Origin of the sequence: Marinobacter halotolerans, from assembly GCF_008795985.1 — a bacterium.
Taxonomy (GTDB): Bacteria; Pseudomonadota; Gammaproteobacteria; order Pseudomonadales; family Oleiphilaceae; genus Marinobacter; species Marinobacter halotolerans.
The window spans coordinates 57312-114982 of the sequence record NZ_VMHP01000001.1 but is presented as its reverse complement, the minus strand read 5'-3'; the positions used below and the strand labels follow the sequence as shown (position 1 = coordinate 114982).

50 protein-coding genes and 1 tRNA gene (2 of these 51 cut by a window edge) are annotated in these 57671 nt (G+C 57.2%); 34 read left to right on the top strand and 17 right to left on the bottom strand.

The features are described 5' to 3' along the window. Positions 1–1312 carry the 5' portion of an FMN-binding glutamate synthase family protein gene (locus FPL19_RS00490; RefSeq protein WP_150909578.1) on the bottom strand. The gene continues 332 nt to the left of window position 1, outside the view, so only the first 1312 of its 1644 coding nucleotides appear in the window; its start codon is at positions 1310–1312; its stop codon lies off the left edge, out of view. 211 nt (positions 1313–1523) lie between these two features. Between FPL19_RS00490 and FPL19_RS00485 the strand changes: the two genes are divergently transcribed. Together FPL19_RS00485 and FPL19_RS00480 are read left to right on the top strand one after the other, a co-directional pair. Further along, positions 1524–3116 (top strand): BCCT family transporter, encoded by a 1593-nt coding sequence (locus FPL19_RS00485; protein ID WP_150909576.1) that lies wholly within the window; start codon positions 1524–1526, stop codon positions 3114–3116. Positions 3117–3331: 215 nt separating this feature from the next. Then, positions 3332–4921 carry a BCCT family transporter gene (locus tag FPL19_RS00480; RefSeq protein ID WP_150909574.1) on the top strand — a complete coding sequence of 530 codons (1590 nt, stop codon included), beginning with the start codon at positions 3332–3334 and terminating at the stop codon, positions 4919–4921. Positions 4922–5009: 88 nt separating this feature from the next. On the opposite strand, the gene FPL19_RS00475 is transcribed toward FPL19_RS00480, so the two are convergent. Next, positions 5010–5342 carry a hypothetical protein gene (locus FPL19_RS00475; RefSeq protein WP_150909572.1) on the bottom strand — a complete coding sequence of 111 codons (333 nt, stop codon included), beginning with the start codon at positions 5340–5342 and terminating at the stop codon, positions 5010–5012. 346 nt (positions 5343–5688) lie between these two features. On the opposite strand from FPL19_RS00475, the gene rmuC reads away from it, so the two are divergent. Both rmuC and FPL19_RS00465 read left to right on the top strand, forming a co-directional pair. Then, positions 5689–7095, top strand: a complete 1407-nt coding sequence (gene rmuC / locus FPL19_RS00470) for a DNA recombination protein RmuC (RefSeq protein ID WP_404802807.1) — start codon at positions 5689–5691, stop codon at positions 7093–7095. A 3-nt stretch (positions 7096–7098) separates the two neighbouring features. Then, positions 7099–7953, top strand: a complete 855-nt coding sequence (locus FPL19_RS00465) for a tetratricopeptide repeat protein (protein WP_150909570.1) — start codon at positions 7099–7101, stop codon at positions 7951–7953. A 12-nt stretch (positions 7954–7965) separates the two neighbouring features. Here the strand turns inward: FPL19_RS00465 and FPL19_RS00460 are convergent, their stop codons facing one another. Continuing rightward, on the bottom strand, positions 7966–8982 hold the full coding sequence (locus FPL19_RS00460) for an AraC family transcriptional regulator (RefSeq protein WP_150909568.1): 1017 nt from the start codon (positions 8980–8982) through the stop codon (positions 7966–7968). 49 nt (positions 8983–9031) lie between these two features. Next, positions 9032–10198: a GGDEF domain-containing protein gene (locus FPL19_RS00455; RefSeq protein ID WP_150909566.1), complete on the bottom strand. Its 1167-nt coding sequence runs from the start codon at positions 10196–10198 to the stop codon at positions 9032–9034. Positions 10199–10408: 210 nt separating this feature from the next. On the opposite strand from FPL19_RS00455, the gene FPL19_RS00450 reads away from it, so the two are divergent. Then, positions 10409–11467, top strand: coding sequence for a CaiB/BaiF CoA transferase family protein (locus FPL19_RS00450; RefSeq protein ID WP_150909564.1), 1059 nt, complete (start codon positions 10409–10411; stop codon positions 11465–11467). A gap of 104 nt (positions 11468–11571) precedes the next feature. Here FPL19_RS00450 and FPL19_RS00445 read toward each other — a convergent pair whose 3' ends face one another. Then, positions 11572–14757: a hypothetical protein gene (locus FPL19_RS00445; RefSeq protein WP_150909562.1), complete on the bottom strand. Its 3186-nt coding sequence runs from the start codon at positions 14755–14757 to the stop codon at positions 11572–11574. Between the two features lie 371 nt (positions 14758–15128). On the opposite strand from FPL19_RS00445, the gene FPL19_RS00440 reads away from it, so the two are divergent. After that, positions 15129–16643, top strand: a complete 1515-nt coding sequence (locus tag FPL19_RS00440; protein ID WP_150909560.1) for a fumarate hydratase — start codon at positions 15129–15131, stop codon at positions 16641–16643. Between the two features lie 6 nt (positions 16644–16649). Here FPL19_RS00440 and FPL19_RS00435 read toward each other — a convergent pair whose 3' ends face one another. Beyond that, complete coding sequence (locus FPL19_RS00435) at positions 16650–18104, bottom strand: protein adenylyltransferase SelO (protein ID WP_150909558.1); 1455 nt, start codon at positions 18102–18104, stop codon at positions 16650–16652. Between the two features lie 163 nt (positions 18105–18267). Here FPL19_RS00435 and FPL19_RS00430 point away from each other — a divergent pair, with 163 nt between their 5' ends. From FPL19_RS00430 to FPL19_RS00405, 6 genes are read left to right on the top strand one after another with little or no spacing between them, the layout of a single operon-like run. Continuing rightward, positions 18268–19206 (top strand): hypothetical protein, encoded by a 939-nt coding sequence (locus FPL19_RS00430; protein ID WP_225314237.1) that lies wholly within the window; start codon positions 18268–18270, stop codon positions 19204–19206. A 22-nt stretch (positions 19207–19228) separates the two neighbouring features. Then, positions 19229–20032, top strand: a complete 804-nt coding sequence (locus FPL19_RS00425) for an HAD-IIB family hydrolase (RefSeq protein ID WP_150909556.1) — start codon at positions 19229–19231, stop codon at positions 20030–20032. A gap of 31 nt (positions 20033–20063) precedes the next feature. Beyond that, the gene (locus FPL19_RS00420; protein ID WP_150909555.1) at positions 20064–21290 is read left to right on the top strand and encodes a glycosyltransferase family protein; all 1227 of its coding nucleotides are present in this window, start codon (positions 20064–20066) and stop codon (positions 21288–21290) included. A gap of 29 nt (positions 21291–21319) precedes the next feature. Further along, positions 21320–23017, top strand: coding sequence for a sugar phosphorylase (locus FPL19_RS00415; RefSeq protein WP_404802806.1), 1698 nt, complete (start codon positions 21320–21322; stop codon positions 23015–23017). Between the two features lie 15 nt (positions 23018–23032). Beyond that, the gene (locus FPL19_RS00410; protein ID WP_150909551.1) at positions 23033–24142 is read left to right on the top strand and encodes a tRNA-queuosine alpha-mannosyltransferase domain-containing protein; all 1110 of its coding nucleotides are present in this window, start codon (positions 23033–23035) and stop codon (positions 24140–24142) included. Between the two features lie 27 nt (positions 24143–24169). Further along, on the top strand, positions 24170–25141 hold the full coding sequence (locus tag FPL19_RS00405) for an NAD(P)H-quinone oxidoreductase (protein WP_150909549.1): 972 nt from the start codon (positions 24170–24172) through the stop codon (positions 25139–25141). A 24-nt stretch (positions 25142–25165) separates the two neighbouring features. Here FPL19_RS00405 and FPL19_RS00400 read toward each other — a convergent pair whose 3' ends face one another. Together FPL19_RS00400 and FPL19_RS00395 are read right to left on the bottom strand one after the other, a co-directional pair. After that, positions 25166–26191 (bottom strand): NADP-dependent oxidoreductase, encoded by a 1026-nt coding sequence (locus FPL19_RS00400; protein WP_150909547.1) that lies wholly within the window; start codon positions 26189–26191, stop codon positions 25166–25168. A 90-nt stretch (positions 26192–26281) separates the two neighbouring features. Continuing rightward, complete coding sequence (locus tag FPL19_RS00395) at positions 26282–28159, bottom strand: MFS transporter (protein ID WP_150909545.1); 1878 nt, start codon at positions 28157–28159, stop codon at positions 26282–26284. A gap of 167 nt (positions 28160–28326) precedes the next feature. Here FPL19_RS00395 and FPL19_RS00390 point away from each other — a divergent pair, with 167 nt between their 5' ends. Further along, complete coding sequence (locus FPL19_RS00390; RefSeq protein WP_225314236.1) at positions 28327–29361, top strand: GGDEF domain-containing protein; 1035 nt, start codon at positions 28327–28329, stop codon at positions 29359–29361. 7 nt (positions 29362–29368) lie between these two features. On the opposite strand, the gene FPL19_RS00385 is transcribed toward FPL19_RS00390, so the two are convergent. Next, positions 29369–30280, bottom strand: a complete 912-nt coding sequence (locus FPL19_RS00385; protein WP_150909541.1) for a DUF1853 family protein — start codon at positions 30278–30280, stop codon at positions 29369–29371. 102 nt (positions 30281–30382) lie between these two features. Between FPL19_RS00385 and FPL19_RS00380 the strand changes: the two genes are divergently transcribed. Genes FPL19_RS00380 through FPL19_RS00370 form a run of 3 tightly spaced genes read left to right on the top strand, consistent with a single transcriptional unit; the run spans position 30383 to position 33588 of the window. After that, positions 30383–31789 (top strand): mannose-1-phosphate guanylyltransferase/mannose-6-phosphate isomerase, encoded by a 1407-nt coding sequence (locus tag FPL19_RS00380; protein ID WP_150909539.1) that lies wholly within the window; start codon positions 30383–30385, stop codon positions 31787–31789. Positions 31790–31826: 37 nt separating this feature from the next. Beyond that, positions 31827–33224, top strand: a complete 1398-nt coding sequence (locus FPL19_RS00375; RefSeq protein WP_150909537.1) for a hypothetical protein — start codon at positions 31827–31829, stop codon at positions 33222–33224. Then, the gene (locus FPL19_RS00370; RefSeq protein ID WP_150909535.1) at positions 33211–33588 is read left to right on the top strand and encodes a hypothetical protein; all 378 of its coding nucleotides are present in this window, start codon (positions 33211–33213) and stop codon (positions 33586–33588) included. The genes FPL19_RS00375 and FPL19_RS00370 overlap by 14 nt, the downstream gene beginning before the upstream one ends. Positions 33589–33646: 58 nt before the next feature. On the opposite strand, the gene FPL19_RS17760 is transcribed toward FPL19_RS00370, so the two are convergent. Beyond that, positions 33647–34228, bottom strand: a complete 582-nt coding sequence (locus FPL19_RS17760; protein ID WP_150909533.1) for a cold-shock protein — start codon at positions 34226–34228, stop codon at positions 33647–33649. Between the two features lie 171 nt (positions 34229–34399). Between FPL19_RS17760 and FPL19_RS00360 the strand changes: the two genes are divergently transcribed. Next, positions 34400–34651 carry a SlyX family protein gene (locus tag FPL19_RS00360; protein WP_150909531.1) on the top strand — a complete coding sequence of 84 codons (252 nt, stop codon included), beginning with the start codon at positions 34400–34402 and terminating at the stop codon, positions 34649–34651. A gap of 15 nt (positions 34652–34666) precedes the next feature. Here the strand turns inward: FPL19_RS00360 and dapE are convergent, their stop codons facing one another. Genes dapE through map form a run of 6 tightly spaced genes read right to left on the bottom strand, consistent with a single transcriptional unit; the run spans position 34667 to position 41849 of the window. Further along, on the bottom strand, positions 34667–35818 hold the full coding sequence (gene dapE, locus FPL19_RS00355; protein ID WP_150909529.1) for a succinyl-diaminopimelate desuccinylase: 1152 nt from the start codon (positions 35816–35818) through the stop codon (positions 34667–34669). After that, positions 35805–36833, bottom strand: a complete 1029-nt coding sequence (gene dapD, locus FPL19_RS00350) for a 2,3,4,5-tetrahydropyridine-2,6-dicarboxylate N-succinyltransferase (protein WP_150909527.1) — start codon at positions 36831–36833, stop codon at positions 35805–35807. The genes dapE and dapD overlap by 14 nt, the downstream gene beginning before the upstream one ends. Positions 36834–36874: 41 nt before the next feature. Next, a complete protein-coding gene (locus FPL19_RS00345) occupies positions 36875–37219 on the bottom strand; it encodes an ArsC family reductase (RefSeq protein WP_150909525.1) in 345 nt (114 codons plus the stop codon). After that, positions 37216–38418, bottom strand: coding sequence for a succinyldiaminopimelate transaminase (dapC, locus tag FPL19_RS00340; protein WP_150909523.1), 1203 nt, complete (start codon positions 38416–38418; stop codon positions 37216–37218). Before dapC ends, FPL19_RS00345 begins: the two co-directional genes overlap by 4 nt. Further along, a complete protein-coding gene (locus FPL19_RS00335; RefSeq protein ID WP_150909521.1) occupies positions 38415–41078 on the bottom strand; it encodes a [protein-PII] uridylyltransferase in 2664 nt (887 codons plus the stop codon). Before FPL19_RS00335 ends, dapC begins: the two co-directional genes overlap by 4 nt. Next, positions 41079–41849 (bottom strand): type I methionyl aminopeptidase, encoded by a 771-nt coding sequence (gene map, locus FPL19_RS00330; RefSeq protein ID WP_150909519.1) that lies wholly within the window; start codon positions 41847–41849, stop codon positions 41079–41081. A 271-nt stretch (positions 41850–42120) separates the two neighbouring features. On the opposite strand from map, the gene rpsB reads away from it, so the two are divergent. The 17 genes from rpsB (at position 42121) to FPL19_RS17565 (ending at position 57554) form a co-directional block, all read left to right on the top strand. After that, on the top strand, positions 42121–42870 hold the full coding sequence (gene rpsB / locus FPL19_RS00325) for a 30S ribosomal protein S2 (RefSeq protein WP_150909517.1): 750 nt from the start codon (positions 42121–42123) through the stop codon (positions 42868–42870). 39 nt (positions 42871–42909) lie between these two features. Beyond that, positions 42910–43779 (top strand): translation elongation factor Ts, encoded by an 870-nt coding sequence (gene tsf, locus FPL19_RS00320; protein ID WP_150909515.1) that lies wholly within the window; start codon positions 42910–42912, stop codon positions 43777–43779. 175 nt (positions 43780–43954) lie between these two features. Next, positions 43955–44683 (top strand): UMP kinase, encoded by a 729-nt coding sequence (pyrH, locus tag FPL19_RS00315; protein ID WP_150909513.1) that lies wholly within the window; start codon positions 43955–43957, stop codon positions 44681–44683. Between the two features lie 49 nt (positions 44684–44732). Beyond that, positions 44733–45290 (top strand): ribosome recycling factor, encoded by a 558-nt coding sequence (gene frr / locus FPL19_RS00310; protein WP_150909511.1) that lies wholly within the window; start codon positions 44733–44735, stop codon positions 45288–45290. 71 nt (positions 45291–45361) lie between these two features. Continuing rightward, a complete protein-coding gene (gene uppS, locus FPL19_RS00305) occupies positions 45362–46132 on the top strand; it encodes a polyprenyl diphosphate synthase (RefSeq protein WP_150909509.1) in 771 nt (256 codons plus the stop codon). A 22-nt stretch (positions 46133–46154) separates the two neighbouring features. Next, complete coding sequence (locus FPL19_RS00300) at positions 46155–46994, top strand: phosphatidate cytidylyltransferase (protein ID WP_150912334.1); 840 nt, start codon at positions 46155–46157, stop codon at positions 46992–46994. Between the two features lie 4 nt (positions 46995–46998). Beyond that, on the top strand, positions 46999–48192 hold the full coding sequence (gene ispC, locus FPL19_RS00295; RefSeq protein ID WP_150909507.1) for a 1-deoxy-D-xylulose-5-phosphate reductoisomerase: 1194 nt from the start codon (positions 46999–47001) through the stop codon (positions 48190–48192). Between the two features lie 35 nt (positions 48193–48227). Continuing rightward, a complete protein-coding gene (rseP, locus tag FPL19_RS00290; RefSeq protein WP_150909505.1) occupies positions 48228–49577 on the top strand; it encodes an RIP metalloprotease RseP in 1350 nt (449 codons plus the stop codon). A 43-nt stretch (positions 49578–49620) separates the two neighbouring features. Then, positions 49621–51939 (top strand): outer membrane protein assembly factor BamA, encoded by a 2319-nt coding sequence (gene bamA, locus FPL19_RS00285; RefSeq protein WP_150909503.1) that lies wholly within the window; start codon positions 49621–49623, stop codon positions 51937–51939. A 45-nt stretch (positions 51940–51984) separates the two neighbouring features. Beyond that, positions 51985–52482 carry an OmpH family outer membrane protein gene (locus FPL19_RS00280; protein ID WP_150909501.1) on the top strand — a complete coding sequence of 166 codons (498 nt, stop codon included), beginning with the start codon at positions 51985–51987 and terminating at the stop codon, positions 52480–52482. A gap of 54 nt (positions 52483–52536) precedes the next feature. Beyond that, a complete protein-coding gene (lpxD, locus tag FPL19_RS00275) occupies positions 52537–53556 on the top strand; it encodes a UDP-3-O-(3-hydroxymyristoyl)glucosamine N-acyltransferase (protein ID WP_150912333.1) in 1020 nt (339 codons plus the stop codon). Between the two features lie 17 nt (positions 53557–53573). After that, entirely contained in the window at positions 53574–54011 is a 438-nt protein-coding gene (fabZ, locus tag FPL19_RS00270; RefSeq protein WP_150909499.1) for a 3-hydroxyacyl-ACP dehydratase FabZ, read from the top strand. Continuing rightward, complete coding sequence (gene lpxA / locus FPL19_RS00265; protein WP_150909497.1) at positions 54011–54802, top strand: acyl-ACP--UDP-N-acetylglucosamine O-acyltransferase; 792 nt, start codon at positions 54011–54013, stop codon at positions 54800–54802. Before fabZ ends, lpxA begins: the two co-directional genes overlap by 1 nt. A gap of 6 nt (positions 54803–54808) precedes the next feature. Continuing rightward, positions 54809–55972, top strand: coding sequence for a lipid-A-disaccharide synthase (lpxB, locus tag FPL19_RS00260; protein ID WP_150912332.1), 1164 nt, complete (start codon positions 54809–54811; stop codon positions 55970–55972). After that, a complete protein-coding gene (gene rnhB, locus FPL19_RS00255; protein WP_150909495.1) occupies positions 55972–56652 on the top strand; it encodes a ribonuclease HII in 681 nt (226 codons plus the stop codon). The genes lpxB and rnhB overlap by 1 nt, the downstream gene beginning before the upstream one ends. Before the next feature lie 69 nt (positions 56653–56721). Then, positions 56722–56798 (top strand) — tRNA-Met (locus FPL19_RS00250). Between the two features lie 375 nt (positions 56799–57173). Then, a complete protein-coding gene (locus tag FPL19_RS17565) occupies positions 57174–57554 on the top strand; it encodes a fibronectin type III domain-containing protein (protein ID WP_225314235.1) in 381 nt (126 codons plus the stop codon). Between the two features lies 1 nt (position 57555). Here FPL19_RS17565 and FPL19_RS00240 read toward each other — a convergent pair whose 3' ends face one another. Continuing rightward, positions 57556–57671, bottom strand: the 3' end of a protein-coding gene (locus FPL19_RS00240) for a CHASE2 domain-containing protein (protein ID WP_150909493.1). 2440 nt of this gene lie beyond the right edge of the window; 116 of the gene's 2556 nt are visible here — the last part of the coding sequence; its start codon lies beyond the right edge, outside the window; its stop codon occupies positions 57556–57558.

Genomic DNA, 57671 nt, shown 5'->3' with positions numbered 1-57671 from the left:
GTGTGGCAACACCGCTGGGGCACTTGCCGGTGTGGCAACTGAGGGACTGTATGCATCCCAGTGCAAACATGTAGCCCCGTGCCGCGTTGCACCAGTCCGCCCCCAGGGCGAGGGTGCGGGCAATGTTGAATGCGGAGGTGATTTTGCCGGCCGCGCCGATGGCGATGTCCTCCCGCAGATTGGTGCCCACCAGCGTGTTATGCACCAGTAGTAACGCTTCGGTCATGGGTACGCCGATTCGGTTGATGAACTCCAGGGGCGCGGCCCCGGTTCCGCCTTCGCCTCCGTCCACTACGATGAAGTCGGGCTTTCTTCCGGTTTCCAGCATGGCCTTGACGATGGCAAACCACTCCCAGGGATGGCCAATTGCCAGCTTGAAGCCCACCGGCTTGCCGCCGGACAGGTCGCGCAACCGGTCAATAAATTCCAGCATTTCCACGGGCGTCGAAAAGGCTGAATGCCTGGCGGGCGAGACGACATCCTTGCCGACTTCAACGCCCCGGGCCTCGGCAATTTCCGGAGTGACTTTTTCACCGGGAAGAATGCCGCCATGGCCGGGCTTGGCTCCCTGAGATAGTTTGAGCTCTATCATCTTTACCTGATCGAGCGTTGCGTTTTTGCGGAACATATCTTCATTGAAGGTGCCGTCTTTATGTCTGCAGCCGAAGTAGCCGGAACCGATTTCCCAGACCAGATCGCCTCCGGGCTCACGGTGGTAGCGGGAAATCGAGCCCTCGCCGGTGTCATGGTAGAAACTGCCCAGTTTTGCGCCACGGTTCAGGCTGAGAATGGCGTTGGAAGACAGTGAGCCAAAGCTCATGGCTGAAATGTTGAAAACGCTGGCCTTGTAGGGCTTTGCGCAGTGCTTGCCGATCTCAATACGAAAGTCGCTATCTTTAATGTCGGCAGGGCGCATCGAGTGGTTGATCCACTCGAAGCCCTCGTCATACATGCCCAGTTGGGAGCCAAAAGGACGCTTGTCCAGAACGTTTTTGGCGCGCTGGTATACAATCGCGCGCTGCTCTCGCGAGAACGGCCGCTCCTCGGTGTCGGACTCAATGAAGTACTGGCGTATTTCCGGCCCGATGGACTCAAAAAAGTAGCGAAAGTGAGCCAGAATCGGATAAAGCCGGCTGACCGTGTGCTTGTTCTGCAGCACATCCCAGGTGCCTACAAGCGTCAGCGCGGCAAAAATGACCGGTAGCAGGTACCAGTCTCTGAGGTACAGGCTCAGGGGCAGGGTGGTCAGTAGCCCGGCAATACTCAATGCAAATGCGGTGTAGCGGAAAGGGAAGGTTGTCGTCTTCGCCATGAATACCTCGGCCGAGTGAAGCAGTGTCGGCTGTGGCGGCGACTTCTGCTCCACTGAAGAATTTGGTCTATTCTGAAAATAGCTGCGGAATCGATAGGCAGTATAGCGTCGTTTTGATGTTTTGAGCTCAAACCAATAAGATGTACAGCTCGTAACGTTTGAAACTAAACAACTGTACGAATTTCCTTACATCAGAAAGGAGGCTCCCAACGTGGGTAACGCCGTCAAAGATGAATATCATACCGATTACGTGGTAGGGCAGGACAATGTCGCCAAGTTCGGCTTTGATATGCACAACATTGTCTTCCCGTTCACTGCGCTGCTAATCATAGCGTTTGTCGTCGGAACGCTTATTTTTCCGGAAGGCGCAGGAGAGCTGCTGGCCGGGGCAAAGAATGGCGCGATCGCTATTTTTGACTGGGGCTTCTTGCTCAGTGCAAACCTGTTCGTGCTTTTCAGTCTTGCGCTGATCTTCATGCCTGTTGGTAAGATCCGGATTGGCGGCGTGGACGCCAAGCCCGAATTTTCCCTGCTCTCATGGTTTGCCATGCTGTTCGCAGCGGGTATGGGCATCGGTCTGATGTTCTGGTCTGTGGCCGAACCGGCCGCCTATTACACCGATTGGTACGGCACACCGCTGGGTGTTGCAGCCAACACCCCAGAGGGCGCGAAGCTCGCCATGGGCGCCACAATGTACCACTGGGGCCTTCATCCCTGGGCGATCTACGCGATCGTCGGTCTTTCTTTGGCGTTCTTTACCTACAACAAAGGCCTGCCGCTGACCATACGGTCGGCCTTTTTCCCGATCCTGGGTGACAGGGTCTGGGGCTGGCCTGGCAATGTCATCGACATCGTGGCGGTACTGGCGACCATCTTTGGTCTGGCCACGTCCCTTGGCTTCGGTGCACAGCAGGCGGCGTCAGGGTTCAGTTACCTCTTCGATGTTGAGCCAAGCCTGAACATTCAGATTGCGGTCATTGTTGGCGTCACGGCTGTTGCGACCGTATCCGTTATTCGCGGGATCGATGGTGGCGTAAAGCTGTTGAGTAATATCAACATGGTGCTTGCCGCCCTGTTGCTGGTGTTCGTACTGTTTGTCGGTTCAACTCTGTCGATTTTCCAGTGGGTCTGGGAAACTACCGTTTCCTATACCACCAATATGTTTGCCCTCAGCAATCCGTTTGGCAGGGAAGAGGATACTACCTGGTTCCACGGTTGGACCGTGTTCTACTGGGCCTGGTGGATTTCCTGGTCACCGTTCGTCGGTATGTTCATCGCCCGCGTCTCCAAGGGCCGTACCGTGCGTGAATTTGTGACGGCCGTACTGATTATCCCGACTCTGATCACCGTCGTCTGGATGAGCACCTTTGGTGGTAGTGGCCTTGAGCAGATCCAGAATGATGTCGGTGCACTGGCTTCCCAGGGCATCACCGATACCTCTCTGGCCATGTTCCAGATGCTGGAAAACCTGCCGTTGGCTTCGATTACCTCATTCATTGCGATTGTACTGGTGTTGGTGTTCTTCGTGACCTCATCGGATTCCGGTTCACTGGTTATTGACAGCATTACCTCCGGCGGCAAGATTGATGCGCCGAAAACACAGCGTGTTTTCTGGGCGGTCAGTGAGGGTGCCATTGCCGGTGTGCTGTTGTTCGTCGGCGGTGACAATGCGCTGAATGCCTTGCAGGCCGGCTCGGTCAGTGTGGGGCTGCCCTTTACGTTTGTGCTGCTGGCCATGTGTTACAGCTTGTTCAAAGGGCTTCACCATGAGCGCAGACTGTTAATTGCCGAAGGCAAAATGTAGCGGCAACGCAGTTTGAAAGTCAGAAAACAAGAGGGGTCCCGCCAGCAGGGGCCCTTCTGTTTTATGGGTATAAAAGAATCTGGTCTACTCTTTAAATAGTTGCGTAACTAAGCGCCACTTTGATGTTTTTAGCTCAAAGCAATAATATGTACGGACTGTAACGATCAAACCTGAAATTTTGCGAATTTCCTTACAACACAAAGGAGACTCCCAACGTGGGTAACGTCGTCAAAGATGAATATCATACCGATTACGTGGTGGGGCAGGACAATGTCGCCAAGTTCGGTTTTGATATGCACAACATTGTATTTCCCCTCACCGCGCTGTTAATCATTGCCTTTGTCATTGGAACTCTCCTCTATCCGGAGGGTGCTGGTGAATTATTGACCGGGGCGAAGAATGGCGCGATCGCAGTGTTTGACTGGGGCTTTTTGCTCAGCGCAAACCTGTTTGTCCTTTTCTGCCTGGCGCTGATTTTCATGCCAGTTAGCAAGATCCGGATTGGCGGCGTGGACGCCAAGCCCGAGTTTTCCCTGCTTTCCTGGTTCGCCATGCTGTTTGCAGCCGGTATGGGTATCGGTCTGTTGTTCTGGTCTGTGGCGGAGCCCGCTGCCTACTACACCGATTGGTATGGCACACCGCTGGGCGTAGAGCCCAATACCCCTGAAGGCGCGAAGCTTGCGATGGGCGCAACCATGTACCACTGGGGTCTTCACCCCTGGGCGATCTATGCCATTGTGGGTCTTTCCCTGGCATTCTTTACCTACAACAAGGGCCTGCCGCTGACCATCCGGTCGGCCTTTTTCCCGATCCTGGGTGACAGGGTGTGGGGCTGGCCCGGCAACGTGATCGACGTGGTGGCCGTACTGGCGACCATCTTTGGTCTCGCCACCTCACTTGGCTTTGGTGCACAGCAGGCGGCTTCGGGACTGAGCTACCTCTTTGATATACAAGGTGGCCTGAATGTTCAGATTGCGGTCATCACTGGCGTTACGGCCGTGGCAACCATTTCGGTTGTCCGTGGTATCGAAGGCGGCGTAAAGCTGCTGAGTAACATCAATATGAGCCTGGCAGCACTGTTGCTGTTGTTTGTTCTGGTCGTCGGCTCAACGTCGTCGATTTTTTCCTGGGTCTGGGAAACGACGGCGTCCTACGCCAGCAATATGTTTGCACTGAGCAATCCATTCGGTCGTGAAGATTCCACCTGGTTCCACGGCTGGACGGTATTTTACTGGGCCTGGTGGATTTCCTGGTCACCGTTCGTTGGCATGTTTATCGCTCGTGTATCCAAAGGCCGTACGGTGCGTGAATTTGTGACGGCTGTACTGATTATTCCGACGCTGATCACCGTCCTCTGGATGAGTGCCTTTGGTGGAAGTGGCATTGATCAGATCCAGAATGATATCGGTGCACTGGCCTCTCAGGGCATTACCGACACGTCTTTGGCGATGTTCCAGATGCTTGAGAATCTGCCGTTGGCTTCGATTACCTCATTCATTGCCATTGTGCTGGTACTGGTGTTCTTCGTAACCTCATCGGATTCCGGCTCGCTGGTGATTGATAGCATTACCTCTGGCGGCAAAATTGATGCGCCGAAGGCGCAGCGGGTTTTCTGGGCTGTCACCGAGGGCGCGATTGCGGGTGTATTGCTGTATGTGGGCGGCGACCAGGCGCTGAATGCCTTGCAGGCTGGCGCAGTGAGCGTAGGGCTGCCCTTTACACTGGTGCTCCTGGCGATGTGCTACAGCCTGTTCAAGGGCCTGCATCATGAACGCGGACTGCTGATTGCCGAAGGCAAGATGTAACGGCAACCAGCACGAAAACGTTCAGGCAAAAGCAAAGGGCCCCTCATTGAGGGGCCCTTTGCGTAGATTGGATGAAAAAACGGGAGAATCACTTCGGATCAGACGAGTTTCTTGAGATGAAGTGGTTACCGTCCAGAACCTGCTCCGAGCGCAGATACTCCTGAATAAAAGGGGAACAGTTCAGATAAAACAGCAACAGCTCTCTCTGGATGTCCTGATCCTGTATTCGAGACGCAAAATTGATCAGCTCACGAACGGATTCATCTCCGCGCTCGGTAAAAGTTTTGCCGTAGCGTGATTCTACCAGGGTTGTCAGACGTTCCAGATGAAACTCACCCGTGTGCGTCATGTGAGGCAGGATGCGCGGGGATTCCTCCAGCGAAAATTCCGATCCCAGTCTTTTCCAGAGCTCTTTCAGCATCTTTCCTGTCTCGTGCCCGGTTGGCGGTCCGATGTGTTCTGTAAGCATGTTTTAGTTGATATTACGAACAGAGTCCATAGGCGGATGTTTGCCGGGCAGGATTTTGCCAAACAGTCCCGTTTAATTTGCGATAAACTGTTGATGCAGGCCGACATTCACATCTTTTTACAAGGAGTTCCCGGTGCCGGAGCCGTTAAGTGATTTTCTCCAGCATGAGCCGTCCGTGTCAGTTGTTCTTGCTCTGCTTCTTCTGTCTGTCGTAATTCTGACCATTGCTTACGTGAGAACGCGCCGGGCCCAAGAGGTGCTGTCAGCTCAGATCACCGAGCTTGAACATGCTCGCGCCATGGATAGGCAGCGCAACGATCAGGCCGAGGCCGCTATGGCCGAGCAGAGGTCGCTGCGGGAGCAGGCAGAGACCGACAGGGAGCACTGGCGGGGCCGGGCTACCAGCTTTGAAAATCGGATCGCCAGCCTGGAATCGGAAAACCGGGGCCAGCAGCAGAAGGTTCAGGAGCTCGAGGAGGAGAGAGCGTCCCAGCAGCAAAGAGCCGACGGCATCGCCCGGGAACTCTCCGACGCCAGAATGACCCTGCGGGAGCAGGAAGTGACGCTGGATAAAGAACGCCGGGCGACCACTGAAAAGCTTGAGCTTCTCGAGCGCAACCGCGATGCGCTCAAACAGGAATTCGAAAACCTGGCCAACAAGATCTTTGAGCAGAAGAGCGAACGCTTCAGCCAGCAGACCCGAACCAGCCTGGATACCCTGCTGAACCCCTTCCGCGATCAGCTTCAGGACTTCCGCAAGCGGGTTGAGGACGTCTACACCACGGAAACCCGGGATCGCCAGGCGCTGAGAAGCGAGATCAAATCCCTGCAGGAGTTGAATAAACAGATCACCGAAGAGGCGTCTAACCTGACCCGGGCCCTAAAGGGTGACAAGAAGATTCAGGGCAATTGGGGCGAGGTGATTCTTGAGCGCGTGCTGGAGCGCTCTGGCCTGCGAAAGGGTATTGAATACGACACCCAGGGCAGCTATCGCGACGAGAACAATAACCTGCTTCGCCCGGATGTGGTGGTGCACCTGCCGGACAGTCGCAACCTGGTGATCGATTCCAAGGTGTCACTGGTCGCTTATCAGCAGTTTGCCAATGAGGAAGACGACGCTGCCAGGGCGGAAGCTCTGAAACAACATATCGAAGCGGTTCGCAGCCATATCCGCGGGCTCAGTGAAAAGGATTATAGCCAGTTGCACGGGTTGCACTCCCCGGACTTTGTTTTCCTGTTTATGCCCATTGAGCCGGCATTTGTGGCAGCATTTCAGCAAGACGAGAACCTGTTTGCGGAAGCGTTCGAGAGAAAGATTATTGTAGTAACACCGTCCACGCTGCTGGCCACCCTCAGAACCGTTGAGAACATCTGGCGTTATGAGAGGCAGAGCCAGAATGCGCGGCGGATTGCAGACAGAGCGGGCGCGGTTTATGACAAACTGCGGGTGTTTGTGGAAGCAATGGAGAAGCTGGGCGGCCAGTTACAGACCGCCCAGGGCTCGTACGATAACGCCATGAACACCCTGACAAGGGGGCGTGGCAATCTTATATCCCAGGCCAACCGCTTTGTTGAGCTGGGGGTTCGTGTTAAAAAAGAACTGCCCAAGGGCATTCAGGATCAGGCCGAAGTAGATGCGGAAGGCGGGGATGACGTTGGTTCATCGCGCACTGATGACGCTGTCGGTGATAACCAGCAGGAGTGAAATATGCTGAGAACAGTCCGAGTAGTCTGCAATGTCGTTGCAAGTTGTGTCATCGCCGCCATGCTGTTTTCCGGCAGCGCGTCAGCCCTGGAACCCGAACATGAAATGCAGCGGCTGATGCTGGCGACCGAGGCCGCCGTTGAGGCGAACAACTGGGGCGAAGCCAGCGAGTATCTGAACCGACTGCAGCAGATGGAAGCGGAGAAACCTGCAAACTATCTGTATTACCGTGGCCGCGTCATGCTTGAATCCGGCTTCCTGAACGAGGCCAAATCAGCGCTGGAAGGGTATGTATCCAAAGCCGGTGCCGAGGGCGAGCATTACACCGACGCACTGACCATGATCACCCAAGTGGAAAAGGCCCGTCAGAACAATCAGGCCGGTAGCCAGGGTAGTGGTAACAGTAACTCCGAGCAGGTTGCAATCATTGAGCCGGCAGGGGAAGAATCTCTGCAAAAACTGCGTGAGCTTTACCTGGCTGATTCCGACGCCGAGGCCCTTGTGATGCATCTGAACGCGCTGCTCGATAACGCTGGCTGGCGTCCCGATGAGCGCATCCGGCGTCTGGATCGCCCGGCAGATGTGGTCTATGAAGTAAACCGCATGAACGGTTCCCTGAATATTCAGGAGGCCCGTCGGGAGGGCGATGGCCGCATTCTTCGCACCACCGAATCCCTGAATGTTTTCGGGGTTAACCCGAGCGTCGACTGGGACTGCGAACCCGCCGCTTCCGCCTGCTGGATCTATGATCCAAGGGATGGCTCGCGGATGATGCGCCTGGCGGAAAACCAGGGCGTGGTCAGCGAGATCGCCCGCACGCTTGGGCAGTTGATCCGCACCATGCAAAACCAGAACTAGACCGCACGCCAGCTAGCCCGGCCCACCGCGTTCACCCTCGCGGTAGGCGCCGGGCGTCACCCCCGTCCACTTTTTGAAGGCCCGGTGGAAAGTGGACGGCTCGGTAAAGCCCACCTTGAAGGCAATATCATTGATGGCCAGGTCCGGACGAGCCAGGTAATAGATGGCCATATCCCGGCGGAGCAGATCCTTGATCTCCTGGAAGGAAGTATTTTCCTGTTTGAGCCGCCGTCTGAGCGTTTGCGGGCTGGTGTTCAGCTCCGCCGCGATCCATTCGAAGTCCGGCAGCGATCGGGAGAAATCCCGCCCTATCAGCGCCCGTATGCGCCCGGTGTAGGTATTGCTCTCATCCGGCCGGGATAAAAGGTCAGCGGGCGATGTTTTCAGGAATTGTCGCATTTCCGGTTTGTCCCTGATGACCGGCGCGTCCAGGAACCGCTTGCTGAAGGTGAGTGCGGTTTTGCTGCAATTGAATGCCAGGGGGCAATGAAAAATGTGCCGGTATTCGTCGCCATGAGCTGGTTCCGGATAGCTGAACTCGGCGCGTACCAGTTCTACCGGCTGGCCAACCAGCCAGCTCCCCAGCCGATGCCAGATCACCAGGATGCTCTCCTGGAAAAAATGCAGAGGATCGTCGATTTCACCTTCGATCACCGTCACCAGCTTTACCTCGTCGCCATGCTGCTCCAACTGCATGCCTACCATGGGCTCGAACAGCCGGCAGAAGTCAAAAGCCTGGCGGTAAACCGCTTCCAGATTCGGGCAATCAATGATCAGCGCGCACATGGTGGCGAAGGTGCCGGTGCGGCAGCGACGCGGGCCCAGGCCCATGAACTCGTCTTCCATCACATTCCAGATGTTCTGGAGCAACCGGCTGTACTGGCTGCTGCTGACCCGCGCCATCTCGATTTTCAGAAGGTCCGGTGAAATGCCGGCGCTCAGCAGAAGGGCGTCGATATCGAAGCCTTTTTTCTGCGCGCCGGTCAGGGCGGCTTCAACAAAGTGCCTGGAGACCGTAAGTTCCGACATAGTGTCCTTCAGGGTGGTGAAACGAACTCCATCATAAAAGGCCTTGGCGTCATTGCAACTGTTCGGCCGGGACTTCTTGTTGGGCAAGCTCCACCCGGTCACGGCCGGCGTCTTTGGCGCGATAAAGTGCCTTATCGGCTCTTTGCAGAGTATCGTCGGTGGATTCGTCGTTGTGGTACTCGGCAACACCAATGGAGACCGTTACCCTGAAATTGTCCCCTATGTCAGGAAACTTGAGGGAAGCGACTTTTTCTCGCACCCGTTCCGCCTTGATCTTCGCCCCCTCCAGCGGAGTCTGCGGCAGTACCATCAGAAACTCCTCGCCGCCGTAACGGCCAAAGCAGTCGATGGTTCGGAGGTCACCGGCCACGCAGCTGGCAACTGCCTTAAGGATGGCGTCGCCTGCCTGGTGTCCATGGGTATCGTTCACAAGCTTGAAATGATCAATATCCATCAGGCAAATGGAAAAGGAGCCGGGGGATCGGCTGTAACGACTGGATTCCTCACGGATGACCTCAAACAGTCGCCTCCGATTATAGACTCCGGTCAATGAATCCACGTTTACCAGCTCCCGGATCTGTTCCATGGCTTCGCCCAGTTCCCGGTTGCGCTGGCGCAGCTTGCCCCGCAGACCGCTGATAAACCCGCCAATGAAGGTGATTTCCGCCATCACCAGCAGAAAAGCGACCGCCTGCAAAATCTCCAGCTCGCCATCAAGAACCGTCGGGCGGTATGCCCAGAGCCCCAATATCAGCAGAGCGTAAAGCCCGCAGAACCAGAGCCCCACGAACAGAAACTGGCGCTTGGAGAGGGCCAGAATGCCAAACAGCATGGGCACGATGGCAATTAGCAGGAAAATGGCCCGGGCCTGGCCGGCCTCCAGAAAGGCCATCACCCAGAGCGCTGGAATCAGGGACACAATCATCTGTGCAGACGTCATGCTCGGGTCCCGGAACCTGAGGTTGCGTCCGGTGTGGATGAGGTACCAGAAGGTACCGTTGATCAGCAGGCTGGCCGCCAGAAACTCCGTCACCACCCGGAAGGGAATCATGTTTTGCAACCAGCAGTAGATAACAATACTGAAGGTCACCATGTAGGACGCGAAGGACATAGCAAGGCGGCGTTTGCGCAGCCCCTGGTCCCTCAGGCTTTCGTGTTCAGGGTTTTCGGGTTTTCCCGCTTGTTCACCGGTTTTCTCAATTTTCAGTGCAGTCATGGGCAGCAATTATTGTTGTGATCAAAATCCATCTTAGTGACCAATCATGCCATTGTAGATGAAATGAACCTAGCCTCATTTGTTAATTTTTCGGTGAACACAGCAATATTGGAAGAAAAAGCCAGTGGGTTTGACGGATGCGGCGGTTGGTCTTTGCTTCAGAAGCGGGCAGCATCAGGGTAAAAGCCGAATACACCACAGGAGAACGCTATGTCGGGTCCATTGAGCCACCTGAAAGTACTGGATTTCAGCACACTGTTGCCCGGCCCCTACGCCACCATGATGCTGGCGGACATGGGCGCAGAAGTGTTGAGAGTGGAAGCGCCAGACAGGGTGGACCTGGCGAAGGTCATGCCCCCGTTTGACGGCAAGTTCAGCACGACCTACTCCTATCTCTCCCGCGGTAAGCAAACCCTGCAGCTGAACCTGAAAGCCGAGGGCAGCGTGGAAAAAGTCAAAGCGCTGGTCCGCGACTACGATATCGTGATCGAACAGTTCCGCCCCGGTGTGATGGATCGTCTTGGCATCGGATACGACGTCCTGAAAGCCGAGAACCCATCACTTATCTACTGCGCCATCACTGGCTACGGCCAGACCGGCCCCTACCGTGACCGGGCAGGGCACGACATCAATTACCTGGCCCTGTCGGGCGTGGCCAGCCACAGCGGCCGCCAGGACAGTGGCCCACCGCCCATGGGCATCCAGATAGCCGATGTAGCCGGCGGCTCCCATCACGCCGTCATGGGCGTTCTGGCAGCCGTCATCAAGCGCCAGCAGACCGGTGAAGGCAGCTTCGTGGATATCAGCATGACCGATGCTGCGTTTGCCATGAACGCGATGGCAGGTGCTGCCTGCCTGGCCGGCGGCCAGGAACAGAGACCCGAAAGCAATATGCTCAATGGCGGCTCTTTTTACGACTACTACCAGGCCAGTGACGGCCGCTGGCTTTCCATCGGCAGCCTGGAGCCACAGTTTTCGGAAAGGTTGCTGGAAACGCTTGGGTTGAGCGAACTAAAGAAGCTGACCATGAGCCAGAAGCCCGAGCATCAGCAGGAGCTGAAGGCGGCGATCAAGCAGAAGATTTGCGAGCAACCTTTGAGCCATTGGCAGGAGGTGTTTGCGGAGATAGATGCCTGTGTTGAGCCGGTACTAACTATTAGTGAGGCCGCGGAGCATCCGCAGTTGAAGGCGAGGGGGATGGTGGTGGAGGTTGATCGGGGGGATGGGGTTGGGCAGCGACAACTAGGACGGCCAATCAGAATTCCGTAAGTTATTATTTAGCCGTAAAAAAAACCCCAGCTGGAGCTGGGGCTTTCGAATCCAAGGCCTCCTAATTGAGGCCTTTTTGTTTTGCCGTTACCAGCAGCTCAGTGCTACGGAGTTAAAAAGTCGCACGTGGCTGCAGCATCATAAGTTACGAGAGTCCCACAAAGCATCTGGCCAAACACTGTCGCAGGACTGGCCGATGTCGGAGTTCCATGATCACCATCGTTATAGCTGGTAAAGAAGGAACTGTTAATTCCGTCGGTAAGCCCCAGTGTAAGCGGGCGCGTTCCTGACAGAGGCGCAGGGAAGCTGTCTACTGTTACAGTGACTGGCAGCTCTGTAACCTCCGGAGGGAATGTTCCGGAGAGGGCCGGAATTCCCCATTCAGCCTGGTCGGCCGCATTCGGAATTACGTTGTCACCGGACACTTCGGACAGCAGGACTGGGGTTGATGCGTGCATGCTTGCCGCAAAGTTGACCGGGTCTGCTGCGTCCAGTGCGGTTTGCGCGACATTGAAGAACGCTTCGAGAGCGGCGCTACCCTGTGTGGGGCCCTGGCCACCACCAGACTGTGCAAGGCCAAACAGAATCCTTGGGGCGAAGGCCGGTGAGTTTTCCAGAAGCCGAACAATACCACCGCCCGGCGTTAGCATGCTGGCTGATTGGATATTGTTGAAGGTTGTGGGAAGGCTTGTGCTGCCATCTTCGGCAGTGAAAATGGTCTCTGCAATGTCATCCTTATTAACAGACGCTACAAACGGGATACCGGTCAGGGTGCCCAGTGAGTGGCCCGCAAAGTAAGCCGGAGTCGCGGCAGTGACTGCTACCGGCGTACCGGAACCACCAACCTCTGTCGGCCGTTCAAGAGTCAGACCTGCCTTAGCTGCAGCTGGATTACCAAACAGAGTGGCACGCAGATTCATTTGATCCACGGCGCTCTGGCGGTTGTTATCCCGGGCTGTCAGGAAGTTCTGCAGGTTGATGTAGAAGCTGCCAGAACCATCGGTACCTTCAGCATTTGCAGGTTCGAAGACCATCGCCTCAGGCTGGCCAGTGGCGGTAGCGTAGAGGCCGAAGTGGCGTTCGCTTCCAATATCCGGAGCAAGTCCCGGGATAGTGCTTCCGGCATTGGCGACAGTATTGACCAATGACCTTGCGCTGTTGGCATCAAGATCAGGAGACGCCGCCGCAATGGTTGCGATGTTTTCTTCTCCTCCTTCCAAAACAAGCGGTATGAGACCAAGAAGCTGTTCAGCGGTGATCTGAATGTCGCCTGCATTCTCTGCGTCGTTAAGCGCCGCATTGATACCGGAAGGGTCTGGAGTTTCTGCGGCCAGTTCTACAGCAACAAGAGGTGTAATTGCCTCCAGTTCTTCATCGGTCAGGTTACCCTTGGTCAGCAGGTTGATCGTAAGTCCTAGCTGCTCGGCCAATGAGAACGGCGCTACACCGTGCAAAGGCTGGTCAATCGCAACCACTACATAGCCCTGCCCTGCCAGGCCGGTGCCAAATGTAAGCGCCGAGCTGCGATCAGTTGTAATGCCATGCTGGTAAAGGACAACACCTTTTATGCTACCCGTGCTGGGGTAGAGCGCCAGCATTGGCACCTCTTCAGTACTGCGCTGCTTCGGGAAGGGGAATATGTAGTTTACCGCAGTCGATACGGATGGATCGGCCTGGGGCAGAGTCACGCCAAGTGCGCTGAATGTCTGGTTAAGAGACGCGGCGAGTTCGTTGTCAGCCACCCAGTTCAGTGCATTTGCACCAGCAATGCCTGCGGCAGTGTCACCGAGATAGTAGGGAAGTGAAATAGTACCTTCGGCGGCAAGAACACTGGTTGTGACCGGAATGTTACTTGCGACGGCAGAGACCAGACCGACAGGCTTGATTGACGAATCGTCGATAGTAATGCTGTTTGTGAATTCTCCGCCACCTGCGGACACGTTACGGTTTACGCCGGGGAGAGGTGTCGGGAGTTCTGACCTGAACTGCGATGCCAGGGCGACCGCGACGCAATCCACAGCGTCAGATCCGAGTGAAACATCCACGTTTTCAGGGGGTAGCCCCTCGGCCGGAAGCGTACAAGGGCCTGATGGTCCAAAAAGTGCGTTCAGCGGTGAGTCCGGATTAGGTGGAAGTGTCGTCGGAAAACCATCTTCCGCCGCATCGGCGGCAACCAACAGGTCGTTGTGGCCGAAGCCATCCTGAGGGTTTGCTCCAATCAGGAAATCATCGGTCGGAACAATGATGCCGTCTCCGTTTCTATCGAAATCCAGAGCGTTCACCACACCATCATCGTTAAGGTCCCAGTCTTCTGCAGGAAGAGCGTTATCAGCTCCTTGCTGGTTAGCAAAGAACAGAGCTGCACCGGTCAGTTTCTTAGTCGCGCTCACACGCAGGAAGCTGGTGATCTGGTCAGAGAACCAAGCGGCGGGTTCGGCAATGTACTGCAGAACTTTTTCATCTTTCGATGTTGTGAAGCTGTAGCTGATTGCAATGTTGCCTGCGGTCAGTGCCTCTGCACGTGCCGGGTTTACAAAGCCGTTAAAGTAGCCAACTGCGGAAGCTTCCCAAAGATTGTTTATGAGTGACTGGACTGTTCCGAGAGAGCCATCCAATTCATTACTTTCGTCGGTGAGGAAGTCGTAGACAAATGAAGGAATGATCGCATCCCCTGATGCTGTTACTTCATTGGTTACTACGACCACGTAGCGCTTGCCCGGATCAAGGGGCTCAAGCGGCAAAACTCGGATGGCGTCAGCGCTTCCGGCTTCGGTTGTAAGTGTTTCAACGTCTGCACGGTAACGCAGCTGATTTGCCGTAACTGGAACGGTTGAAGCCTCGCGGTTACCAAGGCCCTGAACCGGATCGCCACTTGCATAATCAAGTTCAATCAGAAATACAGTCTGAAGGGCGGGGTTTACGTCAGTGCCGTCCTGATCAACAGTTCCTTTAACGGTTGCCGGATCAAGCGATCCGTTGAACTGAATAACGGTAGGCGCCACTGTTGAAGCACCGCTCAACTCGTTAAGGGCAGTGGTAACAGGCGGTGAAGTATCGTCCACCCCAAAGGTTCCATCGCCTTGCTCGGAATCAAAAATCAAGTCATTAGGTATCGGGAGTGCGCCAGCTGCCGGGTCAAAAAGTGGCCAGGTGGAACCTGCCGGGTTGAAACCAGCGCCTGGCAGGCTTGGATCGACAGCGACTTCATCATCACCACTCTCAGTGCCAATACAGCCAGTCAGGGTAATCGAAGAGGCCACGGCAAGGCTTAATAGCGTTTTCTTGTACATGGGTGGAACCTTTTCCTGTTGTTGTGTCGTTATATGCAGCGTCTGACAGGGCCGGGCTAGCACGGTAAACCTGTTGTCAGTCGCCTTTCTGCTTGTAAATCGGTTGTCTGAATTTCAGGCCGTTAAGATAAGCCAGTTTCCATAGCTCTGACTATAACGGCAGTAAAGCAACAGTTGATCGCTCTAAAGTGTGATTCTGATCCTCATGCCGGTTGGAGTCCGGCCTTCATGGAAAATAGTTGGCGGTAGGACGTTTGTCGAGTGTTATGTGGGATTGTCGCCGTCGGGGGCGCTCATGCCTTGCCGCCAGATTTTCTGGTAAACTCGCCACCTTTCATTTTTTCCGAATAAACAACTCTGATGAGAAGCCTATGACCACCGTAATCCGCCAGGATGACCTGATTGAGAGCGTAGCGGACGCGCTGCAGTTTATTTCCTACTACCATCCCAAGGATTTTATTAAGGGCGTTCATGAAGCCTACTTAAAGGAAGAGTCCCAGGCGGCCAAAGACGCCATGGCGCAGATTCTGATCAACTCCCGCATGTGTGCCCAGGGCAAACGGCCCCTTTGCCAGGACACCGGAATCGTAACGGTGTTCGTGACTGTCGGTATGGACGTGCAGTGGGATGCGGACATGGCGCTGGACGACATTATTAATGAAGGCGTTCGCCGCGCCTACATGCACCCGGATAACGTTCTGCGCGCTTCGATCCTGGCGGACCCGGACGGCAAGCGCACTAACACCAAGGACAACACGCCCGCGATCATCCACTACAAGATCGTGCCGGGTAATACTGTGGACGTTCACGTTGCGGCCAAGGGCGGCGGTTCGGAAGCCAAATCAAAATTTGCCATGCTGAACCCGTCGGATTCGGTGGTGGACTGGGTGCTGAAGATGGTGCCGCAGATGGGCGCCGGCTGGTGCCCGCCGGGCATGCTGGGTATCGGTGTTGGTGGCACTGCCGAGAAGGCCATGGAGCTTGCCAAGGAATCCCTGCTGGACCCGATTGATATCCACGATCTGCAGGCCCGTGGCGCGTCCAACCGTGCCGAGGAGCTGCGGCTTGAACTGTTCGAGAAGGTGAACGAGCTGGGCATCGGCGCCCAGGGCCTGGGCGGTCTGACCACGGTTCTGGATGTGAAGGTGAAGGACTATCCCACCCACGCCGCCAATAAGCCGGTGGCCATCATTCCCAACTGCGCGGCCACCCGCCACGCCCATTTTGTGCTGGACGGCTCTGGTCCTTCGCTGCAGACGCCGCCGAGCCTGGATGACTGGCCGGAAATCACCTGGGAGGTGGGCGACAGCGTCCGCCGGGTGAACCTGGACACGGTCACACCGGAAGACGTGAAAGACTGGAAGCCGGGTGAAACCGTTCTGCTGTCCGGCAAGATGCTGACCGGCCGTGACGCCGCCCATAAAAAGATGGTGGACATGATCGAGCGGGGTGAGGAGCTGCCGGTGGATCTGAAAGGCCGCTTCATCTATTACGTGGGCCCGGTGGATCCGGTACGTGAGGAAGTGGTTGGCCCCGCCGGTCCCACCACGGCGACACGGATGGACAAGTTCACCCGCACCATGCTGGAAAAAACCGGCCTGACCGGCATGATCGGCAAGGCAGAACGCGGGCAGGTGGCGATTGATGCCATTCGCGAGTTTGGCGCGGTCTATCTGATGGCTGTGGGTGGCTCGGCGTATCTGGTGTCCAAAGCCATCAAGAAGGCCGAAGTGGTGGCCTTCGAGGAGCTGGGGATGGAAGCCATCTACGAATTCGAGGTGGAAGACATGCCGGTGACTGTGGCGGTGGATTCAAAGGGCTCGTCTGTACACCAGACAGGCCCAGTTGAATGGCACGACAAGATTATCGCAGCCAAGGCCGTCTGACCCTCGTTAAGACGAACAACTGATATTCAGGTGCTTCCCCCAGTCCGGGGGCGGCGCCGCGAATGCCTCGTTTCCCGGCTGTTCGTCGAACGGCCGCTTCAATACTTCGAGCAACCTCTCCATTGGCTGATAGTCGCCGTTTCGGGCTTCCAGAATGACCTGCTGGGCGAGGTAGTTTCTCAGGATATATTTCGGGTTGGTGGCGCGCATCTGTCTTTCCCGCTCGTCACCAACGATCTCCTCTTGCTGCAGTCTGGATTGGTAGCGTTCAAGCCAGGCGTCGGCGACGCTGCGATCCACGAACAGATTCCGTACCGGCGCGTTTCCTTGTGAATGCAGGTTCGACAGCCCGCGGAAAAACAGGGTGTAGTCGATGTGGTGTTCATGGAGCATGCTGAAGGTGTCCATGATCAGGGTGAGATCGTCGTCCGTCTCACGCGTCAGCCCCAGTTTGCGGCGCATATTGCCGAGGAAGCGCTGGTTATAGGCAGTTTCATAGCAGCGCAGGCCCCTTCTTACATCGTCCTCTTCCATTACCGGTAACAGCGAGTTGGCCAGGTACTGGCAGTTTACGAAGCCGATATTGGGCTGGCGATTGTAGGCGTAGCGTCCACCCTGGTCCGTGTGATTACAGATGTAACCGGCGTCAAAGTCGTCCAGGAAGGCGTAAGGGCCATAGTCGAAGGTTTCACCGATGATCGACATATTGTCGCTGTTCATCACGCCGTGACAGAAGCCCACTGCCTGCCAGTCGGCGATCAGGCGGGCGGTGCGTTCGACGGTTTCCTCATACCAGCGCCGGTAGCGTTCCTGTTCCGGCAGCTCCGCCAGGTGCGGGAAGTGCAGGTTGATCACATGCTCCAGTAGAGCCCGCAGGGCTTCTTCGCCCTGGTGACGAGCGGCAAACTCGAAGTGGCCGAAGCGGATGTGGCTCTGGGTAACACGCAGCAGAGTGGCGGCGGTCTCGATGGACTCCCGCCTGACCGGGTCTTTCGCGCTCACCATAAAGAGCGCACGGGTGGTAGGAATGCCCAGGCCGGCCATGGCTTCGCTGCACAGGTATTCACGAATGGTGGAGCGCAGAACCGCCCGGCCATCGCCGAAGCGGGAGTAGGGGGTCATGCCGGCGCCTTTCAGGTGCCAGTCCCAGCGGCGGCCATCCGGCCCAAGGGTTTCCCAAAGCAGCAGCCCGCGGCCATCGCCCAGTTCCGGGTTATACACGCCGAACTGGTGGCCGGTGTATTTCATCGCCACCGGGTCCATCCCTTCCAGCAATTCGGCGCCGGAGCCCACGCCCGCCCAGTCTTCGGGCTTTTCCGCGCGAAAACCCATGTCCTCGGCCAGTGGCGCGTTGAAACAGACCACCCGGCCGTCTTTCAGCGGAGTCGGCTTCACCCGGCTATAGAAGCTGTCGGGCAGTTCAAGGTACCGGTGTTCTATCTTGACGCTCGTTTCGGGCATAGCGGCTCCAGAAGGAGGCGAATAGTTCTTCAGTGTCCCAGATTTGAAGGCGGTGCGACAAACAGCAAATCAACGACCTATACTGCTATTGGTATAAAACCTGCAGATCGGGAGAAACAATGATCTGCGCTTCAGACCCGAACCTGGCCCAGGAAGCATTATCGTGGCGACGCCCGAGCTGAGCAGTCTTATCCAAAAATTGATAGAACGAGAATCCCTTCCGGATACCTACGCGGATACCGTCAGAAAGGTCATTCTGCCGCTGGCTCAGCATATCCAGAGCCTGCGGCAGGAACGGCATCGCCCGGTGCTGATTGGCATAAACGGTGCCCAGGGCACAGGCAAGTCCACGCTCACGCTGTTTCTGCGGGAGCTGTTGTCGGTTCTGTATCGTGTACCCACGGCCAGCTTCTCCATCGACGATCTTTACCTGACCCGTGCCGAGCGAGAGCAACTGGCGTCGGAGCGCCACCCACTGTTGATCACCCGCGGTGTGCCGGGCACCCACGACCTGGCACTGGGTCGGCAGCTTCTGGAACGACTGACGTCTGCCACCGCAGATACGGAAACCCTTATACCAGCGTTTGATAAAGCCCGTGACGACCGGGCGCCGGAAAAAGACTGGCCGGTTTTCCGGGGCAGGGCCGAGGTAGTGCTAATGGAAGGCTGGTGCGTAGGCGCCCTTCCGGAAGACATCGAATCGCTTGAGCTTCCCGTCAATGCACTGGAACAACAAGAGGATGCCGATGGCACCTGGCGGGGCTACGTGAATCACTGTCTGAAAACCGGTTACCGCGAATTCTTCGCCCAGATTGACTGCCTGATCATGCTGAAAGCACCCTCCATGGAATCCGTGCTGGAGTGGCGCACACTTCAGGAGCACAAACTCAAGGCGAAAAAATCTGTCGCACCAGAACAGGGCAATTCCGAAGATCAGTCGCCGGCGCGTTTGATGAGCGATGACCAGATTGTCCGTTTCATCATGCACTACGAGCGAGTCACCCGCGCCTGTCTTGCCGAACTGCCGAGCAAGGTGGATGCGTTGATCCACGTAGATGAAGGTCACCATTTCAGTGAACCGATGATCCGTCAGCGGTTTTAAAGATAAGCAGAAGGATACGGCCATGCCCAAACCCCGCGTGATCATTTTTTCCGATCTGGATGGCACTCTGCTGGATCATGACACCTATGACTGGGCGCCTGCGAAACCGGCCCTTGAGCGCCTGAAGGCCTCGGCCATTCCGGTGGTGCTGAACTCCAGTAAAACCATCAGTGAGGTGCGTGAGGTGCGCGAGCGCCTGGAGAACCAGTCCCCGTTCATTGTCGAAAATGGTGCGGCGGTGGTGATTCCGGCGAACTGTTTTGACTCGTCTGAAGAACAGGTGAAGCGTTTTGGGGCGCCCCGTACTGAAGTTCTGGCGCTATTGGCGGAGCTGCGTAAAGAAGGCTTCGAATTTTCAGGTTTTGCAGACATGTCCCCGGCGGAGATCTCCCGGCACTCAAGCCTGTCAGAGGCAGAAGCGGAACTTGCCCGGGACCGTGTGGCCACCGAACCACTGTTATGGCACGGGGATGAGGAATCGCTGGCGGCTTTTCGCGGCAAACTGGAAGCCGCAGGTTTCCGTTTAGTGCAGGGCGGCCGGTTTCTCCATGCCATGGGTGACTTCGACAAGGCAGATGGGGTCCGTTTCTTGCTGGAGAAATATCGCCAGCAGGATCCGACAGGACGCCTGGTTGCCATTGCCCTGGGTGACAGCCCCAACGACCAGCACATGCTGGAGCAGGCGGACATCGCCGTTATTGTGAAAGGGGTGCAGTCAGACAGTGTGGTGCTGCCATCCCAGAGCCGCGCCATACGGTCGCTGAAAACCGGGCCGGCGGGTTGGAATGAATGCGTGCTGAATTTGCTGATTGAGTACGGTTACTGAAACCGGATGTTGAAATCACAGGAGCGCCACCATGGGCGATTTTTATCAGAACGGCATAATCACAACCCTGCACAACCTCTGTCGACGGCCTGTGGAGGATCTTGAAAAAGAGCTGATGGGCTTTCGCAAGCACCGGCCCATGTCGCTGGTTTTGCCTTCACTCTATTCGGAACTGGAAGGTCCGGCCCTGAAACACATCGTTCAGGAGCTGGCCAAGGTGCCTTATCTGGAGCAGATTGTGATCGGTCTGGATCAGGCGGATGAGGCCCAGTACCGCCACGCGCTTGAATATTTTTCGGAGTTGCCACAACACGTTCGGGTGCTCTGGAATGACGGCCCGAGACTGCGTGCCCTGGACCTTAAGCTGCGGGAGCAGGGCCTGGCGCCCACGGAAATGGGCAAGGGTCGCAACGTCTGGTACTGCTTCGGATACACCCTGGCCTGTGGCCGTAGCAAGGCGGTGGCGCTGCACGACTGCGATATTCTGACCTATTCCCGGGATCTGGTCGCACGGCTGATCTACCCGGTGGCCAATCCAGGGTTCAATTATATGTTCTGCAAGGGCTATTACGCCCGGGTTGCCGAGGGCAATATGAATGGCCGGGTCAGCCGTCTGCTGGTGACGCCGCTGATCCGCGCGCTCAAGAAGGTCGCCGGCCCAAACGATTATCTGGATTACCTGGACAGCTTCCGTTACCCGCTGGCCGGCGAGTTTTCCTTCCGCACGGATGTGATCAACGATCTGAGGATCCCCAGCGACTGGGGCCTGGAAGTGGGCGTGCTGTCGGAAATGAAGCGCAACTACGCCACCAACCGCCTGTGCCAGGTGGATATTGCCGACACTTACGATCACAAACACCAGGATCTGTCCCCGGAGGATGCCAGCCGGGGGCTGTCGAAGATGAGCACCGATATCAGCAAGGCGCTGTTCCGCAAACTGGCCACCAACGGCGAGATTTTTTCCAACGAAAAATTCCGCACCATCAAGGCCACCTATTACCGCATCGCACTGGATTTCATCGAGACCTATGAAAGTGACGCCATCATCAACGGCCTGAGCTTCGACCGTCACCGGGAAGAGAAAGCGGTGGAGCTGTTTGCCCAGAATGTCATGCGGGCCGGGGCTTATTTTCTGGACAATCCCATGGACACACCCTTCATTCCCAGCTGGAACCGCGTGACCAGCGCCATCCCGGATATCAAGGACCAGTTGATGGAAGCGGTCGAGCTGGACAACGAGGAGTATTCGCGTCCGTGAGTATAAGTCTTCAAAACAAGCTGGCCACCATGCTGGAAGTGGTTTATCCGGCCCTGGATACCCCGGCGCTGGCGACTCGACTGCTGGACACCATGGGCCTGGCAGAGGATGCCCCGGCACCGCCGGCTCATCAGAACAACTGGGACGAATCGGACGTCATGCTCATCAGCTACGCCGACACGGTGCAGGCGCCCGATGAGAAACCGCTGAAAACGCTGCACCGTTTTCTGGACGACTGCCTCAGCGACACGGTGTCTGTTGTCCATCTGCTGCCGTTTTTCCCTTACAGCTCGGATGACGGCTTTTCGGTGATGGATTACCTGGCGGTGAATGAATCCCATGGTGAATGGGCAGATGTGGAGGCCATTGCCAGTGGCTACAAGGTAATGTCGGACCTGGTGATCAATCACATGTCGGCCCGAAGCCGGTGGTTCGAGAACTTCAAGAAGCGGATTGACCCGGGTAAGGACTACTTCTTTGAAGCCCGCCCCGGCGACGACCTGAGTGCCGTTGTGCGCCCGCGAACCTCTCCGCTGCTCAATGCGGTGCAGACCGAAGACGGCGAACGGTACGTGTGGTGCACCTTCAGTGAGGATCAGGTGGACCTGAACTTCGCCAATCCCCAGGTGCTGAACGAATTCGTCGGCATCCTCCGATACTATCTCGAACGCGGGGTGACCTACTTCCGGATGGACGCCGTGGCGTTTCTGTGGAAAGAGGTAGGTACGCCGTCGATTCATCTTCAACAGACTCACGAACTGATCAAGATTCTGCGGCTGCTGATTGAACACCACACCCCGGAATGCGTGGTGATCACCGAAACCAATGTCCCCAACCGGGAGAATCTCACCTATTTTGGCAACGCCAACGAAGCCCATGTTATCTACAACTTCTCTCTGCCGCCGCTGCTGATCAATACCCTGGTGACCGGCAACTGCCGCCACCTGAAAACCTGGTTGATGAGCATGCCGCCGGCGCAGATGGGTACCACCTATCTGAATTTCATTGCCTCCCACGACGGGGTCGGGCTGCGGCCCACCGATGGCCTGCTGGATGAGGACGAAAAACAGCGGTTGATCAATACCATGGAATCTTTCGGGGGTAAGGTGTCCTACCGCCGCACGCCGGATGGCAAGGACCAGCCCTATGAAATGAATATAGCGCTGTACGACGCACTGAAAGGCACGGCAGAGAAGGGCGCAGACCACTGGCAATGGCAGCGTTTTATCTGTGCCCACACGGTTATGCTGGCGCTTGAGGGCATTCCCGCTTTCTATATTCATAGCCTGCTGGGCACCGAAAACGATTATGACCGGATGGAGAACACCGGGCGGTTCCGTTCCATTAATCGCGCCCAGTGGCAGATCGATCGCCTTGAGTCGGCGCTGGCGGACCCGCAGGACCATCATCACAAGGTGTTCACCGAGCTGAAGCGGCTGATCGGCATCCGTCGCAGACAGCCGGCCTTTCATCCCAATGCCACCCAGTTCACGCTTCACCTGGGGCTCAAGCTATTCGGGTTCTGGCGCCAGAGCATGCGGCGCGACCAGTCCATCTTCTGCATTCACAACATCACGGATGAAATCCAGGAGGTCTCGCTGGCAGAGATCAACCTGATCGGCACCGATCACTGGAAGGATCTGCTTTCCGGCATGGCGATCGACGATCTTTCCGGCAGCATTGCCCTGAAACCTTACCAAAGTGTGTGGTTGTCCAACCGCGATTAGTGGCAGAATGCGGCCATGCCGTCTTCACCGAAGCCTCGATTACTGTTGTTATCCGCCTATGACGCAGGCAGCCACCAGCGCTGGCGGGAACAGCTGGTCGCCAGCCAGCCGGATTTCCACTGGGAGGTTCTGGCGCTGCCACCCCGTTTCTTTCGCTGGCGGATTCGCGGCAATGCACTGACCTGGCTGAACGAACCGGCGCTTCAGACGCCCGCTGATCTGATCATCGCCACCTCCATGGTGGATCTGGCGTCTTTTCGGGGCTTTCATCCGCGGTTTGCCCGCACCCCCTGCCTGCTTTATATGCACGAAAACCAGTTTGCCTATCCGGATTCCGGTCTGCAGCATGCCAGCGTCGAGCCTCAGGTTGTCAACCTCTACAGCGCCATTGCCGCTGACCGGGTGCTGTTTAACAGTGACTGGAATCGCCGCAGCTTTCTGGCGGGGGCGCGGAATTTCCTCGACAAGATGCCCGATGGCCGTCCGGACGGGCTGATCGCCGATCTGCAGCACAAATCCGCCGTTCTGCCGGTGCCCATTGAAGACCGACTGTTCGAACCGTCCGCACGGCAACTGAACACGTCCTGTCCGCATCTTCTCTGGAACCATCGATGGGAATACGATAAGGCACCGGACAGGCTGCTTCTGCTGCTGGACGCCCTTGAACGCATGGGGCAAGATTTCCGGCTGAGTGTGGTGGGTGAGCAGTTCCGGAAGTCACCTGAGGCATTTGATCAGATACAGTCACGGCACGGCGCACGTATTCTGAATTGGGGCTATCTGCAAGACCGGGCGGCCTATGATCAACTGCTTGGGCAGGCGAATGTGGTGGTGTCCACCGCGCTGCATGATTTCCAGGGCCTGTCGGTGCTTGAGGCCATGGCATCAGGGTGTGTGGCCCTGGCGCCTGACCGTCTGGCATACCCGGAATATGTACCCGGGGCCCAGCGCTACGCCAGTTATGAAAATGATCCAAAGGCGGAAGCACAAGACGCAGCAGACACGCTGCTAAGGATGCTGGCAACTTCACCAAAGAGTGAGGCGCCGGAATTCTGGCGGCTGAGCGAACTGAAAAAACAGTATCGGGAAGAGATTCGGTCGCTCTTGAATCACGACGGGAACTAAAACATGAAAAGTCGGGGGTAGGAACAGATGACAAAAGCCATCAGGGTCGAGGGTGAATCGCTGATCTGGGAAGACTGCGAACCGGTCTCGGAAGTGCCGGAGAACCAGGTGGCGATTGATGTTGCCTGGACGGCGGTGAATCGCGCTGACCTGATGCAAAGGGCAGGCGTTTATCCGCCACCGCCGGGCGCCTCGGAGATTCTGGGCCTGGAAGTCAGCGGCACCGTTGCCCGGGTGGGTGAGGGTGTCACAACGCTGAAACCGGGCGACGAGGTATGTGCCCTGCTGACCGGTGGCGGCTATGCCACCCAGGTGGTGGTGCCTGCGGTTCAGGTGTTACCGGTTCCGAAAGGTTACGGCCTGCGGGAAGCAGCTGCCATTCCCGAGGTATTTGCCACCGCATGGCTTAACCTCTATCACGAAGCCATGTTGAAACCCGGCGAAAAAGTGCTGGTTCATGCCGCCGCCAGTGGCCTGGGAACCGCCGTTATTCAGCTGGCCACTGCGCTTGGTAACCCGGTATTCGCCACGGCCGGCAATGACGACAAGCTGGAAATCTGCAAGCGGTTGGGTGCGTCCGGCTGCTGGAATCGGAAGAAGGGTTCTTTTGTGGACGCCGTGAAGGCCTGGGGTGGCGTCGATATGGTGCTGGACCCGGTGGGTGGCAGCTATATCGCTGAAGATCAGAAAGTGCTGAACGTGGATGGCCGGATCGTGCTGATCGGTCTGCTGGGTGGTCGCATGGCAGAGGTGGACCTGGGGCTGATGCTGGTCAAGCGCCAGCGGCTGATCGGTTCAACACTGCGTTCACGAACAGTGGTGGATAAAGGCCAGGTGATGACGGCCCTTTACAAGAACGTCTGGCCCTTGCTCAGTGCCCGCCAGATCGAGCCTGTTATTGACTGCTCATGGCCTATTGATGAAGCGGGGGCGGCCATGGCCTATGTGGCGGACGACCGCAATACCGGGAAGGTGTTACTGGAAGTTGCCGGGCGCTGATGGCCCGGCAATCTGTGTTGTCAATCAGTCTGCGACGTGGACCAACTGCTTGCCGAAGTTCTTGCCTTTCAGCATGCCTTTGAACGCTTCCGGCGCGTTTTCCAGGCCTTCGGCGACGGTTTCGCGATACTTCAACTCACCGGAGGCAATGCGGTCTGCCAGGATCGAGGTGATTTCCTGGTGCTTGTCCTGCCATTCGGTCACCAGGAAGAACCGGTGTTCCGGCACAGGGTCAAGCGCCTTCAGAATGTGGAAGGGGGTTTCCACGGAACTCATGTCCTCAGCATTGTAGGCCGAGACGAAACCGCAGATCGGCACCCGTGCACCCGGGTTCAGCAGAGGCGCTACAGCCCGAGTTACCGCACCACCAACATTCTCGAAATAGATGTCGATTCCGTCGGGGCAGGCGGCTTTCAGGTCCGCTTCCAGATTGCCCGCCTTGTAGTCCACGCAGGCGTCAAAGCCCAGCTCTTCCACCACGAAGCGGCACTTCTCTGGTCCACCGGCAACGCCCACGGCGCGACAGCCTTCCTTCTTCGCCGTCTGGCCGACCACGGTGCCCACGGGGCCGGACGCGGCTGATACCACAACCGTTTCGCCGGCTTTCGGTTTGCCCACATACATCAGGCCACAGTAGCCCGTGCGGCCGGGCATGCCGGCAACACCCAGGTAGGTCTGAAGCGGTACGCCAGGTTTCTGGTCAATCTTGTAGACCATCTCGGCGTTGCCGGGGAATACAACGTATTCCTGCCAGCCGGAATAACAGGTAACCAGATCGCCTTCTTTCAGATCGGGTGAACGGGACTCAACGATCCGTGCGACGGATTCGCCCACGATGACCTCGTCGATACCAATCGGGTCCATGTAGCCCTTGGCATCGTTCATCCGCGGGCGCATGTAGGGGTCCAGCGAGAGCCAGAGCACTTTGGCCAGAACCTCTCCCTCTTTCAGATCGCGGACCGGTCGTTCTTCCATCACCAGGTCGCCTTCCTGAATCTCGCCCTGGGGGCGTTTTTTCAGAACAATCGCTCGATTGGTTATATCGCTCACAGATGATCTCCGTTATCAGGTTGCGTAATGAAACCAGATTAGGTTGCAGGAGATTGGCTCCCGGGTCAACCGCTTGTCATATCCGGTCACCTATTGGTGGTTACCGCGCAGGTCTTTTACCCGCACTTCCAGCATTTCTGCGCCTGCGTTTTCCGGGGCAATGGGCGGCTCTGCCAGAAGCTCGATCCGGGACCAGAATCGGGTCGGGAAATGTCTCATGGCGGGCCCGCCGCAATGACTGAAGAAGCTGCCCCACAGGCCACGAAGCGCCATGGGCACCACCGGTACCGGGCGACGCTGCAGGATGATATCCACGCCGCTACGGAAAGCCGAAATCTCTCCGTCGGTGGTCAGGCGGCCCTCGGGAAAAATGCACACCACATGCCCGGCAGCCAGTTCTTCATCAATGCGCTCGAATGCGGCGTTATAGATGTCGGGGACGGTATTCTTCGATCCGATGGGAATGGCTTTGGCCATTCTGAAGATGCCGCCCAGAACCGGCGTGCGAAAGATGTGGTGGTCCATCACAAAGCGCACCGGGCGCCTGACCGCGCCGGCGATCACCAGTGCATCCATATAGGTCACATGGTTGCACACCAGCAGAACCGGCCCCTCGTCCGGAATATTACGCAGACCCTGATGACGAACCCGGTAGATGGTGTGGGACAGAATCCAGACGATGAAGCGCAACACGAATTCCGGCAACTGCTGGTACACAAAGCCGGCGACGATCAGGTTCATGATCGACAGAACCAGGAAGAACTCCGGAATACTGATGCCGATAACACCGAGCATCACCACGCCCATCAGGGCGCTGACTACCATGAACAGGGCGTTGAATACGTTCAGGGCAGCAATCACCTGTGCCCGGTGATCCTCCGGGGTTTCCTTCTGTACGAACGCGTAGAGCGGAACAATAAAAAGCCCGCCAAAAAAGCCGATGGCCATCAGGTCCAGGGCAATGCGGCGATAGCCACTGTCGCTGATCAGGGTCCACCAGGTGGTGGCCATGGGTTCGGCTGGCATGCTGAGGTACAGGTCCAGGCCGAACAGGCTCAGGCCCAGCGAGCCGATGGGCACGATACCCATCTCGATCCTATGGCCGGATAGGCGTTCGCAGGCCATAGAGCCAAGGGCAATACCGATGGTAAAAATGGCCAGCAGCAGGGTGACCACGGTCTCGTCGCCCTTCAGATCTGATTGGGCGAAATTGGGAAACTGGGTCAGGTAGGCAGCGCCCAGAAACCAGAACCAGGAAATAGCCATGATGCACATCAGTACGGAATAATTTTCCGTTGCCAGACGCATCAGGTGCCAGGTTTCCTTGAAAGGGTTACGGCCGATCACTATTTCTGCACGGGTAACGCCGGTTTTGGGAATCTTCCGCGCGGCCAGGTAGCCCAGAATGGCGATACCCAGCGCACCGGCGGCCGCCAGCCGGTGTGGCTGATCAAACCCCATCAGCAGGCCTGCCGCAATGGTGCCCACCAGAATGGCCACAAAGGTGCCCATTTCCACCAGGGCGTTACCGCCGATCAACTCCTCGTTTTTAAGTACCTGGGGCAGAATCGCGTATTTCACCGGGCCAAAGAAGGTGGACTGGGTGCCCATCAGAAACAGCAGCAGAAGCAGCAGTTCGTACCACTGATACCAAAGGCCAACTGCCGCGGTAGCCATAATGATGATCTCCGCCAGCTTTACCCAGCGTATAAAACCGGACTTTTCGTACTTGTCCGCCATCTGCCCGGCAATGCCGGAGAACAGGAAGAAGGGCAGGATAAACAGGAGTGCGGCGAGGTTAACCACTGTGTCGATGGAGAGCCCTGCCAGCCCGCCGGCGGTGTAGGTGATCAAAAGCAGTAGTATGTTCTTGAAAAGATTATCGTTGAAGGCGCCGGAAAACTGGGTCAGGAAAAAGGGAAGAAAGCGCCGCTGGGAAAGCAGCCGGAACTGGCTCTGGTCATCCATGGTTTTAATCCGTTGGTAGCCGCGAAAAAGAGTTAGTTTGCCATTGAGCCGAAAGAATTTTCACTCTTTTACGTTTCAGGCAGGCGCGAACGAAATTTTAAACGTAAATTGTGACAGTCGTCACAGAAGAGTCGTTTTTTATGAGTCAGGCAGGAAGTGAGTCCGCCATGGAACCGATCAGGGAACGTCGACCACAGTTCTGGCAGGTCGCCAAGCGCTGCTGCCAGATTGCCGCGTCAGTAGACGTTGCGTTTTTCTTTATTTTTTACTTCCTCGGGTCGCCGGTTCTGGCGTGGATCAACGTCGCCAGCGTGGCCATGTATGCCATTGCCTATCGGGCCCTTGGCAAGCGCCGCAATGCGCTGGCCGTCAGCCTGATCTGGGCGGAAGTCATTCTTCATGCGGGCCTGGGCATTTTGATGATCGGGTGGGAGAGCGGCTTTCACTACTATCTGCTGATGTTTATCCCGGCGTTGTTCGTCAGTGTCCGGCTGAAACTTGCGCTTCTGGCACTGGTGGCACTCTGGTCTTATTACATTGGCCTGTATCTGGTGATGTGGTTGATCGAACCCCTGCAGCCCATCAGCCGGGAAGCGCTTCTGGCGGTATACCTTTTTAACCTGACCGTTGTGTTCTCTATGTTCAGCTACCTTTCGTTTTTCTATCTGAGCATGGTGACCTCCGCCAATCGCAAACTCCGGAAGCTGGCTACCACTGATCCTCTGACCCGGCTGTTCAATCGCCGTCATATGACGCATCTGGCCAAAAAAGAGCTGTCCCGTTATGAACGCAATGGCCATCCGCTGTCCTTTATCCTGCTGGATATTGACCACTTCAAGGTCATAAATGACCGTTACGGTCATGAGGCAGGGGACTATGTGCTGAAGGAGGTTGCGCGGGTTATCAAGGAGCAACTGCGCACCCAGGACCTGATTGCCCGCTGGGGTGGAGAGGAATTTCTGGTGATTCTTCCGGAGACCACCATAGGCCGTGCGGAGGCGGGCGCCGAACGCATTCGAGCGGGCCTTCTGGCCCACCAGTGGCGGACGCCGGGCGGCGAGCTCGTTGAACTCACCATCAGTGCCGGTGTCAGTGAATTCCGCCCCGGTGACGATCTCAACGCCGCAATTAACCGGGCCGATCATGCTCTTTATCGGGGCAAGGACAACGGCCGGAACCGGGTTGAAGTGGAAACCGTGTGACAGGATGTCAGACGCCCGGCCAGTTTCCCGGAACCACAAATACCCGCGAAGTTTCCCGCCACTGACGGTCCTCCGGGGACTGCTGAAGCGCTGCGAACAGCCGGGGTATGCCCGCAGAGCGAACCGTCTCCAGGGCATCCGATGTTTGTTTGCTATCCGGTCGCTGCTGCTGGCTCCAGGGGCCGAGCCAGTGGGGTTTTATCAGCGGGACCCAGTTCTGGGTGACGCGTTTCCCGCTTTCGTCTGATTCATCCAGTTCGCTGATATAGAGCCATTCTCCGCGCAGATGGTCGACGGGCGGTGGTATCGGGTCGCCGGCGGGATGGAACAGATAGCCGGGCATGAAAATTCTCGTCTGTGTTGGTAGGGGAATCCCCAGGGATTCAAGCAGCGCCCGGGCCTCGGGTTTGTGCGTCAGGCAGCTCTGGTGATCGATCAGCCGCCGTGATTTCAGATCCAGCCGGTCCTTTGCATTGGGGCCGTACCACAGGGGCGTAGCGGGGTGATCGCCGCGGTAGCCGAGGTAGAATTTCACCGCGATTTCGTGGTGCTCGACGGCGTGATCCACCGGATTTCGGACGATAAAATCCAGCTCGCCCAGGGTAATGCCATTTTGTCTGACGGGCTGGTTTTTCAGTAACACGTCCCAACCCAGCAGGTCCTCAAGCAGGCATTCGTAGAGACGCTCAAAATAATGCCCCAGTCGCCTCGGGGGCTCTTCCGTAAGTACCTTTGGTCCCGCCTCCGGGGCTTCGTCCCAGCCTTGCAGTCGTTCGCGCAGGTTATCGGGAAGATAGCTTGACGGCTCGAACCTGTGTGCCGTGTCGATCAGCTGAGGTGCCTGGCTCATCCAGGCGAGGTGGCGCACGGCCGGGGTGCGGTACTGAGTATGAAATGGGTCACTGGATTGCTCGCTCATGTTCGCAGGATACCGTAAACACTGGCAAACGGGCGACAGCAGACGGGACAGGCCGCCTGGCATTGGGGTAAAATCAGCCAAATTTCAAACCAAGGATGATTCATGCTGGCTGTGATCCTCTCAGGTGGCTCGGGCACCCGTCTCTGGCCGCTTTCCCGCGAAGCTTACCCCAAACAGTTCCTGCCGGTGGTGTCCGGCGATTCGCTGCTGGCAGAAACCATTGACCGTGGTCTTCAGCTGGATGAGCAGGTGCGTGTCCTGGCCATCACCAACGAGGAACATCGCTTTGTAGTGGCCGCCCACCTTCAGTCCCAGGCGGCCGAACGTACCGCCGGCATTATTCTCGAGCCCGTCGGCCGCAATACCGCTCCGGCGATTGCCCTGGCGGCCCTGGCGGCTATGGAAGAAAACCCGGAAGAACTGCTGCTGGTGATGCCCTCCGACCACGTGCTGAAAAACTCAGAGGCGTTTCGCGAGGCCACCGCTGAAGGCGCCAAAGCCGCGAAAGCCGGCAAGTTGGTCACTTTCGGCATTGTTCCCGATGCGCCACATACCGGTTACGGCTATATCAAGGGCGGCCATTCCCACGGCGCGCACCTGGACGTGGCGGCGTTTGTTGAAAAGCCCGATCAGGCCACTGCCGAAGGCTATATCAGAGAGGGCGGCTATTTCTGGAACAGCGGCATGTTCCTGTTCAGGGCAGATCGATACATCGAGGAACTGGAACGCCAGCAGCCGGACATGATGACCGCCTGCCGGGAAGCCTGGAGCCAGCGCAAAGCGGATATGGATTTCACCCGCGTCGGTGCCGAGGCTTTCCGCAAGTGCCCGGATGATTCCATCGACTATGCGGTGATGGAGAAAACCAGTGATGCGGTGGTGGTACCCCTGGATGCCGGCTGGTCCGATGTGGGGTCCTGGTCCGCGCTCTGGGATATACAGCCCCACGACGAGAACAACAACGTCTGCCGCGGTGATGTGATTACCGAAGACGTATCCGGCTCCTACATTCATTCCGAGGGCCGTTTGATTGCGGCACTGGGTGTGTCTGATCACGTCATCGTGGAAACCGACGACGTGGTGCTGGTTGCCGACCGGTCCCGGGTTCAAGATGTGAAAAAACTGGTGGCCCAGGTCAAGGCGCAGGGCCGTTCCGAGCACCGTTTTCACAAGAAGGTACACCGGCCCTGGGGCACCTATGAAGGCATTGCCGCCGGCGGGCGTTTCCAGGTCAAGCGCATCACGGTGAACCCCGGTGCCTCCCTGTCACTGCAGAAGCATCACCATCGGGCAGAGCACTGGGTGGTGGTCAAAGGCACCGCCACGGTTAACCGCGGTGACGACGTCCTGTTGCTGACCGAAGATCAGTCCACCTACATTCCACTGGGTGTGACCCACAGGCTGACCAACCCCGGTGTCATTCCGTTGGAACTGATTGAAGTGCAGACCGGCAGTTATCTGGGCGAAGACGACATTGTGCGTTTCGAGGACACCTACAACCGCGTCTGAAACTAATGGAAAATTAACGGAACAGGGAGATGTTCTAATGGAAGACTGGCAAGGATGCCTGAACCCCACCTGTCAGAAAGCGCTGCAAAGCGCCCTGGACAGCGTCACCCGCCGTGGCGGCTACGCCGTCACACTGGAAGACTTTCTTCTCGCCATGCTCGATGAGATACCGGACCTGTGCCGGTTTCTTCAGCGTCAGGGTGTCGATCTGGACGAGCTGACCCGCACCATTCAGTGTGAACAACCGATCGTGACTGCCGTGGCTAGCGACAATCTGCTGTCCTCGCAACTGGTGTACTGGTTTTCCAGTGCCCGGGAAATCAGCGGTGCGGTCTGGCTGGAGTGGCCGACTCTGCTTCAGACGTTGGTGCAAAGTTCAGAGCGATTGCAGGAAAAAGCCTATGTTGCGGTGCTGGAACTGGTGACGCATTGGCCGTTTACTCATTCCGAGGATGCCGAAACCGACTTTGACCAGGTATTGGAAGCCTCACCGTTGGTTATGGCCGATGACAGTTGGGCGGCGCTTGCCGAGGATGTCAGCGTCACGTTGGCGGCCGCCCGACGCGGGCTGGTGTGGATCAGGGGCGATCGTGGTAGCGGTAAATCCAGCTGGTTAAAGTTGTTGATTGCACACTTGCCCGGCGGCGCGGTGGAAGTGGATACCCGCAGAGAGGCGGATATTCTGGCAAGCGACCGGCCTGTTGTGCCGACAACAGCAGGCGAGGAAGAGACTTCAATTCCGCCCGCGCTGGTGCTGGACAACGTTTCACCAGCCGACCTGATGACAATGATGGCCACTGAGTTCAGCGTAGCCCGGGAGCTGGTTACTTCTTTTCCCGGGCCGGTACTGATGCTCAGTCCGGAGTCACCGGCGGCATCCTCGGCCGTCGAGTCTCTGCAGAGTCTTCTGGGGCGGGATCTGGAATGCTTTGCCATGCCGGCGACGTGCATTAGCCAAAGGCTTGGGATTCTGATTGCCCATCAGCCTTTGATTGAAAAGCGTTGGCGGATCGAGCTGGCCCCGGGAGTGGCCGAGTATGTCGCGGCCAGCCAGAACGCATGGGTGGCTTCCCCCGGCGCCATGTTGCAATGGGTTGAACGGGCCGCCGCGCGACTGAGTCTCTTTGCAGAGCGGGGTCCGACGGGTGCTCAGGTGCTGGCGGGCAGGGCCGATACCATCAGGCGCCAATCGCTGCTGGCGCTCGCCAGGCATCAGCCGGTGCAGCGACTTGAGGAATCCCTGGAGGTGCTGGCTATTGAGAGGGCCGCCACCGAGGTAACCTGGCACGAACGCAAACAGGAGGGCACCCTGCGGCTTCTGAGAGTCGATGATCTGAAGTCAGAGCTGGAGCGGCGGGTTGCAGGCGATGCCGGCTCGGGCCACTATATCGCCGAGCAGAATCAAATCCGGGAGCTGGACATTGCGAGATCTTGAAATCTACATCCGCGACATCGACCTTTCTTCGGTCAGGGACTGGCTTGCCTGCCATCTTGACCATCTGGAGTTGCCGGTCGATGTTCCGTGCGACAGGCCCGCGAAGGGGCGGGCCAGTTATCGCGGCTGCGATATCCGGGTCAGCGTCTACCCCGGGGCCGGTGGCAAGCGTTACGCGTCAGTGATTATTGAAGGGGACGAGCTGCCCTGGCTTTCGGACCTGGACTGCGCTCGCAACGCCTGGCGTGCGATGGATACGGAAATCCGCTGCAGCGCGGCGGACTGGAAGGAAGGCGAACCGGTGCAGGACGAAAAATGGTGGCGGATTGACCAGCGCGGTGAACAACTGGCGGTGTGGAACTAAAAAGGCAGCCCGGGGGCTGCCTTTTTAGTTACTGCTGTTGAGCTAACGCCACAGGCTGTCAGTCGTCCAGAATGGACACATTGTCTGCCTGCAGGCCTTTATCGGCCTCGACCACATTGAAGCGCACAAGCTGACCCTGGCGAAGAACTCTGCGGCCGCGGCCACGGATCGCGCGGAAGTGCACGAACACCTCGTCGCCGCTATCGCGGACGATGAATCCGAAGCCTTTCTTGACGTTGAACCATTTGACGGTACCCTCTTCGTTGCCCTCGGGGCTGGTGTCGTCATAGTCGGGTTCATCGTCGTCAGAATCCTGGCTCTGGTGGCGCGCGGGTGCCTTGGCCGCTGACCGGGCCGGTGCTCTGGCTGATGACTGTTTGATTTTGGCCGGTGGCTTGGCTGCCAGGAAAACGGTGCAGAAGCCGGCCATACCGAACAGGATCACGGATATCACATAGGCGGCGATACCCTGCGCACTGCCAAGAACAAAGGTGGTGTCGGTGGCAAGTTCGCTGGTTCCGGCTTTAGAAAGGATCTGGAAAAGTTCCGGGGTGAAAGTCACCAACAGAAAACCAAGGATAAAGGGTGACGGAATAGCGACCAAAAGGGCGAGGACGATCGCTTTTGCTGGATTTTGCATGGACTACGGTTTCTCCATTCTTGAAACACTGACGATAAAGAACCGGATCTCGGGTAAACTCGGTAATCCGGTGGTGAAATTTGCCCTGGGGCGGCCTCGATCTGTTTAACAGAAGTGTCCCCGGCAAATAAAAGCGGAATCATACCAGATAAGGGGAGGCGCTGACCAAGCATGGTGCGCACAAGTACGGCAGGCAAGAGCGAAAACACAGAACAGGATCTGGCGGCGCGGCTGGATGAACTGGAAACCCGGATTGCATTCCAGGACGACCTGATCAATACCCTGAGCGATCAGGTGACTCGCCAGGAACTGGATATTCGTGAACTCTGGGAAGCGAAGAAGCAGCTCAATACCCAGCTTAAAGAAGTGTCTTCATCCAATATCCGGAAGGAAGAGGAGGAAACACCTCCTCCCCATTATTAAGCCCAGGGCCGGCCGTCAGGCCAGCAGCTCCACCAGTATCTGCTCGTAGATTTCCGACAGAGTATCCAGGTCAGCGGCTTTCACGCATTCGTTGACCTTGTGGATGGTGGCGTTGCGTGGGCCAAGCTCCAGCACCTGGGCGCCCGTGGGCGCAATAAACCGCCCGTCTGACGTTCCGCCGGAGGTAGACAGCTCCGTTTCGTCCCCGGTGACGGTGCGAATGGCATTCTGGGCAGCAGACACAAGGGCGCCGCTGTCGGTCAGAAATGGCCGGCCGCTCAGGTGCCAGTCCAGGTCGTAGGTGAGCTTGTGGCGATCGAGGATGGCCACCACGCGTTCCTCCAGGCTTTCCGCTGTGTTTTCAGTGCAATAGCGGAAGTTGAAATGCACCAGGCATTCCCCGGGAATCACGTTGCTGCCTGTGCCTGCCTCGATTTTCGTAATCTGGAAGGTGGTGGGCGGGAAGAAGTCGTTGCCCCGATCCCACATCTCGTTGGCCAACTGATCCAATGCCGGGGCAACCATGTGCACGGGGTTTTCCGCCAGGTGCGGGTAGGCTACATGGCCCTGGATGCCTTTTACCGTCAGGTAGCCATGCAAGGATCCCCGCCGGCCGTTCTTGATGACGTCGCCTACACGATTGGTGCTGGAAGGTTCGCCGATCAGGCACCAGTCGATTTTTTCGTTTCTGGCTTCCAGGGTTTCAACCACTTTTACCGTGCCGTTTCTGGCCGGACCTTCCTCGTCACTGGTGATCAGCAGGGCAATGGAGCCGCGGTGGCCGGGATGCTTCTTCACGAAGCGTTCGCAGGCTGTTACAAACGAAGCGAGGCTGCCTTTCATGTCCGCTGCGCCGCGACCATGAAGGTAGCCGTCCTGATCAATCTGCCCGGAGAAGGGAGGATGCGCCCAATTCTTTTCCGGGCCCGTGGGCACCACGTCGGTGTGCCCGGCGAATGCCAGCAAAGGGCCGTCCGAGCCCTTGCGGGCCCAGAGGTTGTCGGTATCCTCGAAACGCATGGATTCGCCCTGGAATCCAAGAGCTTCAAGACGTTCGAACATCAGGGGCTGGCAGCCGGCATCGTCCGGTGTCACGGACGGCCGCTGAATCAGGTTTATGGCCAGTTCCAGTGTTGGCGACAAGCTGGATGAATCAGTTGTTGGCATGGAGTTCTTCATTCAGCTCAATGGCGGTTTTGTGGCTCTTGCACTCTACGGCGCCAGTCTGGCTATTGCGGCGGAACAGCAAATCCGTTTTGCTGGCCAGTTCCCGGGCCTTGACCACTTCCACCAGCTCATTGTTGTCGTCCAGCAGTGCCACCTTGGTGCCCGCTGTGATATAGAGGCCAGCCTCGACCTTGCAGCGGTCTCCCAGGGGAATGCCGATACCGGCGTTGGCGCCGATCAGGCAGTTCTCGCCAACGGAAATGATGATGTTGCCGCCACCGGATAGGGTTCCCATGGTGGAGCAGCCGCCGCCCAGATCCGAGCCTTCGCCGATCATCACGCCCGCGGAAATGCGGCCCTCGATCATGCTCTTGCCCTCGGTGCCGGCGTTGAAGTTGATAAAGCCCTCGTGCATGACCGTGGTGCCTTCACCAACATAGGCGCCCAGGCGAACCCGAGCGGTATCGGCAATGCGGACGCCTTTGGGCACCACGTAATCGGTCATCTGAGGGAACTTGTCCACAGACTTCACTTCAAGAGTGTGGCCTTCGATGCGTGCCTTGAGCTGGCGAGCAGGCAGTTCGTTAAGGTCGATAGCGCCTTCACTGGTCCAGGCCAGGTTAGGTAGCAGGCCGAAAATGCCGTCCAGCTTCAGTTCGTGGGGACGGGCCTGGCGGCTGGAAATCAGGTGCAGCTTCAGGTAGACCTCTGGTGTGCTGGAGGCGGTGTCATCGGTCTCAAGCAGGGTTACCACCACCGGGCGCTTGCTCTCCGCAGCCTTGCCGGCAAGCACCGACTGTTCCATCTGGCCGGTCTGACGCAGGCCATCGGAAAGGGATTTGAGCTGCTCTGGTGTGGCTGAAATCGCCTGGTTGCCGCCCTGGTAATTCAGAACATTCCGCGCGACTTCAATGAGGTCATTGTCGGGAGTGATCAGGGGCTGCTGATAGAATACTTCGAGCCACTCGCCCTGGTTGTTCTGGGTGCCGATCCCGATGCCGAATGCAAAACTCATTGATGTGCTCCTGGATAGTCGTTGTCTGAAAAAGTTGATACTTACCGGTTGAACTGCTCGGCCCATTGATCCGCGCTGAATCCAACGTTGACGCCCTGATCGCTCTCGACCACCGGTCGTTTGATAAGCGAAGGGTTATCTATCATCAGTTGATGGGCCGATTGGGCGTCAATATTATCACGAACCGGCTCCGGCAGTTTGCGCCAGGTGGTTCCGCGCCGGTTGACTAGTGCCTCCCAGCCGAGGGCCTGCTCCCACTGGACCAGGGTGTCGGCACTCAGTCCGTCTTTCTTGAAATCATGAAACTGATAGTCAATGCCGGCATCGTCCAGCCACTTGCGGGCTTTTTTGACGGTGTCGCAGTTGCGGATGCCATAGATTTTCACGCCTGGTAGTTCCTCACGAAGGTCACAATACGTTTTGCGGCTTCAACGCATTCCTCGACCGGCGCCACCAGCGCCATGCGCACCCGGTTTTCCCCGGGGTTGTGGCCGTCCACCGTGCGGGACAGGTAGCGGCCGGGTAACACATGAACGCTCTGCCGGGCGGACAGTTCCCGGGCAAAGGTTTCATCGTCGAAGGGCGTTTCCGGCCATAAATAGAATCCGGCATCGGGAAAGTCCACGTCCATTACCTCACGAAGAATAGGCACCACGGCCTCGAACTTGGCGCGGTAGGCAGCGCGGTTGTCCCGCACGTGGGCCTCGTCTTCCCAGGCGGCAATGCTGGCCAGCTGGTTATGGATGGGCATGGCGCAGCCGTGGTAGGTGCGGTATTTCAGGAAGCCGGACAGAATGTTGGCATCACCAGCGACAAAACCGGATCGCAGGCCGGGCAGGTTGCTGCGTTTCGACAGGCTGTGGAAAACAATGCAGCGGGCGAAATCGTGCCTGCCGATGGCCGCGCAGGTTTGCAAGAGGCCCTCCGGCGGGTTGTTTTCGTTCGGGTAGAGCTCGGAGTAGCACTCGTCCGAGGCCACGATGAAATCGTACTGATCCGCCAGTTCGATGACCCGGGCCAGGGTTTCACGGGACATGACCGAGCCGCTGGGATTGCCGGGGGAACAGAGGAACAGCACCTGGCAATCCTCCCAGACCGAAGCCGGTACCTTGTCAAAGTCGGGAATGAAGCGGTTGGCAGCATCGCAGGCCAGATAGTGTGGCGTTGCCCCTGCCAGAAACGCCGCGCCCTCGTACACCTGGTAAAAGGGATTGGGGCTGACCACCGTCGCGGGCTTCGAACGGTCGATCACCGACTGGACGAGTGAGAAAATGCCCTCGCGGGTACCGTTAACAGGAACAATGTGATGTTCTGGTGTCAGCGTGCCAGGTTCCAGCTGGAAGCGGGCTGTGGCCCAGGTGGCGATGGCCTGGCGAAGTTCATCGGTGCCTCTGGTGCTGGGGTAGTTCGCCAGCTTGTCGAGGTTGTCGGCGATGACCTGTTTCACGAAGTCCGGTGAGGGGTGTTTGGGTTCGCCAATGCCCAGGGAGATTGGGGCAAGATCGGCAGGTACCTGAATACCCGCCTTCAGTTTTGCCAGCTTTTCAAACGGGTAGGGGTGCAACCGGTCGAGATCAGGATTCATGAAATATCATCCAGCATTTTGCAGAGGTCCTGCTGCAGTGAGCGGCAGGCTTCGGGGTCATGAATGGGCTCGCCATGCTCGTCGGTGACAAAGAATACGTCTTCCACCCGCTCGCCAAGGGTGGCGATCTTCGCATTGGTCAAGCGGACGCGATGCTCCAGCAGTACCTGGCCGACCCGGGCCAGCAGGCCAGGGCGGTCCGGGGTGATTACCTCCATAACCGTGCGCTGGTTGACGGTATCGTTGTAGAAGGTCACCTCCGTCGGGAAGGCAAAGTGTTTGAGCTGGCGCGGTGTGCGGCGGTGGATGATGTCGGGGTAATCCTCGGGGTCATCCAGTTCTTCCACCAGCCGTTCGCGAACCCGGTCTTTCCGCGCTGGGTCGATGCCCAGGGGCTTATGTTTTTCATCCAGAACAATGTAGGAACTGACCGAGTAGGGCCCGTTGCTCGAGCTGATACGGGCATCCACGATGTTCAGGTTAAGCTGTTCCAGCACGGCCGTGGTGGCGGCAAACAGGTCCATGCGGTCGTTCATGTAGATGATGATCTGGGAATAGCCGTCGGTAGGGCCACCGCGAGTGTCGCGGATCATCACCAGCGGGTCCGGGTCGTCACCGTGGCGGATAATCGCGGCGGTCTGCCAGGCGATATCCACGGTTGAGTCCTGCAGGAAGTAATCCTCGTCCATGGTCTCCCAGATGCGGTCGATCTGCTCGTCCGTCATATGCTGGGCGTGGAGGATCTCCCGGGCCTCCGCCTGGGTGGCCCGCACCCATTCCTGGCGGTCGACCGGGGTCTGGGAATCGCGCCGTAGCGCCCGTTTTGCCTCGATATACAGCTGGCGCAAAAGCGACGCCCGCCAGGTATTCCAGAGTTTTGGATTGGTGGCGCTGATGTCACAAACCGTCAGCACGTAGAGATAATCCAGATGCACCTGGCTGGGGACCGCCTGGGCAAATGCGAAGATGATGTCCGGGTCAGAGATGTCCTTGCGCTGGGCCGTCATGGACATCAGCAGGTGGTTCTCCACCAGCCAGGACGCGAGCTGCGTATCGCGCTCACTCAGGTGATGGCGCTGGCAGAAGGCTTCGACGTCGATGGCACCCAGTTCAGAGTGGTCGCCGCCCCGGCCCTTGGCAATGTCGTGATAAAGGCCGGCAATGTAGAGGGTTTCCAGCTTAGGCAGATGATGAATCAGCCGCGATGCCAGGGGGTAATCATTGCGTAGCTCTACGCTGTCCAGTTGTACCATGTTGCGGATCACCCGCATGGTGTGGGCGTCCACGGTGTAAATATGGAACAGGTCATGCTGCATCTGGCCAATGATCTGGCCGAATTCGGGAAGATAACGCCCCAACACATTGTACTTTTTCATCGCCGATAGAGTCTGGTCCAGCTCGTGAGGCGTGCGCAGCAGTTCCATAAACAGTGACGTGACGGCCAGGTCTGAGCGGAACGCATCGTCAATCAGGTGCCGGTGCGCCCGCAGGGAGCGGATGGTGGTGGCACGGATGCCTTTGATCTCCGGGTGCTGGGCCATCAGCACAAAGATTTCCATAATCGCGTAGGGCGAGTAGGCAAAGACCTGGTTGTTGACCGCTTCTATATAGTAGTTGCGAATCTGGAAGCGCTTGTTCAGCGGTAGAACGTCATCTTCATCGCCGCCGCCAATGATCGCCTCGTCATAGTACTGGAGAATCACGTCCGTGAGCTCTGCCAGGGCCAGCACCGTGCGGTAGTAGGACTGCATCATCAGTTCGACGCCCAGTCGTTTGCCCTGGTCCCGATAGCCCAACATTTGCGCTAAAGCCCGTTGATGATCAAACAGCAACCGGTTCTCATTGCGGTCGGCAATCAGTTGCAGCCCGTACCGCAGCTGCCAGAGGAAGGTTTCGCCCTGTAGCAGTATCTGGTGTTCCTCTTCGGTCAGGATGCTGAAGCGGGTCAGGTCGGCGGTATTCTGCAGGCCGAAGTGCCGCTTGGTAATCCAGCCGATGGTCTGGATGTCCCGCAACCCGCCGGGGGAGCCTTTGATGTTGGGCTCCAGGTTATATTCCGTGTCGCCATACTTCTTGTGGCGTCCCTTCTGTTCTTCCCGCTTGGCGACAAAGTAGTCGATGTCACTGCTGACTTCGTCGGAATAGACTTTTTTGCTGAGCTCTGCTCGAAGGTCGTCAGGGCCGGAAATGGTGCGGGTTTCCAGCAGGTTGGTCAGGATGGTGACGTCTTCCCGGGCCGAGGCCATGCTCTCTTCAATGCTGCGAACGCTGTGGCCGATGTCCAGCTTCAGATCCCAGAGCAGGGTGACAAAAGCGCCCAGGTCTTCCTGCCAGGATTCCTCGATGCCGCTACGGGTCAGAATCAGCAGGTCGATGTCGGAATGGGGATGCAGCTCGCCGCGGCCATAACCGCCCACGGCAACCAGCGAGATGTCCGGGGATCGGGCAAAGGCGTAGCGGTTCCAGATCAGGGATAGCACACGGTCAACCGTGTGGGACCGGGATCGTACCAGCGCCCGCACGTCCACAATCGCGCCCTTGTCGGTTCCCTGCTGGAAGGCCTCGGCGTCGGCGCGGTATCGCTCCTTTAACAGCTCCCGCGCGGCGGGAACCGGCGAGGTGTCCTGGCTGATTCTGGTTTCAAGCGAGCTCACATCCACCTAGAGCGACTCATCAGGGCGACGTGTAAGAACCTCATGGCCGTCGGCAGTCACCAGAATGGTGTGTTCCCATTGGGCAGACAGCTTGTGGTCCTTGGTGACGACGGTCCAGCCATCCGGCAAAAGTTTGGTGTGGAGTTTGCCCTGATTAATCATCGGTTCGATGGTGAATGTCATGCCTTCTTCCAGTTCCATGCCGGTGCCCGGCTTGCCGTAATGCATAACCTGTGGGTCTTCGTGGAAAACCTTGCCGATACCATGCCCGCAATAGTCGCGGACGACAGAATAACGATGCTTTTCGGCGTGTTGCTGTATCACGTGGCCGATGTCTCCCAGCCGGGTGCCGGGTTTGACCAGCTCGATACCCTTATATAGGCATTCCTGGGTGATCTGGATCAGGCGTTCGGTGCCGGGTTTGGGCTTGCCAACAATGAACATCTTGCTGGTATCGCCGTGGTACCCGTTCTTAATCACCGTAACGTCGATGTTCAGGATGTCGCCGTCTTTCAGGATCTTTTTGTCCGAAGGGATCCCGTGGCATACCACATGATTTACCGAGGTGCAGACAGATTTCGGGAACCCCTTGTAGTTAAGCGGGGCCGGTATGCACTTCTGCTCGTTCACGATGTAGTCATGGCAGATGGCGTCCAGTTTCTCGGTGCTGACGCCGGGCTGGACATGCTCGCCAATCATTTCCAGCACATCGGCGGCCAGCTTGCCGGCTACGCGCATCTTTTCGATTTCGTCCGGAGTCTTGATCGTTACCGTCATTGGGTTTCCCGTTGATTTAAGACAAGCAGCCATTTTAAGGGGGAGTGGGGCGGGGTACAAGGAAACGGCCCTGTAAACAGGCGCCCCGCCCCGATAAATTAATGGAATCCTGTGGCCGGTTTATGGTATAAACGCGCCCGCTGGAAACGATTCCGGCAAATTCGCACACGCGTCAGCACGTTGTCCCAGGGTGCCTGCTTCTGTTTTAAGAAGCCTGGTTGGGTCAATCGGACGTGTGGAGGACTAACCCGAAGCTAAAAAGGTAACTATCATGGCTCAGGTAAATATGCGTGACCTGCTGAAGGCAGGCGCTCACTTCGGTCACCAGACTCGCTACTGGAACCCGAAAATGTCGAAGTTCATCTTCGGCGCCCGTAACAAGATTCACATCATCAACCTTGAACAGACTGTTCCTGCGATGAACGATGCACTGAACTTCGTGCATAACCTCGCCAGCAACAAGAACAAGATCCTGTTCGTCGGCACCAAGCGCGCCGCCGCCAAGATCATCAAGGAAGAAGCACTGCGTTCGAACCAGCCTTATGTGAACCATCGCTGGCTCGGCGGCATGCTGACCAACTACAAGACCATCCGTCAGTCGATCCGTCGTTACCGTGACCTGGAAGCCCAGAGTCAGGACGGCACCTTTGACAAGCTGACCAAGAAAGAAGCCCTTGACCGCACCCGCGAAATGGACCGCCTTGAGCGCTCCATCGGTGGTATCAAGGACATGGGCGGCCTGCCGGACGCGATGTTTGTTATCGACGTTGATCACGAGCGGATTGCCATCAAGGAAGCCAACAAGCTTGGTATTCCGGTTATTGGTGTGGTTGATACCAACAGCGACCCGGACGGCGTTGATTATGTAATTCCGGGCAACGACGACGCTATCCGCGCTATCCAGATTTACGTACAGGCGATTGCCGATACCTGCCTGGAAGCTTCCCAGACAGCTGGCGGTGCTGACGAGTTTGTTGAAGTCAGCGAAAACGCGGAAGGTGCTGCTCCAGCAGCCGAGTAATCGTCAAATCAGATATCGAAACAGTTAAGAGGAATGAACATGGCTGCAATTACTGCCGCAATGGTCAAAGAACTGCGTGAGCGTACCGGCCTTGGCATGATGGAGTGCAAAAAAGCACTGGTTGAGGCGGACGGAAGTGTTGATGCGGCAATCGAAGAGCTGCGCAAGTCGTCCGGCCTGAAGGCCGCTAAAAAAGCTGGCCGTACTGCTGCTGAAGGTGTTTCCCTGATTCGTGTGTCTGACGACAACACGGTCGCTTACATCCTGGAAGTGAACTCGGAAACAGACTTCGTGGCCCGTGACGACAACTTCATGAACTTTGCCAACGAACTGCTGGACGTTGCGTTCAACAACAGTGTGACTGACGTTGAATCCCTGATGGCCGGTGAGCTGGAAGGCAAGCGTGAAGCGCTGGTTCAGAAGATCGGTGAGAACATCACGGTTCGTCGCATTATCCGTGTAGAGGGTCCTGTTGTGGGTGGCTACGTCCACAGCAACAACAAGATCGCCTCGGTTGTTGCGCTGAGCGCCGGTGACCCTGAAGTGGCCCGCGACGTTGCCATGCACGTTGCCGCGGTTAACCCACGGGTTGGCAAGCCGGAAGACATGCCGGCTGAAGAGCTCGAGAAAGAAAAAGCCGTCATCAAGGCTCAGCCGGACATGGAAGGCAAGCCTGCCGAAATCGTCGAGAAGATGATGGGCGGACGGATCAAGAAGTTCCTGGCGGAAAACAGCCTGGTCGAGCAGCCGTTCGTCAAGAATCCTGACCAGACCGTTGGTCAGCTGATCAAAGAGCACGGCGCTGAGCTTGTAAGCTTTGTTCGCCTGGAAGTTGGTGAAGGTATCGAGAAGGAAGAAGTGGACTTTGCTGCAGAGGTTGCCGCGGCAGCCGGTACCAGCAAGGCCTGATCCTTCTGTGCAGGTGCCCGGGCTGCGGCCGGGGCGCCGAAAAAGTCTGCCACGTCAGTTGGAGCAATCCGGCTTTCGTGGCGGGCTTGTATCTGAGATACCCCTTTTTGTGAGGAGTATGTCAGATACAAGCCTGAAACGTCCGTCCTGCCAGACTTAGAAAGAGGGGATCACCATGCCGAAGTCGTCCAATACCCAGCCCAGATACAAGCGAGTGCTTCTCAAGCTCAGCGGCGAAGCATTGATGGGGGAGCACGATTTCGGTATCGACCCGAAAGTACTGGACCGCATGGCGCTGGATATTGGCTCACTGATCGGTATTGGTGTTCAGGTTGGCCTGGTGGTTGGCGGTGGCAACCTGTTCCGCGGCGCCGCGCTTAATGCAGCGGGCATGGATAGGGTGACCGGCGACCATATGGGCATGCTGGCCACGGTCATGAACGGCCTCGCGATGCGGGACGCCCTGGAGCGTTCCAACATTCGTACCCGCGTGATGTCGGCGATTCCCATGAGTGGTATTGTGGAGCATTACGATCGACGCCGTGCAGTCCGTGACCTTAAGGACGGCGATGTGGTGATTTTCTGTGCCGGCACCGGCAACCCGTTTTTCACGACGGATTCGGCGGCCTGCCTGCGGGGAATCGAGATCGAAGCGGATGCCGTTCTCAAGGCGACCAAGGTAGACGGTGTCTATTCCGCAGATCCCTACAAGGATCCGACTGCGGTGAAGTATGAGCGCCTGACCTACGATGAGGTGCTGGACAAGAAGCTTGGCGTGATGGACCTGACGGCCATCTGTCTGGCACGGGATCACAGCATGCCGTTGCGAGTCTTCGATATGAACCGGCCCGGCGCGCTGACCCGCATTGTCACTGGCGAGTCAGAAGGCACTTTGATTGAATAAATCCGGACAGACTGAATAATTTCTGATCAACGAATTCGAGGAAACTGAAGTGATTGACGACATTAAAGCTGACGCCGAGAAGAAGATGAAGAAAAGCCTTGAGTCCCTGCACTCGGCTTTCAACAAAATCCGCACGGGCCGCGCTCACCCCTCCATCCTCGACAGCGTGATGGTGGACTACTACGGCGTGGAAACTCCGCTGAAGCAGGTGGCCAGCGTTAACGTTGAGGATAACCGCACACTGGCCGTTTCCCCCTGGGAAAAGCCTATGATGCAGAAGGTCGAGAAGGCCATCATGATGTCGGACCTCGGTCTGAACCCGTCGAACAACGGTGACGTTATCCGCATCCCCATGCCGATGCTGACCGAGGAAACCCGTCGTGAAATGGTCAAGCAGGCCAAGGCCGATGCCGAGCACGGCCGCGTGTCCATCCGCAACGCCCGTCGTGATGCCAACAGCATGCTCAAAGAGCTGCTGAAGGAAAAAGAGATCAACGAAGACGAAGAGCGGCACGGGGAAGAACAGATTCAGAAACTGACAGACCGCTACATTGCAGAAGTGGAAAAAGAGCTGAAGGCCAAGGAAGAGGACCTGATGGCTGTCTGATCAGCCTTCGATACAGTCAATAAGCCAGTGCTGGCGGCGTAACCGCAGGCACTGGCAGAGCAGGGGATTGCATGACCGCAAGCGTTTCCGCAGAGATTCCGTTATCAGCCGGTAATAGGCCCAGACATGTTGCCATCATCATGGACGGGAATAACCGTTGGGCGAAGTCTCATAAACTGGCGGGCGTATCCGGCCACAAGGCTGGCGTAAAGGCAGTCAGATCCGTTGTGGAAACCTGCGCCCGCCAGGGTGTCGAGGTGTTGACCCTGTTCGCCTTCTCCAGTGAGAACTGGCGGCGTCCGGAAGACGAAGTCTCAGCCCTGATGCGACTGTTTGTTTTCGCCCTGGAACGGGAAGTCAAAAAACTGCACCGGAACAACATTCGGCTGATGATTATTGGTGACCGGTCTGCGTTCAGCGAGTCGCTTCAGTCCCACATGGCCCGGGCCGAAGAGCTTACCCGCGATAACACCCAGATGACGCTGGTGATTGCTGCTAATTACGGCGGGCACTGGGATATCACCCAGGCCAGCCGGGCTGTGGCACGAAAGGTCCAGTCCGGCGAGCTGGCGCCCTCTGACATCACCGATGATCTTATTCAGCAGCATCTGTCGATCGGTGACCTGCCCATGCCCGATCTGATGATCCGCACCGCCGGTGAGCAGCGCATCAGTAATTTCATGCTGTGGCACCTTGCCTATACGGAACTGTATTTCTCGACGGTCTATTGGCCTGATTTCCGGGAAGCGGAAATGGAGCAGGCATTGCACGCTTATGCGGGACGCAAGCGCCGATTTGGTCAGACCGATGACCAGATCGCCAATGCGGCTTCCGAACAATAACGACAACATAGCGATCAAGACTGTGCTAAAAACACGAATTATCACCGCGCTGATCCTTGCCCCGATCGCCATTGGCGGTATTTTTTTCCTGCCGCCACTGGGTTTTGCGTTGTTCACCGGTGCCATTATCTGTATCGGCGCCTGGGAATGGGCAAACATGGCCGGAGTCACCCAGCCCCTGGGCCGGGTTGGCTTTGCCCTAGCCACAGCCGCCATTCTTTACGGCTTGCTTGAAGTGCCGGCGAGTGCCGTGCTCTGGGTGGCGCTGGTGTGGTGGATTGTGTGTTTTCTTCTGGTGCGCAATTATCCCGAAGGTTCCGGACACTGGGGCAGTTGCACTGCGCGTGCCGTTATGGGCCTGCTGGTACTGGTTCCTGCCTGGGTGGGTCTCAATCATCTGAGAACCGGCGGCTTCGGCTTTGGGGACAGCACCAATAACCTGCTTCTTATTCTTTATGTGTTCTGCATCGTCTGGGTTGCCGATATCGGTGCCTATTTCGCCGGTCGCGCCTTCGGCAAGGCCAAGCTGGCGCCACGAGTGAGCCCCGGCAAGTCCTGGGCGGGTGTCTGGGGCGGGTTATTGGCGGTGGCGGCGTTTGCGTTGCTGATAGGTCTTTTGGCAAATGCAGGAGCCGGTGACATTGCTATGCTGATTATTGCAAGCCTGATCACCGGTGCCATTTCGGTGGTTGGCGACCTGATGGAAAGCATGCTCAAACGCTTTCGTGGCATCAAGGACAGCAGTCAGCTATTGCCCGGCCACGGCGGTATTATGGACCGTATAGACAGCCTGACCGCGGCGATTCCTGTTTTCGCATTCATTATCACTCAGCTCGGATGGCTGACGGCCGGGCACTGGTAAACTCATGAAGCGCAACGTCACCATTCTCGGAGCCACCGGCTCTATTGGCCTCAATACCCTCGATGTGATTCGCCGCCATCCGGATCGTTTCGGTGTTTACGCGCTGACCGCCAGCACCAGTGTCGACTGCATGGTGGACCTGTGTCTTGAGTTTGCGCCGCAATATGCGGTGATGGCCGACGAGCCCAGTGCGCAATCGCTTTCCGAAAGGCTGGCCGGCAATGACCGGACGCGGGTACTGGTTGGTGAGGAAGGCCTGTGTCAGGTTGCCGGTGATCCGCAATGCGATACCGTGATGGCGGCCATTGTGGGTGCGGCGGGGCTGTTGCCGACCCTTTCGGCGGTCCGCGCCGGCAAGCGGGTGCTACTGGCGAACAAGGAAGCCCTGGTAATGTCCGGCAAGCTGTTTATGGACGCTGTCGTCGAGGCGGGTGCGGAGCTGTTGCCCATCGATAGCGAACACAATGCCATTTTCCAGTGCATGCCGCCGGACAGAATTCGTGACACCCGCGGCGCCGGTATTACCCGGATATTGCTGACGGCCTCCGGTGGGCCCTTCCGCACATTTTCCGCCGAATCACTGCGAAGTGTCCTTCCTTCGGAGGCCTGTTCACACCCAAACTGGTCCATGGGGCAGAAGATTTCCGTAGATTCTGCGACCCTGATGAATAAGGGGCTGGAACTGATTGAGGCCTGCTGGCTGTTCAATACCACGCCCGATCTGGTGGAAGTTCACGTTCACCCTGAAAGCATCATCCACTCAATGGTGGAGTATGCCGATGGGTCTGTGCTTGCACAGCTGGGCAGTCCGGACATGCGTACCCCCATTGCCAACGGGCTGGCGTGGCCGGAACGCATCGATGCGGGTGTGGCACCGCTGGATCTTTTCCAGATCGGCAAGTTTCACTTTGAGCGGCCGGATCTTGACCGGTTTCCCTGCCTGCGCCTGGCGGCAGAGGCTTTCCGGCTCGGGGGGACGGCGCCTGCGGTGCTCAATGCAGCCAATGAAGAGGCCGTCGCGGCCTTTCTGGATGGTAAGCTGTGCTTCGCGGATATCGCCGTTATCATAGAGCAGACCCTGGCGAGGGTGGCAACGGTCGCTGCCGACAGTTTTGAGACCATCTTTGAAAAAGACGCCGAGGCTCGTGTGGTGGCACGGGAACAGATGTTCAAGGCCAGTGTTGAAGGTCATTCATAATCGAGAGCACTATCTAAGGCAATATCGAGAGCAATATGCAGATAGTTGAAACCGTTCTGGCGCTGCTGTTGACGCTGGGCATACTGGTAACACTTCACGAATACGGTCATTTCTGGGTTGCCCGCCGTTGTGGTGTGAAGGTACTCAGATTTTCGGTCGGGTTCGGCAAGCCGCTTTTTTCCCGTTATGATCGCCACGGCACCGAGTTCGCCGTGGCCGCCATTCCGTTGGGTGGCTATGTCAAAATGCTGGACGAGCGTGAAGGGCCGGTTCCGGAAGAGCTCAAACGCCAGTCCTTTAATGCCCAGCCGCCTTCGAAGCGTATCGCCATTGCCTCTGCCGGGCCCATCGCCAACTTTTTATTTGCGATTTTTGCCTACTGGCTGCTGAGTGTTGTCGGTTTTACCACCGTAGCGCCTGTTATTGGTGATGTGGACCAGGACAGCACAGCCCAGCGTATCGGCCTTGAGTCTGGTATGGAAATCCGGTCGGTTGACGGGCACAGTGTGACCTCCTGGCGGGATGTGAACATGCGTCTGCTCGAACGTACCGGCGAATACGGGCAGATAACCTTTGGTGTTTCCGGTAATGGCGGGACCGGCCAGATTGCGGGGCTGCTTGAGGGATGGAACCTGAGTGAGGATACGCCGAACCCGCTGGCCGAGTTCGGGGTTACGCCCTGGCGGCCGGATGTTCCACCGGTACTGGGGGAGATCGTCGACGGCGGCCGGGCCGAGGCCGCGGGACTGCAAGCGGGCGATCGGGTGGATTCCGTCAACGGTGAGCCGGTCAACAACTGGTTCGCCCTGGTGAAGGCCATCCAGCAGGCGCCCGAGCAGACCATCCGCCTCGGTATTGTTCGGGACGGTCAGTCCAGGGTGATTGAAGTGACCCCGGCACTGCGAAAAAGCGAAAGCGGTGAGAAGACCGGATTTATCGGGGCGGGTGTGAAAGAGGTAACCTGGCCGGACGAGTTGCTGCGGGAAACCCGCTACGGGCCATTTGCGGCGGTTCCCCGCGCGATCTCGGAAACCTGGGCGGATACCCGCCTGACACTTGTAGCCATCAAGAAGATGGTCACAGGGCTGCTGTCGCCCACCAATCTGAGCGGCCCGATCACCATCGCCCGGATTGCCGAAGCCAGCGTCAGTTCCGGATTCGAGGATTTTATCCGTTTTCTGGCCTATCTCAGTGTCAGCCTGGGTGTACTGAACCTGCTGCCGGTTCCGGTACTGGATGGCGGACACATTGTCTATTACACCATCGAGGCTATCCGCAGGAAGCCGTTGTCAGAAGAGGTGCAGGCGATGGGTCTGCGTATCGGCATGGCAATGATTCTCACATTAATGGTGTTTGCACTTTACAACGACCTGATGCGGTTGTGAGAATTGCGAACCCTTTATGCGCATCAACAGGCGAATTTATTGAATGAGACGTTCTCTTCAGCACTTAGCAGTGGGCCTTCTGGCAGCCTTACTAAACGTAACTCCGGCACTTGCCGAAGAGTTCACCGTCGCCGATATCGAAGTTGAGGGCTTGCAGAGGGTGTCTGCCGGTACGGTGTTTTCCTCCTTTCCGGTCTTTGTTGGTGAGCCCCTCACCGAAATGGAGTTGGCCGGGGCTATAAAGGACTTGTTCCGGACTGGACTGTTCACCGACATCGAGGCCAGCCGCGAAGAGAACGTACTGATACTGACGGTCAGAGAGCGTCCTTCCATTACTTCGATTGAGATAGACGGCAACAAGAATATTGAAACACCCATGCTGATGGATGCCCTGGCCAGTGCCGGGCTTCAGGAAGGCCAGGTGTTCCGTCGTGCCACCCTGGAGCGTCTGGAGCTCGAGATTCTCCGGTCCTATATCGGCCAGGGCCGTTATAACGCCCGGGTAGAAGCCAAAGCGGAAACCCTGCCGAGAAATCGGGTTGCCATCAGCCTGGAGATCAACGAAGGCAATGTGGCGGCCATCCAGCACCTCAATATTGTCGGTAACGAAGCATTCGGTGATGAACGGCTGAAAGACCTTTTTGAGCTGCAGAGCACAAGCTTCTGGAATTCCCTGACTAACGCCGACAAGTACGCCCGGGAAAAACTGAGTGGCGATCTTGAGACGCTTCGTTCGTTTTATCTTGACCGTGGCTACATTGATTTCAGCATTGAATCGAGCCAGGTTTCCATCTCGCCTGACAAGTCCGAAGTGTTCATCGCCATCTCTGTGAATGAAGGCCCTAAATATACGGTGTCCGACATCAACCTGAGAGGCGATCTGATCGTGGAAGAGTCGGCGCTGCGGGAACTGATCTTTATTGAAGAGGGTGACGTGTTCTCCCAGGCTCAGGTTACCGGCACATCGGAACTGCTGGCGCGTCGCCTTGGCCGGGAAGGGTACGCTTTCGCTGGCGTCAACGGCGTCCCCGAGCCAGGAGACGATAACACCGCGGCCATTACCTTCTATGTGGAACCGGGTAAGCGTGCCTACGTTCGGCGTATCAACTTCGAGGGTAACGTTTCGACGCGGGACGAAGTTCTGAGGCAGGAAATGACCCAGATGGAAGCGGGCGTTGCCTCAACCGACCGGATCGAGTATTCGAAAACCCGTCTGGAGCAACTGGGCTTTTTCGAGACCGTCGACGTGGAAACGGTTCCCGTCCCCGGCACCGATGACCTGGTTGACGTCAATTATTCCGTGGTTGAACAGGCGACCGGCAGCCTTTCGGCGTCGGTGGGCTTCTCCCAGGAATCCGGCATCATCCTCGGTGCCAATATCTCGGAGAACAATTTTTTCGGCAGTGGCAAACGAGTGTCGATTGGCGTGAATGTCAGCGATTCGATCAAGAGCGCGAACTTCTCTTACCAGAATCCCTACTACACCGTTGACGGCGTCAGCCGCGGATTCAGCGTGTTTGCGCGGGAGACAGATTTTGAAGAGCAGGACATTACGTCCTATCTGCTGGATGAATACGGTGGGCGTCTGAGCTTCGGCTACCCCACGGACCGGATTACCCGCCTGAACTTCGGCGTGGGTTACACGCTGTCCAGGATCAAGTCCGGCATATTTACCTCCCAGGACGTCAAAGACTTTATTGAAGAGGAAGGCAATGACTTCAACAACTGGTTCGTGTTCGGGTCCTGGCGCAGAAGCACCCTCAACCGGGGTGTGCTGCCAACGGATGGCTACAGCATCTCCCTGTCTGCGGACGTTGCCGTGCCCGGCAGTGATCTGACCTTCTGGAAACTGAGCCAGTCAAATGACTTTTACCAGCCTCTGGACGATGAGCAGAACTGGGTTCTTCGCGCCCGATCCAAGATCGGATACGGTGACGGATATGACGGGCGCTCGGTTATCCCGTTCTATGAGCACTTTTTCGCAGGTGGCTATGGATCTGTCCGTGGGTATGAAGCCAATTCGCTTGGACCGGTTGCGACGCCTGCACCGGGTGATTTTTCCGATCCAGACCCGTTCGGCGGCAGTTTCCTCACGGAAGCGGGTCTGGAACTGATCGTTCCGACTCCCTTTGCCGGCGATAGTCGCTCCATGCGTACCGCTTTCTTTGTGGACGCGGGACAGGTATTTGATCCGGACAGAGCGTTCTCTTGGACGCTGGACGATGTTCGTACGTCGGTCGGTCTCGGTTTCCAGTGGATCACAGCCGTGGGACCTCTGGCTTTCAGCGTCGCGAAGCCGCTGAACGACAAACCGGGTGACAGCACGCAGGTATTCCAGTTCTCGCTGGGACAAACGTTCTAGGGCGTTGGGTTTCAGGCCAAATAACAAGTAGTCAGGAGGGTAAAGATGTTTCGTTTAAAGATCATAGCCGCGTGTGTGGTGCTTCTTGTGTCAGCGCAGGTCGCTGCAGAAACAAAAATTGGCGTGGTGGACCTGCGCCAGGCACTGTTTTCTTCGGAAGACGCCCAGGCCTTTACCCAGAAATTGCAGCAGGATTTTTCCGGTGAGGAAGCCAGGGTTCGCGAGACCCAGGAAGCCGCTCGGGCGCTCAAGGAACGTCTGGAAAAAGACGGCGCCATGATGAATGAATCCGAGCGTAACCAGATTGCCGCTCAGTTCCAGCAGAAGGTGCAAGAGTTCAATCGCCTGAAGCAACAGCTTGATTCTACCGTCGCCAGTCGCAAACAGGCGTTTCTGGAACAGGCTCGCCCGGAAGTGGATGCGGCAATGAAAGAGCTGACGGAAGAGCATAACCTGGACATCATCCTGCCTAGCGAAGCCGTGATTTTTGCGAAGCCGGACATGAATCTGACCGAGCAACTTCTGGAAAAACTGAACCGTTGATCGGTTAGGGCCCCGATGTCGGGCTTTCACTGATCCAACTTCGGGGAATGGATGATGGCAGAATCTTCCTATCGACTTGGCGATATTGCTGCTCATCTGGGCGCAGAACTCAGGGGTGACCCGGATACTGAAATCGTCGGGCTGGCAACACTTCAGGGCGCCTCACCCGGGCAGATGGCGTTTCTGGCGAACGCTTCCTATGCCCGGCATCTGGCAGACACTCAAGCGTCTGCCGTTATCATCGCGCCATCGGTTGCCGATCAGTACGCGGGCAACGCCCTGTTACTGGATAATCCCTACCTGGGTTACGCCCGGCTCAGTCATTGGTTTGACCCGGCACCGGCGGCAACGCCGGGCATCCACCCCTCGGCGGTGGTTGCCTCTTCCGCCACCATTGCCGATTCGGCCAGTATCGGCCCCCTCGTAGTGATTGAAGACGATGTTGTGATTGGCGAGGCTGTCACTGTGGGCGCCGGGTCAATGATCGGTGCGCGTTGCCAGTTGGGCTCGCAGTCCGTCCTGAGACCCCGGGTAACACTGGCGCACGATGTGGTACTGGGCAAGCGTTGCCATATTCTCAGCGGCGCCGTTCTAGGGTCCGACGGTTTCGGCTTTGCTAATGAAAAGGGTGTCTGGCATCGCATTGCCCAGATTGGCCGGGTTGTGCTGGGTGACGATGTAGAAGTCGGCGCCAACACGACCATTGACCGGGGGGCGCTTGACGACACCGTTATCGGCAATGGCGTCAAGCTGGATAACCTTATTCAGATCGCCCATAACGTCAACATTGGTGACCATTCCGCCATGGCGGCCATGGTCGGTATTGCTGGCAGTACCCGCATTGGCAGACACTGTGTTTTCGCTGGAGGAGCCGTCGTGGCAGGGCATCTGACCATTGCTGACCAGGTCCAGCTGACAGGTACGACTATGGTCACCAGCGATATCTCAGAGCCTGGCGTATACTCATCAGGTATCAGCGCCGATACCAACCGCCAGTGGCGCAAAAACGCAGTGCGATTCCGGCAGCTCGACAGCCTTGCACGGCGTATCAAAAACCTGGAAAAGAAACTGTAAGGCTGAGATAAAACCCCATGATGTACATTCATGAAATTCAGGAGTATTTACCTCACCGGTATCCCTTTCTGTTGGTGGACCGGGTAACCGAGGTTGAAAAGGGACAGTTCATCAAGGGGTTCAAGAATATCTCCCTTAATGAGCCATACTTCGCCGGCCATTTTCCCAATAATCCGATCCTGCCCGGCGTATTGATCATTGAGGCAATGGCGCAGCTGTCCGGTATCCTTGCATTCATGACGGTTGGCCGGAAACCGGCGGACGGTCTGGTGCAATACCTTGCAGGTTCCAGTAAGGTACGCTTCAAACGTCCTGTGGTGCCCGGTGACCGGTTAAGCATGGAAAGCAGAATCATTACCGGAAAACGCGGAATCTGGAAGTTTGAATGTCGTGCCCTGGTGGATGACGAAGTTGTCTGTGTGGCAGAAATACTGACTGCTGAGAGAGAAGGCTGATGACAACAAACGACTGGTCGGGAATCCATCCCCAGGCTATCGTGGATCCGTCTGCGAAGATCGCTGACGGGGTCACAGTGGGGCCGTGGAGTTATATTGGCCCAAATGTCGAGATCGGTGAAGGCACCGAGATCATGTCCCATGTGGTGGTCAAAGGTCCGACCACGATTGGTCGCAACAATCGTATTTTCCAGTTCTCCAGCGTTGGCGAGGAGTGTCAGGACAAGAAATACGCAGGCGAGCCCACCACTCTTGTGATCGGCGATGACAATGTGATTCGCGAGAATTGCACCATTCATCGGGGCACTGTTCAGGATCGCGGCGAGACGGTTATCGGAAACGGCAACCTGCTGATGGCCTACGTTCATGTTGCCCACGACTGCGTGATTGGCAACAACACCATTCTGGCAAACACCACGACCCTGGCCGGCCATGTGTCGATCGGAGATTTCGCCATTCTTGGCGGCGGAACCATGGTGCATCAGTTCTGCAATATTGGCGTTCACAGCATGGCTGCCGGTGGCAGCATCGTACTCAAGGACATCCCGGCTTACGTAATGGCCAGTGGCCAGTCGGCGAAACCCTTTGGTATGAACGTGGAGGGGCTGCGTCGCAGGGGTTTCAGTAAAGACGCACTGATGTCACTGCGCCGTGCCTACAAGACCGTCTATCGCCAGGGCCTAACAACGGCGCAGGCGGTAGAAGAGTTGGAAAAAACCTATCACGACCTGCCCGAGGTCCGTCCCCTCATTGACTCACTACGTGGCGCCGACCGCGGCATCATCCGCTAGTTGCCGATGATATCTGAGCGTCGTCATGCACCTGTTTTCGGCATTGTTGCAGGAGAGGCATCGGGAGACATTCTCGGTGCCGGCCTGATTCGCTCACTTCGCAAAAGATACCCGGGCGCCCGCTTCGTCGGCATCGGCGGTGACGAAATGGTTGCTGAGGGTTTTCACTCCCTCGTGCCCATGGAGCGCCTGTCAGTTATGGGGCTGGTGGAAGTGCTGGGGCGGCTGCGCGAGCTCTTTAGCATTCGCGCCCGGCTTATGGCCTATTTACTGAGCAATCCCCCCGATGTGGTGATTGGCATTGATTCCCCGGATTTCACCCTGGGCGTTGAGCGCCGGTGCCGCGATGCCGGCATTCTCACTGCTCATTATGTCAGTCCGTCCGTCTGGGCCTGGCGTCAGAAGCGTATTTTCAAGATTGCAAAAGCCGTTGACCTGATGCTCACGCTTTTTCCCTTCGAGGCTCGCTTCTACGAAGAGCACAAGGTGCCCGTGTCGTTTGTGGGGCATCCACTGGCCGACATGATTCCCATGGAACCAGACACCCTGGCCGCCCGTCGCAATCTCGGCCTGGACGAGCAGGCACCGGTACTGGCGATCCTGCCGGGCAGTCGTGGTGGCGAAGTTGAACGCCTGGGCGGGCTGTTTCTGGAAGCTGCGCGCTGGATTCAGAGTCGGCGACCGGATCTGCAGCTAGCCATTCCCTGCGTCAACCGCGAACGTGAGCAGCAGGTGAGGGCGCTGGTGGAAGCACTCGACGTAAAGCTGGCGGTTACGATTGTCCGCGGTCGTTCGCGGGAGGTGATGGCGGCAGCCGATGTGGTTCTGCTGGCATCTGGCACCGCGACTCTCGAAGCCATGTTGTTGAAAAAACCAATGGTTGTGGGTTATCGACTGAGCAATCTGAGTTTCAAGATCGTCTCAAGGATGGTGAAGTCGCCCTATGTGGCTCTCCCGAACCTGCTGGCTAAACAACCCCTGGTGCCCGAACTGCTTCAGGACGAGGCCACACCCGAGGCACTCGGGCAGGCAGTGCTGGAGCGACTGGAGAATACCGATGAACGGGAGCGGCTTACTCTGGCATTCACCGAGATACACCACAGCTTGCGGCAGAATGCCGACGAGCAGGCCGCCAATGCCATTGCCAAGCTGATCGGAGGTAAAGTCTGATGGCAAAGAAGCCCCCGTTGCCGCCTTTTGTCTGCCGTTATCAGGGGCGTCTGCTGGCAGGTGTTGACGAGGTGGGGCGGGGTCCACTTGTAGGAGCCGTTGTGACAGCGGCCGTGATCCTTGACCCGGATCGCCCTATTGCCGGACTTGCCGATTCCAAGAAGCTTTCGGAAAAGCGCAGAGAGGCGCTATACGAGCAGATCATCGAACGGGCCGCTGCCTGGAGCCTGGGCCGCTGTGAAGCCCGGGAAATCGACCAGCTCAATATCTACCAGGCAACCATGCTGGCCATGAAGCGGGCAGTGGAGGGGCTTCACATTGCTCCGGAATATGTCCTGGTGGATGGCAACCGTTGTCCGGACTGGCATTGGCGGTCAGAGCCGGTGATCAAGGGTGATAGTCGGGTTGAGGCCATCAGTGCGGCGTCTATCCTGGCCAAGGTCACCCGGGACCGCGAAATGAACGCCCTGCACGAGCACTTTCCCGAATACGGCTTCGCCGGCCACAAGGGATATCCCACACCGACCCATATGGATGCGCTAAATCAGTACGGCGCCACCACAGAGCACAGGCGTTCTTTTCGTCCTGTGCAGGAAGCCATTGATGCCGTGGGGTTTAACGTGGGCAAGGTTGCTGGAACAGAGCCTTTCCCGCTGGATCTGTTTGAAAATATCGATTGACAGCCCTGTAATGAATCCTTAGTATACGCGCACGTTGATCGGAGCAACTCCGGTTAACCACCAGTTTGATGCGGGGTAGAGCAGTCTGGTAGCTCGTCGGGCTCATAACCCGGAGGTCGTTGGTTCGAATCCAGCCCCCGCTACCATTATTGAAAAAGGCCAGTCGGAAACGACTGGCCTTTTTTGTTTTCAGGCCAAGTTCATTCCAGCCTGAATTAACCATGCCTTTAAGTCCTCAGTGTTCTGCCACGGGAATAAAAATCCACTTTGCGTCGTTGTCTCCGGGAAAGGCGCACAGATTCAGGCAGATCCCGTTACAACTGTCTCGGGTTTCCCTTAGATCGCTGCAAGCCTTTGTTTTGGCAGGGATTAGAGCCACTTTTGATACTAAATGTCAAAAAAATGGCGTATAAATTACAATTCGAATGACATTTTTCACAGTCCTTGCCGTACGAATTTTATAGAATTTCACAAATTCGACGGAAACTTGGTGTGAAACGTCTATGAAGAACGTCATTAAAATGTCAAAGGCAGGGATCGCCGCGGTAGTATTCGGAATCGCCCTGGCTGGATGTGGTGGCGGTTCTTCCGACGAGACTGGTACGCAGAGTTCCGGTGGCCAGCAAACCCTGGAGCGCTCTGCAGCGCTGAGCTGGAATGCTCCCGATCAGCGCCAGAATGGTGAAGGTCTGAAAATGGGGGAGCTGGCTGGTTACGTGATCAACTATGGCCAGGATCCGGAGAACCTGGATAAGTCTGTCGTGATCGATAATGCAAGCACCATGGAATACACCGTGAAGAACCTGGGTGTTGGTACTTGGCATTTCAGTGTCCAGGTTGAAGACACGAGCGGCCTGATGAGCCCTCCCTCCGACCTGGTGAGCAAAACCATCAAGGGCTGAATCAGTTTACCGGATGAACCATCGGCAGCTTCAGGCTGAACGCGGAACCGGCGCCCAGCCTCGAGTCCACGGCGATGGTTCCCCGGTGTTTCTCCACCACCACGTTTACAAAGGATA

What these genes read in the sequence shown, in the direction of transcription:
- FPL19_RS00475 (WP_150909572.1), bottom strand. Translation starts at nt 5,342, where the DNA reads ATGCTGAAAGAGCTCTGGAAAAGACTGGGATCGGAATTTTCGCTGGAG.
- rmuC (WP_404802807.1), top strand. Translation starts at nt 5,689, where the DNA reads ATGGATAGGCAGCGCAACGATCAGGCCGAGGCCGCTATGGCCGAGCAG.
- FPL19_RS00465 (WP_150909570.1), top strand. Translation starts at nt 7,099, where the DNA reads ATGCTGAGAACAGTCCGAGTAGTCTGCAATGTCGTTGCAAGTTGTGTC.
- FPL19_RS00460 (WP_150909568.1), bottom strand. Translation starts at nt 8,982, where the DNA reads ATGTCGGAACTTACGGTCTCCAGGCACTTTGTTGAAGCCGCCCTGACC.
- FPL19_RS00455 (WP_150909566.1), bottom strand. Translation starts at nt 10,198, where the DNA reads ATGACTGCACTGAAAATTGAGAAAACCGGTGAACAAGCGGGAAAACCC.
- FPL19_RS00450 (WP_150909564.1), top strand. Translation starts at nt 10,409, where the DNA reads ATGTCGGGTCCATTGAGCCACCTGAAAGTACTGGATTTCAGCACACTG.
- FPL19_RS00445 (WP_150909562.1), bottom strand. Translation starts at nt 14,757, where the DNA reads ATGTACAAGAAAACGCTATTAAGCCTTGCCGTGGCCTCTTCGATTACC.
- FPL19_RS00440 (WP_150909560.1), top strand. Translation starts at nt 15,129, where the DNA reads ATGACCACCGTAATCCGCCAGGATGACCTGATTGAGAGCGTAGCGGAC.
- FPL19_RS00435 (WP_150909558.1), bottom strand. Translation starts at nt 18,104, where the DNA reads ATGCCCGAAACGAGCGTCAAGATAGAACACCGGTACCTTGAACTGCCC.
- FPL19_RS00425 (WP_150909556.1), top strand. Translation starts at nt 19,229, where the DNA reads ATGCCCAAACCCCGCGTGATCATTTTTTCCGATCTGGATGGCACTCTG.
- FPL19_RS00420 (WP_150909555.1), top strand. Translation starts at nt 20,064, where the DNA reads ATGGGCGATTTTTATCAGAACGGCATAATCACAACCCTGCACAACCTC.
- FPL19_RS00415 (WP_404802806.1), top strand. Translation starts at nt 21,320, where the DNA reads ATGCTGGAAGTGGTTTATCCGGCCCTGGATACCCCGGCGCTGGCGACT.
- FPL19_RS00410 (WP_150909551.1), top strand. Translation starts at nt 23,033, where the DNA reads ATGCCGTCTTCACCGAAGCCTCGATTACTGTTGTTATCCGCCTATGAC.
- FPL19_RS00405 (WP_150909549.1), top strand. Translation starts at nt 24,170, where the DNA reads ATGACAAAAGCCATCAGGGTCGAGGGTGAATCGCTGATCTGGGAAGAC.
- FPL19_RS00395 (WP_150909545.1), bottom strand. Translation starts at nt 28,159, where the DNA reads ATGGATGACCAGAGCCAGTTCCGGCTGCTTTCCCAGCGGCGCTTTCTT.
- FPL19_RS00390 (WP_225314236.1), top strand. Translation starts at nt 28,327, where the DNA reads ATGGAACCGATCAGGGAACGTCGACCACAGTTCTGGCAGGTCGCCAAG.
- FPL19_RS00385 (WP_150909541.1), bottom strand. Translation starts at nt 30,280, where the DNA reads ATGAGCGAGCAATCCAGTGACCCATTTCATACTCAGTACCGCACCCCG.
- FPL19_RS00380 (WP_150909539.1), top strand. Translation starts at nt 30,383, where the DNA reads ATGCTGGCTGTGATCCTCTCAGGTGGCTCGGGCACCCGTCTCTGGCCG.
- FPL19_RS00375 (WP_150909537.1), top strand. Translation starts at nt 31,827, where the DNA reads ATGGAAGACTGGCAAGGATGCCTGAACCCCACCTGTCAGAAAGCGCTG.
- FPL19_RS17760 (WP_150909533.1), bottom strand. Translation starts at nt 34,228, where the DNA reads ATGCAAAATCCAGCAAAAGCGATCGTCCTCGCCCTTTTGGTCGCTATT.
- FPL19_RS00360 (WP_150909531.1), top strand. Translation starts at nt 34,400, where the DNA reads ATGGTGCGCACAAGTACGGCAGGCAAGAGCGAAAACACAGAACAGGAT.
- dapE (WP_150909529.1), bottom strand. Translation starts at nt 35,818, where the DNA reads ATGCCAACAACTGATTCATCCAGCTTGTCGCCAACACTGGAACTGGCC.
- dapD (WP_150909527.1), bottom strand. Translation starts at nt 36,833, where the DNA reads ATGAGTTTTGCATTCGGCATCGGGATCGGCACCCAGAACAACCAGGGC.
- dapC (WP_150909523.1), bottom strand. Translation starts at nt 38,418, where the DNA reads ATGAATCCTGATCTCGACCGGTTGCACCCCTACCCGTTTGAAAAGCTG.
- map (WP_150909519.1), bottom strand. Translation starts at nt 41,849, where the DNA reads ATGACGGTAACGATCAAGACTCCGGACGAAATCGAAAAGATGCGCGTA.
- rpsB (WP_150909517.1), top strand. Translation starts at nt 42,121, where the DNA reads ATGGCTCAGGTAAATATGCGTGACCTGCTGAAGGCAGGCGCTCACTTC.
- tsf (WP_150909515.1), top strand. Translation starts at nt 42,910, where the DNA reads ATGGCTGCAATTACTGCCGCAATGGTCAAAGAACTGCGTGAGCGTACC.
- pyrH (WP_150909513.1), top strand. Translation starts at nt 43,955, where the DNA reads ATGCCGAAGTCGTCCAATACCCAGCCCAGATACAAGCGAGTGCTTCTC.
- uppS (WP_150909509.1), top strand. Translation starts at nt 45,362, where the DNA reads ATGACCGCAAGCGTTTCCGCAGAGATTCCGTTATCAGCCGGTAATAGG.
- ispC (WP_150909507.1), top strand. Translation starts at nt 46,999, where the DNA reads ATGAAGCGCAACGTCACCATTCTCGGAGCCACCGGCTCTATTGGCCTC.
- rseP (WP_150909505.1), top strand. Translation starts at nt 48,228, where the DNA reads ATGCAGATAGTTGAAACCGTTCTGGCGCTGCTGTTGACGCTGGGCATA.
- bamA (WP_150909503.1), top strand. Translation starts at nt 49,621, where the DNA reads ATGAGACGTTCTCTTCAGCACTTAGCAGTGGGCCTTCTGGCAGCCTTA.
- FPL19_RS00280 (WP_150909501.1), top strand. Translation starts at nt 51,985, where the DNA reads ATGTTTCGTTTAAAGATCATAGCCGCGTGTGTGGTGCTTCTTGTGTCA.
- lpxD (WP_150912333.1), top strand. Translation starts at nt 52,537, where the DNA reads ATGGCAGAATCTTCCTATCGACTTGGCGATATTGCTGCTCATCTGGGC.
- fabZ (WP_150909499.1), top strand. Translation starts at nt 53,574, where the DNA reads ATGATGTACATTCATGAAATTCAGGAGTATTTACCTCACCGGTATCCC.
- lpxA (WP_150909497.1), top strand. Translation starts at nt 54,011, where the DNA reads ATGACAACAAACGACTGGTCGGGAATCCATCCCCAGGCTATCGTGGAT.
- lpxB (WP_150912332.1), top strand. Translation starts at nt 54,809, where the DNA reads ATGATATCTGAGCGTCGTCATGCACCTGTTTTCGGCATTGTTGCAGGA.
- rnhB (WP_150909495.1), top strand. Translation starts at nt 55,972, where the DNA reads ATGGCAAAGAAGCCCCCGTTGCCGCCTTTTGTCTGCCGTTATCAGGGG.
- FPL19_RS17565 (WP_225314235.1), top strand. Translation starts at nt 57,174, where the DNA reads ATGTCAAAGGCAGGGATCGCCGCGGTAGTATTCGGAATCGCCCTGGCT.